We start from the raw sequence: 57,671 nt of genomic DNA, 5'->3' as shown, positions 1-57,671 counted from the left end.
CCAGCGGCAAGATGGGCGGTAAGGGCCGTCAGATCTTAGGCCGTGGACTCAACTACGATATCGTAGGCAATGTTGATGCTATTGCAGCAAACGTAAAGAAGCTTGTCCAGGTTGACGAAGGCGACGACACAAATGTCAGGGTCCTTAAAGGCGGAAAGAGCCTGCTCATTCAGGCCCCCTCATCCAGAATGGCCGCTGGTGCTGACTTCATGGCTGCAACAACAGTCGGTGCAGCAGCAGTTACCCAGACCCTCATTGACATGTTTAAAACAGACTTATACGATGCACCTATCGTAAAATCTGCAGTCTGGGGAAGCTACCCGCAGACAATGGACCTCATGGGCGGACAGGTTCAGGGTATTCTGAGCATCCCCCAGAACAACGAAGGTCTTGGCTACTCCCTCAGGAACATCATGGCCAACCACGTTGCAGCAATCACCAACCGTGGCGCAATGAACGCAGCAGCTCTCTCCTCAATCTACGAACAGTCCGGTATCTTCGAGATGGGTGGAGCAGTTGGTATGTTCGAGAGACACCAGCTCCTTGGTCTCGCTTACCAGGGTCTCAACGCCAATAACATGGTATATGACATCGTGAAGGAGAACGGTAAGGACGGAACCATTGGAACCGTTATCGAATCAATTGTCGGCAGGGCAATTGAAAACAATGTGATCTCCGTTGACAAGACCGCACCTTCCGGATATAAGTTCTACAAGGCAAACGACGTCCCAATGTGGAACGCCTATGCCGCAGCCGGTACACTTGCATCCACTCTCGTAAACTGTGGTGCAGGCCGTGCAGCCCAGAACGTCTCCTCAACACTTCTGTACTTCAACGACATCCTTGAGAAGGAAACCGGTCTCCCAGGATGCGACTATGGTAAAGTACAGGGTACTGCAGTAGGATTCTCATTCTTCAGCCACTCAATCTATGGTGGCGGTGGACCCGGTGTATTCAACGGTAACCACGTCGTTACCAGGCACTCCAGAGGTTTCGCAATTCCCTGCGTATGCGCAGCAGTAGCTCTGGATGCAGGTACTCAGATGTTCACAATCGAATCAACATCTGGCCTCATCGGCGACGTGTTCGGATCGATCGAGGAATTCCGCCAGCCAATTAAGGCAGTTGCAGGAGCGCTCTAAACAAATTAATTAAAAGGTCTAAAGATGTCAGACTCTGCTTCAAACACAGAAAATTCCATTCAAATTGAAATCTTTCCCAGTAGAATTCTGTCCCCTGAGACTGCTCAGAAATTACTCCTTGAGCTTTCTCAGGTTGATGGGATACTCCGTGTTATGATCCAGGGCAATAGACTTCCTGAAAAGGTAGGTTATGGTCCTGGCACCGGGGAAAAGGTTGAACATCCTCTGAGAAAGCCTATTCAGATCGGAGGTCAGGTTATTGAGCTCAGGGTTAGTGTAGGCAGGATCAGGCTTGAGGTCTTAAATGCCGAAGTCAAGGAAAATGTCAGGGCAGTATGCGAAAAAATGCTCCCGTTCTCTTTTGAATTCAGGGAAGGGCATTTCCTCAGGAGAAAGCCTACAGTAACTGACTACGCTAAACTTGGTCCTGAAGCTGATCCACGCTTGCTTGGTATGGTAGATCCCAAAGCCAAAATAAACCAGCTTGTCTTCATTGAGAAACAAGAGAAAGAAGACGATGAAGATAAAGATGAGTGAAAAGATATGATGTTTGACCGGGAAACACAGGTGGTTGATTGCCGATGCGGTGGAGGACTTGGCAAAGGAGGAGGACTTGCTCAAAGAGGCACTCTTTCGGAAGCCGGTCGTGCCGACGTTGTAGCTGTTGCCATGAGTCCCGGACAAAGGCATATCACAAAACCGGTATGTGAGATTACATACGGCATGAGGAAAGAAAACATTCAGGTGAGTGTGCTTGTACTTTACTCAGGTTCAGGTATCCCGGAATCAGGCATGAGGACAGGATCATTTGTATTGAGTCCGGTAGAAGTCGCACAGATCGAAATGCACAAGCTGGCTGTTATTCACCTCGGGAATATCAAAGACCATGTAATCAGAAAAACCAGAGAAATTTTGAGCCAGGTAGACATACCGGCAATCATAGTCAGCCAGATTCCGGTGGATTTTGAGGATTTTGCAGAAGCAGGGATAAAGACGAGATTAGTGATGCCAAGGGATGAAAACATCCGTACCAAAGGAATTGTGATGGATATGGTAAGTGGGGTTACACGCGGTGACTCCTGTCCCAGGGATAAACTAAGTTTAATAGTAAAATACGTCAAGACGACATTAGACCAGTTAAAAGATCATAAAGGAGTTGCATGAGATGGCATACGAATCACAGTATTATCCAGGCGCTACATCTGTCGGCGCTAACAGAAGAAAGCACATGTCCGGAAAACTTGAGAAACTCAGGGAAATTTCCGATGAAGACTTAACTGCAGTCCTCGGACACCGTGCCCCAGGGAGCGACTACCCGAGCACCCACCCACCACTCGCAGAAATGGGAGAGCCTGCATGCTCTGTCCGCGAAGCAGTGGCACCAACACCCGGTGCAGCAGCAGGAGACAGGGTCAGGTACGTCCAGTTCGCTGACTCAATGTACAACGCTCCGGCTACCCCGTACTTCAGATCATACTTCGCAGCAATCAACTTCAGAGGTGTAGACCCAGGTACCCTTTCCGGTCGTCAGATTGTTGAAGCCCGTGAAAGAGACATGGAACAGTGCGCAAAGGTCCAGATGGAAACTGAAATGACTGACCACGCCCTCGCAGGTATGCGTGGTGCAACTGTGCACGGTCACTCTGTCCGTCTCCAGGAAGACGGTGTAATGTTCGACATGCTTGACAGGAGAAGACTCGAAGGCAGCACTATCATAATGGACAAGGACCAGGTCGCAATTCCACTCGACAGGAAAGTAGACCTCGGCAAGCCAATGTCCAGTGAAGAAGCTGCAAAGAGAACCACCATCTACCGTGTGGACAATGTAGCCTTCAGGGACGATGCAGAAGTCGTTGAATGGGTACAGAAGATCTTCGATCTGAGAACTAAGTACGGATTCCAGCCTAAATGAGGTGATCATAATGGCAGCAGATATTTTCTCTAAATTCAAGAAATCAATGGAAGTCAAGTTCACACAGGAATATGGTTCAAACCAGCAGACTGGTGGAGACATTACCGCCAAGACTGAAAAGTTCCTGAGACTCGGTCCTGAGCAGGACGCAAGAAAAGCCGAAATGATCAAAGCCGGAAAGGAAATCGCAGAAAAGAGAGGCATTGCATTCTACAACCCAATGATGCACTCAGGTGCACCCCTCGGTCAGCGTGCAATCACTCCTTACACCATTTCCGGAACTGACATTGTTGCAGAACCCGATGACCTCCACTATGTCAACAACGCTGCAATGCAGCAGATGTGGGACGACATCAGGAGAACCTGTATCGTCGGTCTTGACATGGCTCACGAGACTCTCGAGAAGAGGCTGGGTAAGGAAGTTACCCCTGAAACCATCAACCACTACCTTGAAGTCCTTAACCACGCCATGCCCGGTGCAGCAGTGGTTCAGGAAATGATGGTCGAAACCCACCCCGCTCTCGTTGACGACTGTTACGTCAAGGTCTTTACCGGTGACGACGAACTCGCAGACGAAATCGACAAGCAGTACGTCATCAACATCAACAAGATGTTCTCCGAAGAGCAGGCAGCCCAGATTAAGGCCTCCATCGGCAAGACATCCTGGCAGGCAATCCACATCCCAACAATTGTCTCCAGAACAACTGACGGTGCTCAGACCTCCAGGTGGGCAGCCATGCAGATCGGTATGTCCTTCATCTCCGCATACGCAATGTGCGCCGGTGAAGCAGCAGTCGCTGACCTGTCCTTCGCTGCAAAGCACGCAGCTCTTGTCTCCATGGGTGAAATGCTCCCGGCAAGGCGTGCACGTGGACCAAACGAGCCCGGTGGACTTTCCTTCGGTCACCTCTCAGACATCATCCAGACAAGCCGCACATCCCAGGACCCAGCAAAGATTGCCCTTGAAGTCGTCGGTGCAGGATGCATGCTCTACGACCAGATCTGGCTCGGATCCTACATGTCCGGTGGTGTCGGATTCACACAGTATGCAACCGCTGCATACACTGATGATATCCTCGACAACAACGTGTACTACGACGTTGACTACATCAACGACAAGTACAACGGTGCTGCAAACCTCGGAACTGACAACAAGGTAAAGGCAACCCTCGATGTAGTAAAGGACATCGCAACCGAGTCCACACTCTACGGTATCGAGACCTACGAGAAATTCCCAACAGCCCTTGAAGACCACTTCGGTGGATCCCAGAGAGCAACCGTGCTCGCAGCTGCAGCCGGTGTCGCATGTGCACTCGGAACTGCAAACGCAAACGCCGGTCTCTCAGGCTGGTACCTCTCCATGTACCTGCACAAGGAAGCATGGGGCAGACTCGGATTCTTCGGTTTCGACCTGCAGGATCAGTGTGGTGCCACAAACGTTCTGTCCTACCAGGGCGACGAAGGTCTCCCAGACGAACTCCGTGGTCCAAACTACCCCAACTACGCAATGAACGTCGGTCACCAGGGTGGATACGCAGGTATCGCTCAGGCAGCCCACGCAGGCCGCGGCGACGCATTCACCGTCAACCCACTCATTAAGGTCTGCTTCGCTGACGATCTCATGCCCTTCAACTTTGCAGAGCCCAGGAGAGAGTTCGGCCGCGGTGCCATCAGAGAGTTCGTGCCTGCTGGTGAGAGATCCCTCATCATCCCGGCAAAATAAACTCAATAAATTAAACGACTTAAAACAGAGTAGGCCTTCGGGCCTGCTTTTTCTTTCTTTCCCGAGTCCCGCCTCGGGAGGGCGGTGTCCTTTCCGCCCCGAATTACGCATCGGGAGCACGCGGTCCTTTTCGCTCGCTTTGCTCGCTCAAGAGGACTAATTTACAAAATTACATATTGAGAGCCAGTATTGAGAACTGGGCTCAAGAGGACTAATTTTACGGGAAGTTGCTTCTTTTTGCTCATTCAAAAAAAGTAGAAGTGTGTCTATTTTCCTTTACACTTGATATCGTGATCCACGATTTCCTACCATCAGCTTTCCATTCCAGGCTCATATATTTCTATTTCAAATTACAATAACATTTTTGCCCAATTTGCCTGCGGCTTCGATAAATTCTGCTGTATCCACACCGGGAAACGTGTCTACGATACAAATATCATATTTTTCATCCAGGTAATTTACTAATTCTCTTATATCCGTACTGTAAACTTCAAAGTTGTTTCCGGATGCTATTAATTCTTCTTCGCTGCCTGAGAATTTTACCGGGAACCCGTTAGCTTCCAGATTAATCAAAGTAGTTTCTATTGCAGGGTGCCATATATCATTAAAAACAACTTTTCGCGCGCCGGCTTTAAGGCATGTGATTCCTAAACTTCCGGGGCCGCATGTGCAATCAAGAACAGAAGGATTATTATAATCTTTCAAAGCTTTTTCAAGTATTTCTATTTTCGGAGAGTGTACCTGCGGAAACTCTATGTGGATTTCATGCTGATATTTGTAAATCCCTAAAGCACCGTAAGGAGTCTGTATAATATCACATCTTAAATCGCATCCGGCAAGAAGTTCATATATATGGGGGCTGGAATCGGAGTCTTTTATGCCCACAGTTTTTCTTGCATCTCCCTTTAAAACTCCTTTAACTTCCGGAACTTCCTTTATAACTCTCTCAGCACATTCTTTATTCATTTCACTGGATAATATTACTAAAGAATTCTCAGGCAAAAAGGGTACATAATCAGTTAGATAGCCAGGAGTTATAAGAGGAACACATGCATTCCTTAAATTAGCTTTTTTATCTTTTATTCCTTCATCTATCATTACTTTTAGCACGTGAGCCATTACAATATCAAGCTGCCTTTTGCCGCATTTACAATTTCCAAAACGGTTATCTATTTCGTCCAGGTTAATCTGTTCTGCCAGAGGAGAGAATTTTCTTATTTTTTCTGTTTTGCAATCCCTGCATGGTTTGTAGAATAACTCAATGTCTTTCAGTACTTCCGAAACAGGTTTTATACATTTATCTCCGCACCTGCACTTTATTTCCATATATTTAATTGTGGATATTTTGTATAAGTACTATGTCATTTCTTATTATTCCTTATTATTCCTGAACTGGTTCAGATTCATTTAGAAGGCTAATGATTTCTTTGGCAGAGCGGAGAGTAATTTTTATCTCACTTATTCTTCAGGAATCTCTTCGATTTTTGCCCCAAGGTTTCGCATATCTTTAAAGAAATCAGGATAGGATATCGATACAGACTCAGTGGTGTCAACTATCGTGTTTCCTGCAACCATGCCTGCTATAGCTAGAGACATCACAATCCTGTGGTCGTCCCAGCCGTGGACTTCGGCTCCCTCAAGAGTCCCTCCGGTGATTGTCAGGCTGTCCATTTCTTCTTTGAGGGAGACTCCCATTTTCGGAAGCTCGGTCGCAAGGGCGTGAAGCCGGTCTGTTTCTTTATAGCGGACATGCTCGGCGTTTTCTATTCTGCTGGTCCCTTCGGCAACTGAAGCAAGGATGGCGACAGTCGGTACAAGGTCAGGGGTTGATCCGGCATCAAAGGTAATGGCTTTTAATTTCCTTCCTCCTCTTACGGTCACAATGCCAGCTTCCATGTCCCATGTTATGTCTGCTCCCATCTGTTTGAGAGTATCAATAATCACTTTATCTCCCTGTTTTGAAGGGAATAGATTTTTGACTGTGATTTCGGAGCCTTCAAGCATGGCTACAGCTGCTAGCAGGTAGGAAGCAGAAGAAAAGTCTCCGGGAACCGTGTATTCTTTCAGGTCGTATTTCTGTTTTCCGGGGATGATAAATTTCGTGCCGTTATTATCATCTGTATGGATTTTGACTCCTGCCAGCCCGAGCATTTCTATGGTCACGTCAACATAAGGTCTTGACTTCAGTTTTCCTATAATGGAAAGAGTGGTGCTGTTTTCAGCAAGCGGGCAGGCTATAAGAAGAGCAGAGATAAACTGGGAGCTGATCGAGCCGCTTATTTCCACTTCAGATCCCTTAATTCCTCCTTTGACCACAATAGGCGCTCTTTCGTTTCCTCGCGTAGAACAGGCTTTTGCTCCCAGCCTGTTGAGAACTTCAAGAAGAGGTCCGTTTGGACGCGTGCGAAGAGATGAGTCTCCTGTAAGTACAGTGATTCCGTCAGTTAAGCCTGCTATTGCTGTCATAAAGCGGAGGGTTGTCCCTGAATTTGCGGCATCAATTACATCATCAGGAATACCGGGCTTTCCATTAGATCCCTGGATGATGAGATTTTCTTTCTCCCGTCTAACCGCGGCTCCGAACATCTCAGAAGCTCTGATTGTAGCAAGAGTATCAGCGGAAAGGAGGGGACGGTGAATGATCGATTCTTTTGAAAGGGCTGCGAGAGTTATAGCCCTGTGGGTGTAACTCTTTGAAGGAGGGGCAAAGACCTCCCCTTTGATTGAGGATTTGCTAATTGAGGCGCGCATGTATAATCAGAGCTCTTCTATTTTTTTAATCCGGGTGTTGTTGAGTTTGACTGCTTTCTTTTTACCTTTTGAAACAGTTGACTGCTGAGTTTGAGCGAAACTTTCAGTTTATACCTTTCACAATGTTTTCTACCATGTCCCAGTCGTGGTCATAGACATGGGCTGAAATGCTTACAGTGGTGATTACTCCTGGCTCCACTCCTACTTTTTCGGCAACGTATTCAAGAAGTTTGGAGAGTCCGTAAAGGTTTGCAGGGTAAGCTCCCCCAAAGTCGTGGCTCCTGAAAAGTGTAGTAAGGTGGACTTTCTCATCCCGGATCTTGAAGTCGTCCAGGATCATGCAGGGGACTTCATTGACCTTTGTATCCACAGGCGGAATCCAGGTTACAGCTGTAGCACGTCTGGAGGTAGGACTCTCCTTCAGCTTTTCGATTACATACTCTATCTGGTCCACCTCCCCATTCCAGTTCCTCAGGCGTTGCCCGTAGGTGTACTCAAAGTCCTGTATGTTTTCGCCTGAGATCAGCTGTTTCGCATATTCTTCAAGCCTTTCCTCATTCCAGGCAGTATCTGCGGGAATTCTGTCTGTATAGGGATTTTCAATTACCACCATCAGATCCATGAATTCCTTTATCTGGCTTCCCCTTTCGTCAGTAATTACTCTCCCGTGGTTCCAGATAATATTAAGTCCGCGGTACCATGCATCAGAAATGTTCTTTGCCCTGATGATCCTGCCAATCTCAAACTTGTTTTCCATAAAAAGCTCCCCAATCAGATAGGAATAGGGTGTGAATAACCGTGCAATAATTTGTTATACCAGAAGTGTTCTTCACCCGAGTTATCTGTCTGCTTTATCAAGCATTCTACAAACATCAGATATGGACTGATATAATTTAATTTGTTGGATCTTGTCTTTACCTTTTATCGGTAATCTTACCATGAACAGATATCTTTTCTTCTATCTTTTGCAGGCTATCAGTCTATTTATTTCATCTATCACTATCTTTTATAAGTTTCTTTTATAAGTTTCTTTTATAAGTTTCTTTTATAAGTTTCTTTTATAAGTTTCTTTTATAAGTTTCTTTTATAAGTGTCTTTTCTCTGTGAGTCTGATAATTCCTGTGTAGTCTGATACCATATAGCACGCTATGTTTAAAAAAATACCGGGAAGGCTTTCAAAGAGAAAACGGACCTGAAATTTACGATTAAAGAATTTAAAGAAACTATACATGAAAATGAAAATTAGAAAGATGAATACTGAAAACAAATTAAAAATGAATCGAAGAACAAAATCGAAGATAGGTCAAAAGGTAGAAATAAAAATGAAACTTAAAAAGTTAGAGGGTTTTAGAACTTCATTGCCCTCAGGCGCCTTACACGTTCATCGGTCACGGGGTGAGTCCTGAAGAGGGACTGAACAGCTCCTCCTTTCAGAGGGTTGACAATAAACATGTGGGCACTGCTTTCCTTTGCCTGTACATCTGAGACTCTCGCTCTGTAATGAGAGTTCCCATATTCGAGCTTTTCAAGAGCATCAGCAAGAGCCCATGGTTTTCTGGAAATCCTGGCTCCTTCTTCATCGGCTGCAAATTCTCTTGACCTTGAGATTGCAAGCTGGATGAGGGTTGCAGCAATCGGCGCCACAATGGCCATTGCGATAAGGCCAACGATTCCGCCGTTGCCGTCATCGTCCCTGCCTCCGAAACCGCCGAATATTGCAGCCCACTGCGCCCAGTGAGCAAGCATTGTGACAACACCTGCAAGGGTTGCAGCTATAGCACTTATCAGGGTATCCCTGTTCTTTACGTGTGCCAGCTCATGTGCCAGTACACCTTCCATCTCTTCATAAGAGAGGAGCTCAAGAATTCCGGTAGTTGCAGCCACAGCCGCATGCTTTGGATCTCTGCCGGTTGCAAAGGCATTGGGCATTCCGGACTGTACAATATACACTTTAGGTTTTGGTATTCCTGCTTTCATCACGAGCCCATCGACAATCCTGTGCAGGTTTGGAGCTTCCGCAGGGGAAACTTCTTTTGCCCTGTACATCTTAAGGACTATCTTGTCACTGTACCAGTAGCTCCCAAAGTTGAGAACTACTGCAAACAGGAATGCGATGATCATTCCGCCTGTTCCGCCAAAGTAGTCACCTATGATAACAAGGAGACCTGTAAGGGCGGCAAGCAAAACTGTAGTTTTAAGCATGTTCTTCATGACTTCTCACACGACGTCCTCCCAGGCTAACGTCTGGGTTTTCGGTCTTTGATTTCTATGTTCTGGACTTATTTTAATAAGTTCGATTAAATAGAATCAATAATAAGTATTCTGTTTACAGATATATATTTTTTATCTCGCATCAGGCAGGTTTCTACAATGGTGCCACATGGTTTTCCTTTTTATCCATAAAACCATTTATGGCTGTCTCAAAAAGGAAAAATTAAACATCAAGCTGGAAGTTTTTTCCTCTTTGCGATCGTATTTTCTCTGCCTTCTGCTACAATCCCCAAACTTTAAACTTAAAGCACAACTAAAATATCGGTTTGGATATATTTATATTTTGTATGCTTTTGTATGCAATATTGGTTTGATTTCAAACCATTATATGGGGACTTCAGGTATATATTATTTGTTGAAAGAAATTTTTTAGATTACTCCATCTTCAAAATAATCTGTATCCATCTTTTTGACTTCATATTATTTTACCCTCGAAACCCCAACGTTATACTCAATCATTAGCCGTGCAAGCATTTCCCCGTCAACCAGGACAATATTTCCTGTAAAGTCGGCATATTCAATAGCCTCTTTTGAAAAGCTTGAGGTCGTTATGAAAACTCCTTTCTTAGCCTTCTTACCTATAAGAGCTCCGGCAAACTTCTGGATTTCAGGTTTTGATACCGTACCTTCCCAGCGCTTCGCCTGTATATAAATTACATCGAGCCCTAGCCTGTCTTCTTTTATGATGCCATCAATGCCGCCGTCATGGCTTTTGCCAATCGCTTTTCCGGCATCGACTCTTGAACCCCCATATCCCATTTTTGTCAGAACGTCAACAACCAGTGATTCAAAGAAAGCAGGAGAGCATTTTTTAGTAGTAGAAATTATTTCGGAAACAAGTTCGTTGTGAAGTTTCTGATATGCGATTTCGAGAGATTCTTCGGGGTCGAGAGCTCTTTTTCCTTCCGCTTCGGGAACATCTGGCTTGTCAATTAAAACCTGTTTGTCCTTATTGTAAAATTCATTAAATTCCTTGTATCTCTTCAGAAAACTGACATCAATGGAAGGAGGTTTTTCTCTGAGAACATCCAGTCCTCTCCGGGTAATGGAAAAATATCCTTTTTTTCTGGAACCCAGTAGTCCAGCCTTTTTCAGATAAGTATTAGCCCATCCTATTCTGTTCTTAAAAATAGCCTGTTGACCACTCGGTAGAAGTTCTTTTCTTTCCTCTTCACTCAGCTCGAATTCTTCGGCCAGTTTTTCTATTGCATCGCGAATGTGGTGCTCTTTACCGTCTCCTGCATATTTCAATAAAGGGAGCATTACAGCCTGATAATCTGGAATTGCCATTAAATCACTCGAAAGCCTGATTAATTCTACTAAGAACTTTGAGTGACCTTCTTTTTATGATTTGCTATTTTTTCTTTATGTCGGCTTCAGGTTATATTCCGTTCTCAAAAGCCCGCTTTCATATCTCTCCGTATTGTTCATCTTGAGTTTAATCTCTTTTCCAATCCGATCAAAAAGCGGAATTCCTCCTCCAAGAATGATCGGAACAATAAAAACGATCATATCATCCACCAGGTCTTCTTCGAGAAACGCCTTAATAAGCTGTGAGCCACCCACAAGCCAGATATCCTTGTCAGTATTCTCTTTCAGCTGGCGCGTGAACTCCCTGACATTCCCGGAAACAAATTCTACGTTTTTCTCCCGGAGCAGAGGCTCTTTTTGCCCTGTAAAAACATAAGTTTTCTTCTCCCTATAAGACCAGTCTCCAAAACCCAGGACCTGTTCATAGGTTTTTCTGCCCATAAGAACTGTACCGATTGATGCGTAAAATTCGGAGTAGCCGTAATCGGTTTCGGAATTGTTGTCGTATTCTGTTAACCAGTATATGCTGCCGTCTTCTCTGGCTATGTAACCGTCGAGGCTGCAGGCGATGTAAAGTTTTATTTTTGGTATATTTATTTCCCCTGAAACGAATTAATGGTTCAACAAATTAGTATTGAACCTCTCAACATAAGCGTTAAACTCTTACTCCTAAAATTTAAATAGTTGTAAATGTTGTATCATTTGAAAACATGTATTCTTTTTTATCTGTTTTTAGTAAGCTGGGTTGGGTAAGATGAATACAGCCAAAGAATCTAAAAAACTTATAAAATATAAACCAGGTAAAGAATATATAGCGACTATTCAGTGTACACTCTCTTCAACCACCCACACAATTACCTATAAAGGCGATCTTAAAGAAGGCTTCTTCCTTAAAGACTTAGCTCCTGGTTTAATCAAAATTTTTGGTAAATCTTTTACTTCTGCTGTCGGAGAAATTCCCAATTCCTTATTTGCCATAATATTCTTTATAGTGTCTTTTTTTTTCTCGGCATTCTTTCTCTCGGTAGCAAATTATTATACTTCTGAAAGGGGCATTTTATTAGCTATTCTTCTTAGCGGTTTTGTAATTACCACTGCAGTGCCTTTAAAACTTCAGTACTATTATATTGCAGAATATTACAGAAATACTGTATGTAATAACTGCGGAAAAGAGTTTATCTGCCGTGAAACAGAAAAACCGGATATTAAGGAAATAAGCACTCCAGAAACTTACAGAATACAGATTACCCGCTATTGGAGTTGCAGATCCTGCGGATATATGAATGTTCGAGAGAGTTCTGAAGGTTTCGTTACAAAAAAAGGAAAAACAATGAAAGTCTCTGACCTGGCAAAGGTTCAATGTAAAAGATGCGGCAAAACCGGTACATATATTGAATATAAAAAACCGGACATACGGGTGTCTAAAGAGCAAGAAACCATGGAAAGACGATATTACAGATGTAAGCTCTGCAACTACGAAGATATTGCAGCAACCGAGTTTTTTATGGTTCCAGATAGTGGTGGCGTTTCTGCAATAGAATGGAATATCGATTATGAGGATTACTTTGGTTAAATATCTTATTTGTTAAATTATTGATGAGCCTCTCTGAAATTTTAATTTTTGATTAGTATCCAATACAAGACTGCCCTCCAGCAAAATTCCTTAAGATCCAAAACTTTATACCTTTTACTTTCCCAAAAACTCCTCATGTCTTCAGGCATTTCGCTTCCCTTAAAAACAGAACATTCTGCCAGAGATCGTCTATACTGGAATTTTTTAAATGCGATCCCTTTCCTTATTGGTTCGATAGCCGTCGCAAGGGACTCTCTCAAATTGGTAGCGGTTTACATAGGGATAGCCCTCATTTTCTTCCTGATTATCGAATTACGGTTCGCATGTACTCACTGCTCCTATTACGCTCGGAGCAAAGGATGCGTAAAATGCATGATGCTTCCGGGAGTTCCAAAAATCTTTAAGGCCCGGCCCGGGTCTCACAGTCCTTTTGAAAAAGCAATGACCGTTCTTGGTACTCTTCCCATGTTCCTTTTTCCGGTTTACTGGCTTATCAGAGACCTTTTGCTGCTTGGAGCTTATATCGTAGCCTGTGCACTCTTCTTTCTGACGGCTCGGCGATATGCGTGTGTTCGTTGTATTAACTTTGAATGCCCCGTGAACCGTGTGTCTGTGGGCGTGAAAGAAGAATTTAAGAAAAGGGACGGCTTTCCCGGGAATATTGAGGTTTCAAAAGAGGAATTTTGGGCAGCAGGTTCAGGCAGATGTACTTCTCTTAGAGTAAAACATGAGTTTAAAGATTTTCTCTACTGGAATTTTGTAACTCTTACCATTTTATTTTCAGCTGGACTTGCTATCGGCATCAGTTCAACAGGATGGCTTCTTGCCTACATTTTCATAGCTTTTTTCCATTTTGGAATTCTGGAACAGCGTTTTTTCTGCACTCACTGCCCTTATTTTGTCAGGGGAGAAAAGTGTTTGAGGTGTATGATGAACTGGGGCTGGCCAAGGCATTTTAAGCCCAGACCGCACCCGCCGGGCAAATTCGATATTGCCATTACATCTCTAGGGTTCATGATCTTGATTTTCTTCCCTCTGCCGTTTCTGCTGGAAATTCCGTTTCTGCTGGGGACCTATCTTGTTTCCATATCGGTTTTTCTACTGACAATATGGCGGTATGAATGTGGTCGCTGTATCTATTTCGAGTGCCCTTTTAACAGGGTGCCGGCTGAAGTAAGGAAAGAGTTTGAAAAGAAAGATTTTGAAAGGATGATCTTGAAATAAAAATTTGAAAAAAATGAACTTGAAAAGAATGGAACTTGACCTGGAGCTTTGACCCGGAAGTTATCCGAAGTTCAGGTTTTTATCTTCAGATCTGTTTTGCCTTAATTTTTCTGTACTTTTTCTTTCATTTTCTCTAATTTAGCAAAATTTATTTATATTTGAATAAGGTAATAGGATTCCGTACTTCCTGTGAAGTACAAGGAATTGCAAAACCAGAAAAGGAGAATCCAGAATATGAACGAAAAAATACAGAGAAAGACTCCGGAACCCGTTTTGCATGGGTTTTTGTTTGGTAACGGAACTTTTATTACTCCCGTGGAAATGAGAATCATGCAAAGCCTAGGGATCATTCCGGCAACAAAAGCATAAACTCAAAAATTGGACTGCGAAAGAGCACATTGTAAAAAGGTCAAATAACTCATCATGAATAACCTGTGACTAAACCTCCAGAATACCTAACTGCCAGTAATTAGCCTCTAATAAACTCAAATCCAACAAAACAACCTCCTGTAACGCTAAATCGGTCTTACAACAAACAATAATTCACTCCTGACCTGACTTCAGCTCAAAAGATAGAAGCTTAAAAGACAGCGATGGAAATGAACAGGTAAAGAAAAAACAGGTAAGAAAAAAGCAGATAGAAATTTATCAGGAGTTATTCTATTGACCAATCAGGCTTTGTGTTTCTACTGAGTTCGAATTCCTTTATTTTTTCATTTTTTTATTTCTTTTAACAGTAGCAGGCAAAATGTTATACAATAAATATGTTATATAATACATCTCTAAAGACCGGATATTTTCTGAAGATAAGGATTTGAGCCCGAATTAACTTTCATCTTTTTTGAAAGAATATGTCTTTTTACCTTTCTTTTTCAGCTTGAATAATCTTTTTCGAGTAGCCCCTTCCATTATTTCTGATTCATTCATGTAATGGTCCCTGAAGGAAAGAATGCCTTCGGGTTTAAGAATTCTGTGAAGCTCCTTCATAACCAGTTCCGGTTTTTTCAGGGTATGATAGGTATCATAAAAGAGAACCACGTCCATACTGGATGCTGGAAGGCCTGAATTATAGTCTGAAAGGATAGTTTCTACGTTTTTCAGTTGTTTTATAAAAGCGAGTTGATTGACCATCTCAATAGCAACAGGGTTTATATCCAGGGCGTAGACCTTTCCTGAAGGGCCTGCCATCTCGGAAGCATCACGAATATAGGACCCTGACCCGCAGCCGTAATCCAGAACTTTAAAACCGGGCTTTATACCGGCTTCTTCGAGGATCTTTCTGCGGGGAAAAAAGAAGTCGCGCAACTTAAATACGAGGGTATTTGCATGGAACTTGAAATCAGAATCTGGCTCTTCCATGATATTTTCCTTCTGTATGGTCATTTTCAGATCAGTAAAAATTCAGGGCTTTTTGCTGCAAGAGATTTCTTTTTCAGGCTATTTTGGCATTCACATGTTTTATATTTTATCTCGGAAAATTTTCACGATTTTTTTGCTGTTATATACAAATTTTTTGACATCTATTATATAGTATTGTCTGCAATAGCTATGAAACTTTCTATAAATTTTACCTCAATGGTGTTTTGTCCTACCGCCCTGCTCCACTGTCTCATTCTACTGTCATCTCAAATCGTAGTCTTAAACAGGAAAATTGAATATTACTGCAGAATAGAATTACCTCATGAGGTACTTAAACAAATTACTTAAACAAAGTACTCAAACACAGTACTTAAACAAAGTACTGAAGTATCTGGTAGATCTGCATTTACAATTAAAAGGAAGGGAAGTGACCTCTATTATAACCGCCTGTATCCAGATGAATATTTCACCCTGCTCGAAGCATGAAAATCTTGATCACGCCCTTTCCCTGGCAGAAGAAGCAGTTTCAAAAGAAGCAGAGTTGCTTGTCTTTCCGGAAGTTTTCTCAACCGGTTTTTGTTATGAGCGCATAGAAGAAGTGGCTGAAACCGTTTCAGGTCCCACTATTGAGGCTCTCAGTGACTTTTCCAGAGAATATGGCTGTATCCTTGCGGGCTCAATGATAGAAAAGAGAGAAATAAAGGATAAGGGGGCAATAAGTCCGGAAAAAAGAGCTCCTTATCAATATAACCTCGGTTTCTGTATCGAATCCGGAAAACTTGCAGGCATCCGCAGAAAAGTCCAGCTTTACGGTCCCGAAAAAAAATATTTTGCGTCCGGAGACAGTATAGCCCCTATCAGGCTGCAAAAATACAGCCTCTCACTGGGACTTATAGTCTGCAATGAACTCAGGTATCCTGAAGTTGCCCGAAAAATGACTCTTGATGGAGCAGACCTTCTGGTCTCAGCTGCCGAAATTCCGGATTTTTACATATATCCCTGGCGTATCATGTCAATCTCCAGGGCAATAGAAAATCAACTGCCGCATATTGCATGTAACAGGGTTGGAAAAGACAGGTATTCTACTTATCCGGGGAGCTCCTTTATTACTGATGGCTGGGGCCGCATTCTGGCAAAGGCTGGAAAAGAAGAGTGTGTTATTCTGGGGGAAATTGACCTTGACGAGGCAAGAAAAATCAGACAAACCGGCTCTATTCTCGAAGACCGCAGGCCTGACCTTTATTAACCGTTAAAAAAGTAGTTAAAAAGGTGAACCCTGCCGGGTTACCCTTTAAGTTCCTTTACAATCAGTTCACGGGCTGTCTTTGCGTCCGCCGTGCCTTTTGTCTTTTTCATGACCTGTCCTACAAGGAAGTTCAGGGACTTTTCCGTTCCTCCAAGATAGTCCTGCACGGCAGCTTCGTTTTCGGCAATTGTTTCTGCAACAGCTCTGGTTACCAGATCGTCTTCGGCTTTGAAAAGGCCTTTTTCTTCTATGATCTGCGATGGGCTCTTTTCCTCATTTCCGTCCAGAATGGTACGGATGACTTCAACCGCAGCCCTGTCGCTGACCTTGCCTTCGGCAAAAAGTGTGACCAGTTCAACCATATCCGAGACCTTGAAGGAATTCTCCACTTCAGGGTCTTTTGCATGGATAAAGCCAATTGTCCTGCCGTCGTAAGAAGAGATTGCAAGGTCTCTATAGTTTAACTCTCCGAGGAGGACGTCAGCAGTCCAGGTAGCTGCAACCTTCGGGTCTACCCCTTTTGCGCAAACGCCTTCGTAGAAGTCGGCGAGCATAATCTTTGAGGTCAGGGCTCTTGCATGCATATCTGTGATACCGTACTGCTCCATGAAGCGTGCACGTTTGGCATCCGGAAGCTCGGGAAGGGTCTCTTTAATTGCGGGTATCCAGCCTGTAACGCGCATTGGCATGAGGTCAGGTTCACGGAAGTAGCGGTAGTCTTCTGCCTCTTCTTTTGTCCTCATGGAAATGGTTACTCCCCTTCCTTCATCGAAGTGACGCGTTTCCTGCGTAATTTTTCCTCCGCGGCGGATCACGTTTTTCTGGCGCATGATCTCGTAGAGAAGTGCTCTTTCCACTCCTTTATGGGAAGAGATGTTTTTGACCTCAACCCTGGTCCCCCAGTGGACAGAAACGTTCGCGTCGACACGCATAGCTCCTTCAAGGTTTCCGTCAAAGACATCCAGGTATTCGAGGATGTTTCTGAACTTATCAAGGAATCTCCTTGCTTCTTTGGGACTCCTCATATCCGGCTCGGTAACGGTCTCGATCAGGGGCATGCCTGACCTGTTGTAGTCTATAAGGACACCTTTGGACTTTTCAATGCTCCCTATGTGTACAAGCTTTCCAGGGTCTTCTTCCATGTGAGCCCTTGTAATTCCTACCACATGCTCCCCGTCTTCTCCTTCGATCACGACTTTTCCTTTGCTAACAATCGGATAGTCGTACTGGGTGACCTGGAAACCTTTGGGGAGGTCAGGATAGAAGTAATTCTTCCTGTGGAACTGGGTTTCTTCTGCAATCTCACCTTCAAGGGCAAGCCCCACTTTAATTGCTGCTTCCACGGCTTTTTTATTAAGGACCGGAAGTGCACCCGGCAGGCCGAGGCAGACCGGACAGGTGTGGGTATTGGGGGCCGCATTGTGATAATCTGTAGAGCAGCCGCAGAACATTTTGGTCTTGAGTTTGTTAAGCTGGACGTGGATTTCAAGCCCTATCCTTATACCGTCAGGGTTTTCATAGACCATTCATGCCACCTCCGGAGGTCTCTTGGTATGGTAATCGGTATTCTTCTCAAAAGTGTAAGCTGCACGCAGGACAGTTTCTTCGTCAAAGGGCTTGCCCATTATCTGAAGTCCTATCGGCAGCCCGTCCGTAAATCCGCAGGGCACGGAGATCGAAGGCACGCCTGCCAAGTTAATCGGGCAGGTGTTTATGTCTGAAAGGTAGAGGGTAAGCGGGTCTTCAATCTTTTCTCCGATCTTAAAAGCAGGGTTCGGCATGGTCGGAGCCATGAGAAGGTCAACTTTTGAAAGGGCTTTATCAAAGTCCTGCTTCACAAGAGTCCTGACCTTCAGGGCTTTGAGATAGTATTTATCATGATAACCTGCAGAAAGGGCATAGGTTCCGAGGAGAATTCTCCTCTTGACTTCTGTGCCGAAACCTTCAGCTCTGGTCTTTGAAACCATAGCATGCCAGTTTTCTCCGCCTGCTCTGAATCCGTAACGTGTTCCATCGAAGCGGGCAAGGTTTGAGGACGCTTCACTCATTGCAATTATATAATATGAGGCAAGGGCATACTTTATATGGGGCATTGAGACTTCTTCCCACGTCGCTTCAAGGCTCTCACATTTGTGTATTGCATCCCATACTGCTTTTTCTACGTCAGGATGGATACCTTCTCCGAAGAATTCCTTCGGAACCCCTATTTTCAGGCCTTTCACGTCGTCAACAAGAGCTTTCAGGTACTCGGTTTTGCTGTCAATTGAAGTGGAATCTCTCCTATCATATCCGGCTATAACATCCATCAGGACTGCTATGTCTTCCACGTTGTTTGCGAGAGGTCCAACCTGTTCAAGGGAATTTGCATAAGCCACAACCCCGTACCTTGAAACTGCTCCATAGGTCGGTTTAAGCCCCACAACCCCACAGAAAGATGCAGGACAGCGTACAGATCCGCCTGTATCGGAACCAAGAGCAAAAGGAGCTTCGCCGGCTGCTACAACTGCTGCACTTCCACCGGAAGACCCGCCTGGCACTCTTTCAAGGTCCCAGGGGTTTGCAGTCGGTCCGAAATGGCTGGTCTCAGTAGAAGATCCCATGGCAAATTCGTCCATATTGGTTTTTCCAAGGATCACTGCTCCGGCAGAAAGAAGTTTCTCTATGATGTGGGCATTGAAAGGAGGGACATAGCCTTCAAGGATCTTCGAGCCACAGCTGTTTGGCAGCCCGACAACAGAAATGTTATCCTTAATAGCAATCGGTACGCCTGCAAGAGGGCCTTCATGCCCTTCTTTATCGATCTTTTTTGCCTGCTCAAAAGCCTTATCGGAAATCGTTAGATATCCGTTGATTTTGCTTTTTTCGATAACTTCAAGGTATCTGGATGTCACTTCTTCGGCTGAGCTTTCTTTAATCTTTTCTTTAATCTGTGCAACACTCATCCATTTTGCCATCAAAACATCTCCTCAGCCGATTTTCGGGACCCTGAAAGTCCCGTCCTGTTTGTGTTCGGTATTTGCAAGAACAGTTTCCTGCGGGAGGCATTCTTCCGCCACATCCTCCCTGAATACATTATAGACCTCAGCAACGTGGTATGTAGGAGCAACATCCTCGGTTTGCACCTCATCAAGCTGCCCGAAGTACTCCAAAACTGAGTTAAGTTTTTCCATGTATTCGACTGTTTCCTGCTCATTGATCTCAATACGGGCAAGCCAGCCGATATGTTCTACATCTTCTTTTGTAATCATGAAAATTCCTCAAAAATAGAATGATCCGAATAGAATGCCGTTGGTAATGCATAATAGAAACAGTTTATGAAATAAATATATATTCATCTCGCCCGAATTGCGCCTCGGGAGTACGCGGTCCTTTTCACCCCGAATTGCGCCTCGGGAGTACGCGGTCCTTTTCACCCCTAATTGCGCCTCGGGAGTACGCGGTCCTTTTCACCCCTAATTGCGCCTCGGGAGTACGCGGTCCTTTTCACCCCTAATTGCGCCTCGGGAGTACGCGGTCCTTTTCACTCGCTTCGCTCGCTCAAGAGGACTTATTTATGCTTATTATGTTTTCTGCCTTCTGTGCAAGTCGTACATCTGTACCTTTTTCATCTTTGCCAGGTTGAGGACTTTTTCGAGTTCGTCATCCGTAAGCTGGCGGGCTTCGATGTAGCCGTTGTCTATGGCTTCGTTGAAGATTTCATAGCCTATGGCTGAACGGGCAAGGACTGTAGTGTAGCCTCTGGGGCTGCCTACTCCTCCGAAGGAAATGTCTGAGTTTTCGGCGGTCAGGTCTGTACAGAAACGGCAGGAGGAGCTTCTGTATTCGTCAAATTCGCTGAGTTCGAAGATGTGTTCTTTTCCATCTTTCAGGGCGACCTCGAATTTCCCTTTTCGGATTTTCATGGCATCGACGTTGTCAAGAGTGATCCCATAGCTTTCCAGTACTGCTTTGATCCCTTCGTAGGCGAAAGTGTCCATGCAGAAAAGTCCCAGTTTGAGGACCTTCGCCCTCATAAAAAGGTGCAGAAAACCGTAAGAGCTTTTTTGCATTTTTGTGACTGCATCGATATTGCAACTCGTACCTACGAAGGCAACGCTATTCATTCCCTGTTTGACTGCGCTCATAAGGGCTTCCAGTGTCATCGAATGGGAGTAAATGCTGCCGCTACTCTTCAGGATCTCTTCCCTGGTTTTTGCAACTATGGGTACGGGTTTCCAGGGTTCTTCTTCTGAATGGACCGTGACCACGGCGCAGTCGATAAGCCCCTCGTCCAGAGCATACAGAAGAAGAGAAGTCACAACCCCTCCGTCCTGACCTTTTATTTCCGGTATGGCAGACTGTGCAGCATAAGCATACCTGAAGCTGCCTATCAGCCCTTCTTCCGTAGTGATAGTTCTGGGGCACTGGTAGTAGCAGACCCCACAGGCTTTGCAGGGACCGATCAGTTCAGGCTTTTCATCTTTGATGGTTATATACTCACAGCTTGCTGCACAGGCTCCGCAAAGAGTGCAGATTCCCGGTTTTATGATATCTCTCTTTAGTTTTCCAAATGAAATTTTTTCTTTTTCGCTCAGGTTTCTTTTGAGCCTGATGACGCTTTTTTCAAGTGCATCAAATTTATGCTTGCATTCGGAACTGCAGAAATAGTAATTTTTTCCCCCGTAATCCGAAAAGTATTCAGTATCCCTGGATATTATTTTTTTGCAAATAGGATCTAACGGCATTAAAGACCTCCTGTGATTATTGCCCCATATTTAAGGATAACTAGTGCCTGATTCACTAGTTCCCGATTCTTGAAAAAATCTAAAATTGCTCTTCAATCTGTAATTATTATATTTTATGTGTCTATAATAATTCCTATGTGTTATTATATTTGTACTTTTTATAATTTATGCTATTTATTAGTACGTGTCTTAATTTATTCTTCCCAAAATATAATTTCTGTCTCGATAGAAAATATAAATCAGGGTTAAAATCTTCTTTATAAAAACATATTTGAGGGTGAATAAAATAATGCTACAATATGTATCTAAATAAGACCTTATAATCACAGATTAAATAAGACCTTATAACCACAGATTAAATAAGACCTTATAACCACAGATTAAATAAGACCTTATAACCACAGATTAAATAAGACCTTATAACCACAGATAGTTCAAATTCAAGTCTTTTTTAAATAAAGAAAAAAATAGGATAACAAATAGTCCCGCTGGATAAAAATTTAACATAAAAAATTATATTATTTATGTCTTGCAAACAGAAAAATAACAAATAATAACTAATTGGAATAAACTGTCAATTTGAAGTGTTTTAGAAAAGGTTATTACAGGCTTTGTTTATACCTTCTTTAAACTTCAGATAAATTGTATTCTTGTCTCACTTGTTTATTGAATCAGGATTGTTTATTGAATCAGGAGGCAGGTCTTCATACTAGTTCGACATCCATAATTCGGTTTTTAACTGTTATTATTTCTAAATATGTTATTATTTCTAAATAAATTTCATGGTGTGTTCCAATACAAATACATTAATTTTCAGTTGCAGGTTCAATAGTATAAGATGCGGATCCAATTCAGTCTATAATAGATCCTCAGGAAGGGAAAAAAATGGCTATGAAACCCAGAATTGCAGAATCTCCTCAGGTTCGTTTGATTGACCTCAAGTCAAAACCATTCTTTATAGTAGCTTCGGTAGAAGTAGGAAATACCACAACCAAATGTATCCTTACAGCCACCAATCTGGATACTGGCAGGACGCACATAATAAATAAAGTCGTGCGTATGACCAGAGATGTCCGTCCTCCAAAACCCGGAGAAGCTGTATTTGGAAAAACACTTACTGGTGTAGAACTTACACGCGAGGCTGTTGCAGAACTTGTTAAGAATACACTTACAGAATCCGTTGAAAAAGCCAGTCTGGACATAAAGACTGACCTTAATTTTGTTGTTCGCTCTACAGGTGTCGTTGCAGGCTTTGATTCTCCTGAAGAAGTCGGCGAATTTATTAAAGCACTGGCAGATGGGTGTCTTATGGCTGGTGTTCCTCCAAGAAATATGACTGCTCCAATGTCCATTTCAAATATCCCTAAAAAATTCCAGAAATATAGTAAACTGGAGAAAGTTATTTTTGATGGGGCAGTTGCCGGTGTTGTACCTCCAATCGGCTCTACGGGCGTTGAAATTGTCGCAAACGAGATGGAAGGTGAACTTGCAACTGCAGGAATAAAGGAAGCGGCTAAATTGACAGATGTGGATTTCAGGAACCCCTGCATCTCAATTGACTTCGGGACCACCCTTGACGGCAGGATAACAAGCTCTGACCAGCCTTATGCAAAAACAATTGGTAATTTCTGCGGATATGCAGGCGCAATTCCGGACGCCATAATTCGGGGCTCAAAGGTCGTTGATTCGAAAGTAGGAACTGCTCTGGAAGTTTTTGAAAAACAGAAACCGCCTTCTTTCATTACTTTGAAAATGAAAGCTAAATCCATAGAAGAGTATTCAAGGCGTATTCATGAGCTGATAACTATTGAAAAAGTTCCCAGGGATAGGAAGAGATACGGCAGTGTTCCTGTCAGACCCGACGCGGCTGAAGAAATAGGCGTAACACTCATAGGCTGTGATGTGGGTGAGAATGGCTCAAATATGGGAAAACTGAGTGCAATAGGCATGGAAGTCTGTAAAAGCCATGGATTATCGATTGTTTATGCAGTCATTGATGAGGTGATGGCAGGAGTGGTGTGCAGGCTCATAGAGGTTGCAAAGAAAGAAGGCCTTATTTTTGAAGACAGCACTTTCGGAATTACAGGCAGGGCAGGAATTACCGGGAACAAACCTAAACTGATTTTGAACTGCCTGGAGAAAATGAATCTCGCCCCCAAGATTGATGAGAGAGTGGTCTTTGTCGACGATGGGCTTGCCAGAGGCGCGGCTGTTATGGCACGCTGCATGAACTCTCTGGGAACCCCACAAAATCCGCTTGGTGGCAGGCACGGTGGGAAATGTATCCTTGCCCAGCGGATCAAAATGCAGGAAAAATGAAAGGATAGCCCAGGCGAAATGGTAGTGTCTACAGCAAACTGCCTTTTCTCTTAATATAGCTCACATAAACAAAAGAAATAGCTGTTTAAAGGCAGGCATTGAATTCCTGAATAAAAAAACAGGGTAAAGTAAAGGCAGGATAAGTTAGCCTCCTGCCCCTCCTCCTCCGGCTTTTCCGAGATCGAAGGCCTGAATAGTTTCCCTTTCTTTCCTGAACCTCTCTTCCAGCTCTTCGGCAGTAAATTCTCTTTGTTCTTTCTTTTCCGGGGGCTTGATATCAGTATATTCCAGAGTCTCTTCTTTATACCATAGATCGGTTGTTTCGAGCAGGACCCAGACTTTCCCCTGGTCGTCCTTTTTGATCTCGGCAATACGACTTACAGTATCGCTATTTACGTACTTGACAGCATCTCCCACTTTGATAGTTTTCTTGTTCCGCCCTACCGCTGTGATTTCCTTAGCATCGTCCATGCTTTCACCTCGAGGGCTTCCAGGACGCGGTACTTCAGGCCCTGCAAGTCCACTCCTTTTTCAATATATGCTTATAGGTTATTCAGGCCCTTTAATAAAGTTTGTGTGGTTTACCTGAAAATGTCTGTACAATCTTAAAAGCCTGATAGAGATTATTAAGTTTAAAAAAACAAAAAAAGGATTTAGTGTTTACTGATTTCTCAGTAAACAGACGTTTCTTTCAGTAAGGGTTGCTTTCTCCACCGGTTACAACCTTTTTACTGACTGATTTCTTTCCTGAGTTCTCCCATGAGAGCTACCCTTTCGGCAAATGCATTGTGCCTGTGTATGCTTTCCTCATTGGTCTGTTTGATGGTGATCACTGCATTGTCAGGAAGGTTCGGGAATTCTTTTACCACGTTGTCTGCCATTGCTCTTACGCAGTCTTCCACAAATTTCGGGTTCATGTGTGCAGTTTCTACAACGACCTTTTCGTCCGAACGTTTCAGAACCTCATAAACGCTTGAACTCATGGAGCGCTCAATTATTTTTATTATGCTTTCCAGGGAAACGTCAAAATCATGAGCTACTTTAATTGAAATTATGCCTCTGCCACGCTGGTTATGGGTAGCCATGGGGACTTTTTCCAGGAACTTTATAATCTTGTCCCTTTCAACCCCTAGATTGGCGAGTTCGGTTGCAGCTTTATCTCTCATGATCTCCTGGGCGCAGGGGCATGCAGTCATTCCCACAACTTCAGCGCCTATGAGTTTTTTCACATCAAAGTAATCTCTATCGCCGTTGCCCCTGACAGCCGAAGCCTCGGCAAAGATATTAACTACTTCCTGGCACTTGATTCCGGTTGAGGGAGAGGCGCGCCTGATCATGTATTCGCTTTTCATCCTGACTTCAGCCTGATTTGCATATTCATGGCGGCCAAGCAGGTTATGTGCAATGTCGCTGCATAACTGTTCTATTTCATATACCGGTGTGCTGAGAACCTTCTCCAGAACCTCGTCTACAGCTTCAAAGTTCCTTGAAAGGTTTGCTCCTTTACGGTCCGAGGGCAGGTCAACAAATACATCAAAAGTTGAAATCAATACTATTGGGCGTTTGTCCTTTCTTTTGATTTCAACCAGCTTTTTCATGTTTGTTACCCCAACACGGGTGAGATTGATAGCTATGCTTGGTTTGCTGGCCTGGACATCCGGGAGGTTGAAAGTACACTTTTCCATATTTAACCAGATCCGTGAAAAGATAAGTATGTTTTATAGGGTAAATCCTTAATAAACACATAATTTTATTTTATGCATTTGGAAAAATATAGTGACCATAAGAAGTAATAGCATGTAAAGTTTGTGCTTTCCAGGTTCTTTTCCAAAAGTACAATAAAATATATTTTAATAGAGTATCTAAAAACCCTTTCCTGAATACTTTTTTGAGTTGTATTTTTAATAAGGGAGAAATATTTAAATATTTCTTATTCTGGGGACAATTTAGAAAAATTTAGTTTATATACCCTTTACAGATTAAGAGTAGTTTTGTATAAATCACTAACTACAGCCAACATCCGAAGAAAGATTTTATATACTTTAAAAATTAATCAGTGTCTAGCAATACAATTTGCGAGGTGACCTTTATGTCCAACACAAGAAATTTTGTTTTACGAGACGAAGAAGGCAATGAACATGGAGTTTTCACTGGAAAACAGCCTCGGCAGGCTGCTCTGAAAGCTGCAAACCGGGGCTCTGGGACCAAATCCAAACCTGATATCATCCGCCTCAGGGAACGCGGGACAAAGAAGGTGCACGTTTTCAAGGCATGGAAGGAACTTGTCGCAGCTCCGAAAAACAGGCCGGACTGGATGCCTGAGAAAATCAGCAAACCCTTCGTTAAGAAAGAAAAGATCGAAAAACTCGAGTAAACTTTATTCTCATATCCCCTGGAAATTGGGGTCCTTTCTTTTTATTTTTGAAATACCGATGTGAATTAGCCTGGAAAGGTCTTTTATTTAACACTATCCGGGCTGGCTTATTTCCAGTATTAACAATTTATTTGAGTTTTTTATATTGACCTTTTTAGGGAATTTTTCTAATTTTACCGTATACTCAACGATAAGTTTAAAAAGAGATTTTCTGATTCCTAAATCATGGAGCTCAAAAGAGAGAATGTGCTTATTGAAGCCCTGCCCTATATGCAGGAGTTTTACGATTCAATCATGGTTATCAAAGTGGGTGGAAACGCAATGGTCAGCGCCCAGATCATGGAAGATATCATAAAAGATATCGTCCTTCTGCGTTATGTGGGGATCAAGCCGGTTATTGTACACGGCGGTGGGCCTGAAATCACGGAAAAAATGGAGCGCATGGGCAAAAAAGCTGAGTTCTTCCAGGGACTTCGCATTACGGATGATGAAACCATGGAAATTGCCAGAATGGTTCTGGTAGGAAACATAAATACGAAAATCGTGTCTCTTATTGGCTTATTCGGCGGCAAAGGCGTTGGGTTTACGGGCTATGACGGAAGAATGATCCTTGGCCATAAACAGGCTGCAAAACATGTGCTCATCGACGGTGTGGAGACTGAAGTGGATATCGGCTGGGTTGGAGAAAGTGAGGTCATAAATCCCGAGATCCTCCATATTATGCTTGAAAAAGGGTATATCCCTGTTATTTCCCCTATTGCTGTTGATGCAAAAGGAAATGCCCTTAACATAAATGCGGATACTGTCGCAGGAGATATTGCAGCAGCCCTCCACGCTAAAAAACTTATCCTTATGACCGACGTCTCCGGTCTTCTCAGAGACATAAAAAATCCTGGTAGCCGCATATCACGTGTAAAACTCGACGATATTGACCTCCTTATTGAGGAAGGAGTCATCAGCGGCGGAATGATCCCGAAAATCAAAGGTGCGGCTGTTGCAGTTAAAAGCGGAGTAGAAAGAGCACATATCATAAATGGAAGCGTTTCCCACTCCATGCTTCTTGAACTCTTTACTGACGGCGGAGTCGGGACCATGATTTACTGAACCCTTCTTCAGTAATTCGCAGCAATATTCAACGTTTCCTGAAAAGAAACCCGTATTCCAGAAGTGAAGTCGGTAAGTTTACTTATCAGGCCTGTCAGACCAGGTGATGCTGAGGCTATCACTAAAGTGAGAAGACAGGAAGATATCAGGGGGAAATACTTGCTCCGGCGCCCGATTTCCTTCTCGCCCGAGTCCCGTCTCGGGAGGACGGGGTCCTTTTCGCTCGCTTTGCTCGCTCAAGAGGACTAAATTAAAAATTATAGAGTAATCTGAGATCATAAGGATCAAATTGCGGGCATTGATCTCAGATTTTACAAGAGACCAGACTATAATTTTTGGAACTCGCTTTTTTCAGGTGAGCGGTTTTTTCAGCAGTTCAGTTTAAAATGGGCGTGCCATAGGTGAAGTCTTCTATTTCCAGAGCTTTTTTCCACAGTTCTTTACAGCCACAGTCTCTGCTGCTCAGGTCTGCAGGGTTCTGGGTAAGTGAAAATGTTCGCAGAGAGTCGGCAACATCCGAACTGCATTCTTTACAGTTATGGGGGCCACGTTTCGAACCTGCACCGACAGGGTCGGACATCATGGGGAGGTCAGGATGGGCGGCTTTTGCTTTCCGCAGAATTTCAATTATGCTCCACAGCCAGGGAGGGCGGTACTGTCCTTTTTCCCAGAGAGCTTCGACAAGTGTGCCTTTCTGTACATTGCAGAGGTTGATTGATATGGTGTCCGAATATGGGGCAGCATCGTTTATGGAGCGGAGGATATCTTCCATTGCCTGTTTTTCCGAGAGGAAGAGAGGCTTGAGCATAAGGTAGGATTTTACGGTTACGCCATATTTTTTTGCGGTTTGTGCTGCGCGGACAAAGTCCTGGAATGTGAAGCCCTTGTTGATTGAGTCCTTTCGGATTTTGTCCGAACTTGTCTCAAGCCCGAATGCTAATTCGAAGGGTTTGTTTTTCAGGATGCTCAGGCAGGCCTGTATGTTCTCTTCGGTTACAAAGTTAGGGCGCGTTTCCACGAGTACTTTGATAACTCTGGGGTCTTCTTGAAGGGTTTTAAGGATCGCATCTCTGGCTTCAGGCGGGACTTCCTGTTCGTCCAGAAAACTGCCTGAGGTGAAGATCTTGACCATGAATTCAGAAAACTTTTCAGCTTTCCTCAATGCTTTTGCAAGCTGTGACTTATAGTCTTCAAGGGTTGGAGGCTCGCTTGCACAGTCATAGACATAGCCGCACATTGTGCAGCCTCCGGCTTTTCCCCAGCGACAGCCTGCGCTCTTGAAGATCACGGTGATGGTTTTTGTTTGAACGCCGTCTACAAGGTCTGTTCCGGTCCAGCTTGCCGCAGGTTCGTCTATAGGTGAAGGTCTTACTTTGATCCGCTGCCGGATATCCAGCACTGCTTTATTGAGAGACATGGGTTTAAAACTCGCTTTATGAATTTTTGTTTGTGAATTAATGCTAGTGAATTTCGTAAATTAATACTTCACTTTATTGTTTACTATCCAGTTTGCAAAAAAAGCCGATGAAGCCAATTGAGGCTTCACTTTACTTTACACTTCTGTTATCTTATATTCTCTCTTATCCTGCATTTCAGGTTTTATTCAAACTCAATTGTTGCAGGCGGCTTGGGAGTAATATCATAAACTACCCTGGCAACTTTCGGGATCTCTGAAGTGATCCTTGATTCAAGGTGTTTAAGCACTTCCCAGGGGAGTTCGAGAGCTTCCGCAGTCATTCCGTCTCTTGACCCTACAGCCCTTATAGCCACGATCCAGCCGTAAGCCCTGACGTCTCCTTTCACTCCAGTGCCTTTGCCGAGTACGGCAGCAAAAGTCTGCCAGGGGCAGAACCTTTCAAGAAGCTCCTCTTCTACTATGAAATTAGCTTCTCTTGCTACCTCAAGCTTTTCTTCCGTGACATCACCGAGAACTCTTACAGCAAGCCCCGGACCCGGGAAAGGCATCCTTTCGCAGATCTCGTCAGGCAGCTGGAGAGCCCAGGCAACTTCTCTTACCTCATCTTTGTAGAGGTCTTCAATAGGCTCAACGATTTTCTTAAAGTCCATTACGCTTGGGAGCCCTCCCACGTTGTGGTGAGACTTGATGCCGCCTTCGGACTCTATCCTGTCAGGGTAAATTGTGCCCTGGATCAGGTAGTCAGCTGCCAGTTTCCTTGCCTCTTCCTCAAACACCCGGATAAAAGTCTCACCTATTGCCTTTCTTTTTTCTTCCGGATCAGTAACTCCAGCCAGGGCTGCAAGGAACCTGTCCTTTGCATAAACAATATCCAGATTCATGTGAGAGAAGATGTGCCTTATTCTTTCAGTCTCCCCTTTTCTCATGAGCCCCGTGTCGATATAGATCGGCTGCAGCCGGTCCCCAATTGCTCTGTAAGCCAGCTCAGCACAGACAGAGCTGTCCACGCCGCCGGAGAGTGCAATAATTGCCTTACCGTCCTTTATTTCCTTGCTTATTTTCTCAATTGCTTTCGGAATGAATTTTTCGGGTTTTACCATTGAAGTGCTCCTTCGAGTGAATCTTTCCTTTGGAGAAATGATAGTGATCTATAACTGTATGAGAATTATGAAAATTTGGTTATATTTTTATGTGATATATGAGTCTGTGCATGGGGTTTTTGATATTTAAAGGTATAGTTAGGGAATTATGTAATTGCTTTAATAAAGTACAGGAGCTTCAATCCTTGATAGTCTGTATAAATCGGAAAAGCTTTTTCTCCGGGACTTTGAGGATTCGATGGAGGAAGTTCTGGGAGTCATGCCAAGATTGGATTTATGCCAAGATTGGATTTATGCCAAGATTGGATTTCAGGGATGACTTTTTTCGCTAATTATTAATATTCAGGAAAAACATATTCAAGAAAAACATATTCAGGAAAAACTGGTATTTGACTTTGATGAGTTCCAGAACTTTTCCAGGGTAAACCCTGAGCTTTTTGCGGTCTGTTTGATGTATTCTCAGATTCATCTGAGTATCAGAAAAAGTTGCAGTATAATATAAAATTTAAACTATAGTTTTCCATGTCATGCAAAATATCCATGTTTCTGAGTATTTATTCTTGTATTTATATATGAGTACATTTCGAATTAAGAACAGAGGGTCTGGAAACCTGGATAAAGAAATTATATTGAATATTGATTGTAAAAAAATGTTATTGAATATTGATTTTTCTGATATTTTTGATAAATACTTAAATTAAATGCACGATTAAAATAAGATTGTTGCAAACGGTGGAAGTAAAGATTGACATGTGCGGCCATATTTCTTCCCCCTCCTCTAGCCTCCTGCCAGGCACTACTTCCCAGGCGCTTAGGATGCCTTTTCAGAGGCTATATAGCCGGTTCATTCCCCCCATTCTTCACTTCCACATTTGCTTTTCCGCGTTAGCGGCCTCACCTTTTCTTCCGAGTCCTATCAGCTCATGAAGAACAGGCACCATCATCGTTACTTGGTTTTACTTTCCAGTGGACTTTAAATTTCAAGGTACTGGAACGGGAGCTATGTGTTCAGGGAATTTTTTAATATATCTACAGTATTGTATTCACAGTGACGAATTTTCTAATTTGAAGCTATTCTCCGCACATAATTTATTTATTAATGAAGTTAAACGTCATCATTGTTTAAATTTCTTTCTAATGTACTGCTTTCAATCACTTCATTAAAATAACTCGGGGTTCTAACCTCAGTAATCTCACCAGTTTTTAAAAGAGGTTCATTTTTAACTCTTTGAGAACAGCTGGAATATACTGGACGCTGAATACATGACACTGAATACATAATACTTTCACCCCGCATACCTGCAAGTTAAATAAGATGAATCCGAAACATCACAGCATTATGGATCCACAAATAATTATATTACTGGGAAAGTGATGTAAATCGATTTTGTGGAATCCTTTTTAGAGGTAACGGTCCTTTTTAGAGGCAAAGCGGCTGCGGAAACTATTTCGGAGTCTTTTCTACTAGTACAAATTCTGAAGGTTAAGGAATAAAATATGGGTGCTGATCAAGGAGTATTGGAGGACAGTAAAAATGAACTCGAGGCCAGAGTGTTAATGTCTTCTAGAATGCATTCTGTTCTCCGCCAGTACTTCGGATATACTGCTTTCAGACCCCTGCAGGAAGAAATTATCAGAGATGTTCTGGACCGGAAAGACGTGTTTGTGCTGATGCCCACAGGAGGGGGTAAATCCATATGCTACCAGTTGCCTTCCCTGCTTCTGGACGGAGTTACTGTTGTAGTTTCTCCCCTGATTTCCCTTATGAAAGACCAGGTGGACGGGCTTGAAGCAAACGGGATTGCTGCGGCCTGCATGAACAGCACCCAGAGCGCCAGAGAGAACCGGGATGTTAAAACCGCTTTTCTGGAAAATAGATTAAAGGTGCTGTATATTGCTCCAGAGAGGCTTATGATGCCCGGGACTTTCGCTTTTCTGAAGAAAGGAAAGGTAAGTCTTTTTGCAATTGATGAGGCGCACTGTATTTCGGAATGGGGACATGACTTCCGTCCCGAGTACAGAAAATTGAAGCTACTTAGGGACCCAAAGAACGGTTTTCCTGATGTGCCTGTTATTGCACTTACGGCTACAGCTACCGAGAGGGTCAAAAAAGATATAGTGTCCCAGCTAGGGCTTAATATCGATCCGGAAAAAGGTCCTTACGTTGCCAGCTTTAACCGGAGCAACCTTTACTACGAGGTCAGGCCAAAGAAAGACACCTTTTCAGAGATAACCGACTATCTACTCAGGCACAGGGGAGAAGCCGGAATTATTTACTGCCAGAGCCGGAACAATGTAGAAACCCTTACAAGAAAACTGAACCTTGCCGGGTTCAGGGCTCTCCCCTATCATGCCGGGCTTTCGGATTCTGAGCGTTCCCGGAACCAGGAAATGTTCATAAGAGACGATGTGGACATAATAGTGGCTACTATTGCCTTCGGGATGGGCATCAATAAGTCCAATGTCAGGTTTGTAATTCATTACGATCTTCCGAGGAACCTTGAAAGTTATTACCAGGAAACGGGGCGCGGGGGCAGGGACGGCAGCCCATGCGAATGTATCCTTTTCTTCAGCAGAGGAGATCGCTTTAAAATAGAATACTTCATAGCTCAGAAAACAAACGAGAAAGAAAAGGATATTTCCCTTGTACAGTTAAGGCAGATGGTAGCTTATTGTGAAGGTAATAAATGCAGGCGACAGACTCTAATGGAATATTTCGGTGAAGAACTTTCAACACCATGCGGCAATTGCGATACCTGCCTCAGGCCTAAAAATACTTTTGATGGAACTGAAGCTGCCAGAAAACTGATTTCCTGTATCCAGGACTTGAACCAGCGTTTCGGTACAAATTACGTTATTGATGTTCTCACGGGCTCAAAGAATAAAAAGATCAGGCAGAACCGCCATGAAAAACTGAAATCCCACGGCAGCGGCAGGGAATTTACAAAGGAGCAATGGAGGTCGCTTGCTTCCGAAATTCTGAATACCGGGCTTCTGGAAGTCCACGGAGCTCAATACCCTGTCCTGAAACTTAACGCCATGAGCAGGAAAATTTTGAACGGTTTAGAAAAAGTTGAACTTGTCTGTCCTGACGGTTTTATACCCGGAGCTGAAGAGAGTTTCACGCTTCCAGCACCTGCAGGCAAAATTCAGGAAAAAAGTGAGAACGATAAACAAATTCCTGCCCGGGAAGATTCAGTTGCTCCTCCTCTTAAAATACCAAAGTCCGGAACATTTCCAAAATCTGGAACAGAGCATGACCCTATTCTTTTTGAGAGATTAAAAGCCCTCAGAAAGAAGATCGCTTTAAACAAAAACCTCCCTCCTTATATCATATTTTCTGACACAAGCCTCAAAGAGATGGCTGCAAAGTTCCCTCTTACTTCTGATGAGTTTCATTCAATTACAGGAGTAGGAGACCATAAGCTCCGGAAATATGGGGATGAATTTCTTAAAGAGATCGGTGATTACTGCAGAGACTATGGCCTGACACCTTCAGGGAAAGTTAACCTTTCCGGAGACTGCTTTACTGATCTCGAAAAAGAAAAGGAAGATTTAAAGAGCCCATTATATGAAACATCAGTTTCAGGTCTCGAAATTGAAGCCCAGGGAAATGATATTTCCTCTTCTGAAGCCGGTAAAGAGAAAAGTTTAGAAACTCCATTCTCCTATGCCCCTCCCAAAAAATCTTCCGAAATACGCAGATCACCAGTAAAAAGAGTAAAGTATCTGGATATGAGCATTCAGGACTGGTCTGAAACAGACTCTTCTAAACCTGATTCTCCTGATTCAAGTTTTCTTGAAATAGATTCTTTTGAAAAGGATACTTTCGAGATTGAGAACTCTGAAATCAATTCTACTGACATGGATATTTTTGAAAATTCGTCTCTTGAAAAGACTTATGCTCTTTATGAAAAAGGTCTTGATATCGGAGAAATTGCAGAAATTGAAGGGTTAAGTATAAAAAACGTTTACAGGCAATTTGAAAAATTGGTGCTTTCCGGTAAGGTCAGAAAAATTGAAAGGCTTGTGCCTTCTGAAAGGCAGGAGCAGGTCAAGTCATTAATGGAAGAGCTGGAAATTGAAATCGATGCCCTGATAAGGGCGAAAACGGGTGAAGGCTGCCAGGAAGAGGAACTGAATCTCATAAGAGCTCTTCTTATGTCAAAAATTCTTTATCCAATCTGAATTCTTTCTTCGGTTTTAAGAGTCCTCAAGAAGCTCTTTTCTGTAAATAATTTTGTTTCTCCTATCGTTTTTTATTGTAATTATAGCCGAATCTCCGTCTTTCAGTTCTACTCCTTCCGGCAGGGACAGTTTCATATTATTTGCAACTTCAAGAGTGACAGGGGGTTCAGGGGTAATTTCATACTCAATACCATCATGCTGGAGATATACGTTTGCGTTTTCTCCAAGCTTGATAGGGTCTCCTCCCATATGTTCTATTTTGAGGCTCTTTGAATCAAGTATTTCAACATCGAGCTGTGTGAAAGTTCCTGATTTCAGGGCTCTTTCAGTACTTCCTCCGAGGAGTACACCTCCTCCCATAAGGGCAAGAAGTCCTATGCACATCATCGTGAGGGCAATGACCACAACACGGTCTACGGCTTTCTCGTCATATATAAATTTATTTAAAGATTTGTTTATAAACTCTTTTAAAGGTCCTGACCCCAAAGTAGATTCATCCCCTGAAAATTATTTGAAATCTTTATTAATTTATTAACATTGTTATGTCATTTCCTGTATAAAAAAGTTTTATATGTCTCGGGAATTTTAATCTATATTTATGCAAAAAACGAATAAAATAATTTTTTGAAAGTCTTATGAGTAAATTGTAGAATGGGTAAATTGTAGAATATTTTAGCAGCAACTCTTAAAAACAACAGCAAAAGAAAAGTTTTCTCCAAAAAATGTATATGTTATTCTTTGAATAGGAGGCACAAAAATTGAAGTTATTTGGAAGTATTTTCATGCCAAAATGATTGTAATGAATCCTGTAGATTGCATTTCCGCTGGAAATGAATCATAACCGTGAAACTCCAGAGCAGGGTTAACCGGGAAAAGAATCTCTACTATAAAGGCTTTTGCATCAGAGCCTTTAAAAACCCTGTTCCAGAAAAGCAGGTTTAAATAAATTTTTTGTTTTTTATTTCTGTTTTTACTCCCGGTTTTTATTTCTGCTTCTATTTCTGTTTCTATTTCTGTTTCTATTTCTACTTCTACTTCTATTTGTATTTGTATTTGTATTTGTATTTGTATTTGTATTTGTATTTGTATTTGTATTTGTATTTGTATTTGTATTTGTATTTGTATTTGTTTTTACAATTTCAAAAATTCTTCAGAGAATTTTGCTTTTCTCAAATTTTTTCCCACTTTTTGAGTTTCAGAATCTCTGAAAGGGTTCCACCTCTCCGAATTTCATCGAAAAGCCTCTTTTCTTCTTTGTTGACTTCTTTTGCTCTTCTTGCCAGTTCGTAGGCGCGTTCCTTAGGGACGACTACAACCCCACTTTCGTCACCGATTATATAATCTCCTGGCTTTACAGCCTGGCTTCCACAGGTGATTTCAGCGTTGATTTCTCCAAATCCTTTTGGGTCTCCGGCATTTGGCACGGTATTGCTCGTATAAATCGGAAGCCCAAGGTTCTCCACTTCATCAATATCTCTTACAGCCCCTTCAATTACCACGCCTGCAATTCCTTTGTTCAGGCTGCTCAGGGTTGCAAGCCCTCCCCAGCATGCAATATCCTTGCTTTCATTATAGATTACTATTACATCTCCAGGTTTTGCGAGATCGATGGCTTCTACTGTCTTTGCCCAGTCCCCCGGGAAACACTGAACTGTAACCGCAGGTCCTACCATTTTCCCTCTTACCAGGGGATGGATACCTTTCATCGCTCCTTTTCTGTGCATTGCGTCCGATATATTCGAGGTAGAGACTTCCTTAAAGATCTCCCTTATCTCCTGGTCTACGGTTCCCCTGCCCCTGATATCTACAGACTCAGGAGAGTCAACACTCTTTCTTATTTTTTTTGCGGCTTCGGTTACATTGTCAGAACGGGTTATATTTCCTCCCACTATTACAATCCTGGCTCCTGCCCTGACCGCCTGAGCTGCACTTTCGGAATCAAGACCTCCGGCTACTGCAAGCTGCACACCCACTTTCTCTGAAATTTCCATTAAAATGGATACCGGGTCCTTTCCAATCATTTGCTGGTCTATGCCTACGTGAACGTTAATATAGTCCACCCCAAGAGCTTCGAGTTCAACTGCTCTTTTTACAGGATCAGGAGCCGAGATCAGGTCTGCCATCAGCCTGACTCCATATTTGTGGGCTGATCGGAGTGCATCAAGGATTGTGGAATCATCAGCACTACCGAGAACAATAGCCACATCTGCACCGGCTTTTGCCGCCATCTCTACCTCCATGGCTCCTGTGTCCACAGTCTTCATGTCAGCTAGAATTGTCCTGTCCGGAAAAGCTTTTCTCATGGTGCGGATTGCATTCATGCCCTCGCTCTTGATCAGGGGGGTTCCTATTTCTATCCAGTCCGCTCCTCCTGCGACTGCTTCCTTTGCAATCTCCACTGAGCGGTCAAGTTCCAGAAGATCAAGTGCAACCTGAATTATGGGAACGATAGTATCACCTCTATCGGGAAACTGAAAAAAATGTGAAAAATTAATTTTTATATCGGTTTCCCTTCTATTTTTTAATTGAATTTATACACAAATATGCTTAAATATGCTTTACTCTTAATTTTTACTCGATCAAATCTACTTTACTCTTAATTTTTACTCGATCAAATCTACTTTACTCTTAATTTCTACTTTATTCTTAATTTTTACTCGACATTTATTATTCTTTTTGATTCTTTTTATTCTATTCATTTGCTGATGCAGATTTTTCAGTATATGAGTTCTTCATTATGTTACTTTTCATTCTGAGTTTCATTTTTCGAAATCTTTTGTTTTCGAAGTTTCATCTTTGAAATCGAAAGTCTGAAGTTAAAAGGTTGACACAAAAATTTTTGATTTGGAAGAACCATTAGTTCTGAGGATAGGTTATGGAAAAAAGCCTCAAACCGAAAAAGAATGAAAACTTGTCTCAAAAATATATCACGGACGCGGAACGTAAACAGTTTCTGTCTGCTCTACACTGCCGCCTCTTCTGGGTAGGACAATATATCCCGGATTATGTGGAGTTCAGGGGAAAGAGGCACCCGCTCCATAACTATGTGTGGGAACTGATTCAGAAAGAGAAGCTTACTGAAGGCGAAAAGTCCCGGATAAACAAATGCATCGATATTATTTCAGTGAAAGAGAAAGAGAATGAAAAGAAACTGGAAGAGAAACCTCTCACAGAGGAAGAGGCAAAATCCCTGTATCATGAGACTGCAGGTTTGTTGCGCGCAATAACAGACCTTAAAGAAATTGAAAGTGGTGAACTTAAAGAAAGCACAAGACGTTTTCAGGAAAAGTTTAATGAACAGAGAGTTAAGGATGCCAAGCTCTGGCTTGAATTCCTAAGGAATGTATCAAAGTAAAACCGCGCAGCACCGAGTCTGATCAGGGACTAATTGCTGCAGTATTCCATGGGAAATTTTCAGAGCAAAGATTATATCCCTGTGCACCATTTATGAAAAATTGATGTTATTCAAGAACCGGCACGTCATCTCCATGAAAGATTTTTCACGGGAAGAAATCGATTATATTCTGGACATTGCAGAAAAACTCGAACCTGTAGCCAGGGGGGAAGAAAGGTCCAGGCTCCTTGACGGAAAAATCATTTCTCTTCTTTTTTTTGAACCAAGTACAAGAACACGACTCTCTTTTGAGGTTGCCACCCGGAGGCTGGGGGGGCAGGTCCTGAGTCTGGGTTCGGTTGAGGCAAGTTCTGTTATGAAGGGGGAAAATCTTGCTGATACTATCCGCGTGATCAGCAAATATGCAGACCTGATTGTGCTGCGTCACCCTCTTGACGGGTCAGCAAGAATGGCTACGGAATTTGCAGCTGTCCCTGTGATCAATGGGGGAGACGGTTCTGTCCATCACCCTACCCAGACTTTTCTTGACCTCTATACCATCCGCCGGGAAAGCCATCTTGAAGGCTTGAAAATTGCCATGGCAGGAGACCTGAAATATGGGAGAACAGTACATTCCCTCTGCTATGCCCTTTCCCTGTATGGGGCAGAAATGACTTTTGTTTCACCTCCGGAACTCAGGATGCCCCGGGAAATTGTTCGAGAACTTCGGAAGAAAAATATCCGCGTAAAGGAAACCGAGTGCCTTGAGGAAATAATAGGAGATATTGAAGTCCTTTATATGACAAGAGTTCAAAGGGAGCGTTTTCCTGACCCTCAAGAATACGAAAAGGTTAAGAATAAGTTAAAAATTACGGGAGATCTCTTAAAATCCGCAGATCCTGAACTTAAAATCCTTCACCCTCTCCCAAGGGTAAATGAAATATCTCCTGATGTTGATGATACTCCCCATGCCCGTTATTTTGAGCAGGCTTTTTATGGAGTTCCTATCAGGATGGCTTTACTTGCTCTGACAATAGGGGTGATTGAATGAAGGAAAAAAGAGATTTAAAAGTCCAGGCAATCGAGAGTGGAACTGTGATCGATCACATAAAGTCTGGACAAGCTTTGAACGTCCTGCGCATTCTGGGAATCTCAAGTGCTTTTCGGGCGACTATCAGTTTTGTGATGAACGCTCCCGGAGCAGGAGGAAAAAAAGACGTTGTCAAGATTGAGGGCAAAGAACTCAGTGTTGAGGAACTTAACAGGATAGCCCTTATCTCTCCTAAAGCTACAATCAATATTATAAGAGATTTCGTGGTGGTTCAGAAAAATAACGTCGTGCTTCCGTCTTACGTGGAAGGCGTGGTCCGCTGTACGAATTCAAGCTGTATATCAAACAGCAGCGAACCTATAAAATCTAAATTTTCGGTAATACAGTCTGAAGAAGAAGGAGTTTCTCTTCACTGCCTCTACTGCGAGCACGTAATTTCCGAGGATATTGCAGAAAATTTACTCTAATTTTTTATCAGCTAAAAGAAAAAAGAGTGCTGAATTTCAAAAAAGCAAATATTCTCAGCACTTTTCTGTATCTAATTTGCAAGCATCTAATTTGCAGATAAGTAGCGTTTTCGTCTCAACTTTTTATTGTCTCAACTCTTTATTGTCTCAACTCTTTATTGTCTCAACTCTTTATTGTCTCAACTCTTTATTTTTACTTATTTATAATATCTATCCATTCTCAAAATCCAGACTGAGGCTTTTTTCGGGATAGAATCGAAAAGAATATGAGATCGGGGTAATAAACCATAACTAAGTCTTGATTTGAGGGAAAGAGATCATGAAAGACGGGAATAACACAAACGAAAAAGAAACAGAATATCTAAGTTCTCAGGAACGCAATAAACTCCTCTGGAGACTCAGGAGTGACTTTGCCTGGGCAGGAACTAAAATTCCTGAAAGTGTAGAGATAGATAATGAAGAGTACATGCTGCGCGATATGATTGAGGAACTTGGAGAAATAGATCTGCTCAGTCTGGATGAAATTGCCGAAATCAGGGCTCTTATTCCTAAACTTCAAGAAAAGGCAAAAGTCAATGAAGAACTGCTCGAAACAGAAGAACTCACAGTGTCAGAAGCAGAAGCTATTTATGAAGAAGCAGGTGGGATTTTGCGGGCAGCAATGGACCTTAAGGACAGGCTTGAAGGGAAAATCGGAGAAAAGGGAGCCTCCGAATTCAAGCGTATGCTCAACACCCAGAAGCTTGTTGATGAAAAGCGCTGGCAGGAACTTATTAAAAGCTTGAAATGATTAGGTTTTTTTGTTTTCGTTATGCTTTTCGACTTATGGAAATCACAATTTCAGGAGACCTTCTTTTTCTTCTTCTTTTTATTTCGCCTCATTTTTGAGAATAGCGACAAGTTCTTTCGGCTTTTCGGTATAAAATTGAAGATTCAGGTTTGAATTTGTAGTAACTTTAAGTGTCTGTTGATAAGGTGCCAGGAGCTCAAAATTATAAAACAGGGCAAGGAAAATTGCTACTCCTGCAAGACGCACCAGAAATAGACTGAATACAATATAGTCTGGAAATGACCTTTCTAAGTTCCTTAAAGCTTTAATTATCCCCTCTCCAAGGTATAATGGTAAAAAGATAACATAAAATGATCGGATCAACCATCGAAGGGAATGATCTCTGTTCTTTGTTACCGATATTTGCCTGATGTCCTCTTTTTCAACAACAATTGGCTTACGTAGAGGTTTCTTGATAATGATTTTTCCAGACGTTACTACGGCAGTATTGGGGCGGTTAAGAAAGAATATGAGAGGCATAAGGAACATGACAAGGCCTGAAAATATAATCAAAAAAGAGTCTTCAGGAATATAGGCCCATACAAGCAAAGAGGTTGTAAAAGATATTATTGATACAAAAATAGTAGTTATTAGAGCCTCGAAGTCAAAAAGGCTAACCTGCACCTTAGGAATTCTATTTTCGTGAGGATTCACCAGAGAGGAGTCTAATTGAATACTTCTATTTTCCGATTTAAACCCAGAGGAGCAGTCTATCTGTGCTCTTTTCCCCAGGGAACTTTTCATCGGACACCATCCCATCAATTTTCGGAGAGATTCGATAAAAGCCATTTTAACAGCCTTCACAAATGCCTTTCAATAAATGACTTAAGCTCCGCAGCTGAAGCTTCATCCGTGATCAAAGAATAGTAAGGAGTCCATTCATACAATTTTTTGTGTCTGGTTTTAATATATAGCTGCGTATTCAGATCCCAGAACCGCATTTTTTGTTTCCTTCCCATAAACAACAGGAGGGGAATTATTGAGACCAGTAGAAGAAGTGGCTTCCATTCTCCCTCTGCAACAGCGATGTAAACAAAGAATCCACAGAGGGCAATTCCTCCAATTACCAGGAACAGGGACATTTTCTTCGAACGCTTTTCAAGCCTGTACGAAGTTACGCTTTCAATCTCTTCATAAGGGATTTCAAATTTCTTCAATCTGAAGGCGTGCAGGTGTACCCCGAATCTGTCTACCAGGACTGCTGCCTCGAGAGTTTTGAGATATAGTAAGTAATAACAGATGTAAAGCAGAAAGAGACCTGCCAGGAAAAGTGAAATGTCTTCAGGATATCTCAGAAGCAGGCTGATACATATATAAAAAAGTACAAAAACCAGAGTTGTATTTGCAGGAAAAATCACATTTGAAGTTCGAAATTCCGGGATATTTCCTGTTTTTCCGGAGATCTGGGCTGTATTTACAAAGTTACAGGGCTGTTCCGTTTGCAATGTCATTTTCCTGCAAGCCGGGCACCAGCCCATCAGTTTTTGGATCTGATCAAAAACAAAAGTTTTAACGGGCATTTATTTTCTCTCCCGAATGATATACGAATTTTTCCACTTTCCATACTTTTTATCAAAATAGATCGTTTTGTGATTCTTCCTTTCCCAGTATAGTATCTGAAGATAGCCAAGCCACATGAAGGCGAGTCCGCCTGCAAAGAAAGAAAGGGTTCCTTTCATGAGAAAATTTCTTTCCAAATCTCCTGCAAAAATCCAGTAAAAAAGTGTGGCATAGAAGATCAGAGTTATTATTCGAAAAAGTTTTTTATACAGGTTTTTCTTGTTGGAATCATCAAGAACGAGTTTTTGTGCGAGAGTATCGTACCTTTGCATCTGCTTCTTCCAGCCAAAAATGAAAAAAGTTAAGGAAATGAAAAATCCAGCGAGTAAAGTCACTACATTTACGCCCAATTGGATCATTACCAGGAGATATGTAAGTGTAAGAAAAGAATCAACTAAGAGAATTCTGCTACTCGACTTCCGGAACCATCCTGTATTTTTCAGACCTCCGTTTTCTCCCCCTGCTCTTTCCGGAACATCAGAATCAAAATTCTCACAGCTAACATTTCGTCTGGCTTCAGATGCTCTGGCATTCGGGCACCAGCCCATAAGTTTTTTAATGTATTCAATATTCAGGTTCACAGTTCCCTCTCCTTTTCTCCAAGTGCATACATCTTCTGGAACCCCTTCTCACTTTTTATATAAATTTTCATATGGTTTTCCTTCTCCCAGTAAATTAGCTGAAGATAACTTCCCCACATCAGTATCCAAGCTCCCGCAATAAAAGAATACATTGACTGAGCGTTAAGAAAATAGAGTATATGAGATAGATGAGACAGTAAAACCATAAACAAAATTAAGCCCAGAATTATGACTGAGATAACCCAGATGAATGTTTTTTTAAAGGAAGAGACAACAGCAGGTTTTTTTGCCAGGGTATTGTACTTATTCATCTGTTTTTTCCAGCCGAGCAAATAGGTAAGTAAAGAAAGTGAAAGGCCCAGAAGGAAAGCCTCTGAGTTTATACCCTTTTGAGATAACAAAATTATGAGATAAAAAGTAAAGAATAGTGTTGGTAGAAGAATTCTGACATCATACCTGGAAAAGAGCCTGGAGAATCGGCTGAGAACTTCAGGCCCACCGGCTTTTTCTCCTCCAGACTGATCATATGCTTCAAAATTAGCGGGACCATTCCGGGAGTCCAATCCGGTGGTTTTTGCATAGGGACACCAGCCCACCAATTTTTTTATGTATCTGGCTTCCCGGATCATAGTTCTCCCCCCTTTTCCTCAAGGACATACAGCTTTTGCTGTGCATTTTCTCTTTTTATATATATTTTCATATGGTTCTTCCTCTCCCAGTAAATTAGCTGGAAATAGAAACCCCATATTAAAATCAGAGTTCCCAAAACAAAAGAGTTCAGTGTCTGATCGTTAAGAAGATAAAAATAAGGTGAGATATAAGGCAAGAAAACCAGAAGCAAAGTAATACCCAAGAATAGAAATAAGACGATACAAGCTAATGTCTTTCTAAAGGAAGGAGAAATAACAGGTTTTTCTTTCACGGCATTGTATTGATGCATCTGCTTTTTCCAGCCAAGCAAGTAGATCGGTAAAGAAAGTGAAAGGCCAAGAAGGAAAGCTTCCGTATTTATATCTTTTTGGAATAGGTTTATATAAATAGGAGTAAAGAAAAATGGAAACAGGAAGAGCTGGATATCAAGTCTGGAATGCTTGTCTGAAGCCTTCGAAACGTTTGATTTTTCTTTTCCCGATTGGTCATATGCTTCAAAATTAGAAAAGCTATTTTGATTTACGGCTTCAAGTTTTTTTGCGTTCGGGCACCATCCCATCAGTTTTTTGATCTGATCAAAAACAAAAATTTTAACGGGCATTTATTTTTTCCCCTGAATAATGTATGATTTCTTCCATGTCCCGTAACTTTTGTTGAAATAGATTGTTTTATGGTTCTTTTTTTCCCAGTATATTAGCTGTAAATAGCTAAGCCACATTCCTACAATTAAACCACCCGCAAATGAAAATATTGCCTGTAGTGAAGGTTCATATCCTTTAATATAAAGAAGATATATCAAAATCAAAAATAAGTATCCAAGTATGTAATACATTATTTTCTTATCTGAATAGTCAACTACCGGACATTTCACCAGAGCATCATATCTTCGCATTTGTTTTTTCCAGTCAAATATAACTATAAACAGGACAATGAAAAGTCCGACAAGTAAATGGATGAAATTTACACCCAGAGTTAGATTTATTCCCAGTTGATTGATTACAAGAAAATAAGCAAATGTGAAGAATGTGTTAATTAAAAGGGTTTGGATACGCGTTTTTCGGAACCATTCGGGGGTTTTCAGATCTTCGCTTTCTCCCTTTTCTCTGTCAGGAACATTAGAATCAAAGCTCTCAATGTTAAAATGCCGTCTTGCTTCATTTGCTTTTGCGTTAGGGCACCATCCCATCAGCTTTTTAATGTATTCAGTATTCAGGTTCACAGTTCTCTCCCCTTTTCTCCAAGTACATACATTTTCTGGAACCCCTTCTCACTTTTTATATGAATTTTTATATGGTTTTTCCGTTCCCAATAAATTAGCTGAAAATAACTTCCCCACATCAGGATCCAAGCCCCTGCAATGAAAGAATACATTGACTGAGCGTTAAGAAAATGGAGCATATGAGATATATGAGACAGTAAAACCATAAACAAAATCAAGCTTAGAATTATGACTGAGATAACCCAGATGAATATTTTTTTTAAGGAAGAAACAACAGCAGGTTTTTTTGTCAGGGCATCGTACTTATTCATCTGCTTTTTCCAGGTAAGCGAGTAGGTAAGTAAAGAAAGTGAAAAGCCCAGAAGGAAAGCCTCTGAGTTTATACCTTTTTGAGATAACAAAATTATGAGATAAAAAGTAAAGAATAGTGTTGGTAGAAGAATTCTGACATCATACCTGGAATAGAGTCTGGATAATTGGCTCAGAGCCTCAGGCCCACCGGCTTTTTCTCCTCCAGACTGACCATATGCTTCAAAATTAGCGGGACTAATCCGAGATTCGGTTTCGAATGGTTTTGCATCCGGGCACCATCCCATCAGTTTTTTAATGTATTCAGTATTAAGGTTCACAGTTTCCCCTCCTTTTCCCCAATAGCATATGTCTTTTCGAGGCTATTTTCAAATATTATATAAATTTTCATATGATTTTTCTTCTCCCAGTATACATCCGTAAGATAATACAGAAAAGCTGTTACACAAATGCCAGATATGATATATGAAAATACCGTGTTGAGTGAACCTAAGTAAAAAAGCAATACCAGTGGAGATAAATCTAACTTAAAGTAGTATAATAAAGCTATCAAACAAAAGGCAGAAATTAAAAATAAAACGAATCCCCAGTTAAATTGTGAAAATAAGAGAAATAGTAATACCAATGCTATTATTACATTTATTAAATTTATTATTCTCTCTTTTGACGATACAGTTATAATTTTTCTTTGTCTGCTTGAGTTCTTTATGTCATCCAGATAATTCCAGGTCCAGATACAGAGGCTCAGGTTAAAAATAATTCCTAAAATTAGCCCGGACATGAAACCTTCATCCATGGGACTAACTCCCTGGAATCCGATCCAATATATGGAAAAGAAGGTAATCACGGAGGAAGCTATTAATGACCTGTTATGACGTTTGTTCCACCAGCCTGGAGGTGGAACCGGAGAATTTCCTGCATCTTTTCCCCTGGATTGGTTATCCGCTTCCGGATATTCAGGGCAGATGGAATGCCTGGTTTCAAGTGTTTTTGTATTCGGACACCATCCCATCAGTTTCCTTATACTCTTTGTGAATACATCCATCTTTTACCCTTCCTTTGGTTTCACCTGCCTTAAGTCAGGCCTGTTCCACCATTTCTTTCAATTTTCCAAATAATTCATCAGCTAGTTTTGTGGGGTCTTCTGCACTCTGTAGTTTAACCTGCATTTCTTCTGCAAAGTCCCAGATGAGTTCGATACATTCTCTATACCGGTCGCAGGACCCACATTCTCCTTCGTGCTCATACCAGACCTGCATCCCATGTTTTGCCGAGACGAAAATTATTACGCTGGTCTTGAAAGGAATGGATCTCCCGAAGAGAATTCCTTTCTTTGGGTCCAGCTTTTCTACTTCTATCCTGTTTGCCCTGGCCATCTCAAGTAGAGTTTCTTCAATGCGCTTATCCATACTGAGGAGTGCTCTTGAGATTGCCTGCCTTGAGATCCCGAACTGCTTTGCAATATTGATGTTCGGGAGCCCGTTTCGGCGCAGGACCCAGAATTCAAACTGTTTTTCACCTTCCGGAAGGAACATAAGTAAACATCTCTATGTTGACTATTTATAGCTTTCTACCTCCTTGACTTTTTGAGCTTTTTCTTTGAAGATTTTTTTCTCTCTGGTAGAAAATTTGTAGTATTTTACATGATTGTTTGATGATCTGGCCATAAAATATATATTGGAAAAGACTATACTTGATTTTAAAGTAAGATTATTAATCGGATAATATATAAATATATGATATATTTAGGTGCAAAATATACAATCTTGAAATTAAATGAGGCATACTATATGGAAAGAAGACAATTCTGAATGGAAATTTAGAAATTATGTTTCTTTCTGAAGACTTCAGAAAACTGGTGCAGGCTCTCTCCAGTGCGACTTCAATACAAATCCTCCAGCTTCTGAAAACCGAACATGTCAACAGGTGAAATTGCAGAAAAGCTCAGTCTGGGCTTGAATACTTTTGAATATAATCTGAATCCCCTCTTAAGTTGACTTGATAAGGGTTTCAGAGACAAATGGGGTCAGAGACCGGAAAAAAAGACCTGCGAGGCAGTTGAAATATAATAGTCCCTGTCCCTGTTTACAGAGATGTCCTCAGGGTATCAGTTATTGATAAGTTTCTTTGAATGGAGGAAGAAGATTTCTATATAAATAACATTTATGATTTTTCTTTTGATTCAAATTTGATATGAGACTGAACAATAAGGCTGAATTTTATGAGAAGCTTTCGAAGAAGTCTAATGCTCTGGATTTCCCTTCTGGTACTGATACTTGTATCGCTGTTTGTAGTTGTTCCCTATATCCTGGTCGGGCCTCCTACTCCTCTTTTCTACGTCCGAAACCACGATGTCGGAGTTCACGAGCTCAGAGTAGAAGTCTGCGACTCAAAAAATAATTCCATACTCGATAAAACATACGAACTTTCAGCAGGAGAGGAAATCTATTATGCCAAACCTTTCAGGTTCCTTGTTCCAGAGTTTGAAGGTGAGGGTTATACATTCGAATTTACACTTGATAACAGTTTTAAGGAAACACATAGTACGAACATTCAGCCCTGGAACACAGTTCACGTAGAACTATACTCTGATTATGAGGAAGGTCAACCTCTTCTAGTAGGAGAAATGACCGTCTAAGGTCCATTTCAGGTTTGTTTCAGCAAATATAAGCATGTTTTTAAGGACTCTCCAACGCCCGAAAAAATTCAGATGAATAAAGGAATAAAACTTTGATAGAAAAAATACGGATAGAATAACAGTGAAAAAATGTGCAAAAAAACATTGATAATATTGTGTAAAAAATAGTGATAAAGTTAAGAAAAATGCTGACCTGAATAATTTCAGAGGTCAGCCTGCTTACAATTAATTATTTTTAAATCCGGCCCTTACAGCCCGAGCACATCATCCATGGAATAAATTCCCGGTTCCTGTCCGCAGATCCATTCGGCTGCACGGACTGCGCCTTTGGCAAAGATCTGGCGGGAGTGAGCCATGTGCCGGACCTCGACCCTTTCGGAATTTCCTACAAAGAGGACGGTGTGGTCTCCGGTGATATCTCCGCCGCGCACTGCATGGATGCCTATTTCTTTTCCGCGGGGAGCGATTCCTTCTCTTCCGTATACGTACTCTTTGCCGCCCAGAGCCTCGCTAATTACATCAGCTGCGCGAAGAGCGGTCCCGCTCGGGGCATCTTTCTTCTGGTTGTGGTGAGCTTCGATGATTTCAATATCGTAATCTGCAAGATACTTTGCAGCTTCCCTGACTATCTTGAAAAAGACGTTAACGCCTACGGAATAGTTTGGGGATATGACTGCACGTACCTGGTTTTTCCGGATAGCTTCCTCAATTACTGTCCGCTGTTCCGAAGTAATGCCGGTTGTCCCTATTATGAGGTTTACACCGCATCTGGCTGCAATCGGAGCGTTTACAATAGTTGCGCCTGCTGCAGTAAAATCAATAAGTACATCAGCCTGGGTCTTTTTCAGGACTGTCTCCAGGTCTTTGACATCTGAAATCTGGATTCCCAGGTTGCCCACATGAGCAAATTCCCCTGCATCCTTTCCTATATTCCCTATGTCAAATGCGGCTACAAGCTGCATATCCGTAGAACAGGTGATGTTTTCTATAATTAAGGAGCCCATCCTGCCACAGGCTCCGAGTACTGCTGCATTGATCATTCCATTACCCCCAGTTTTCTGAGTTCGTTTACAAGCTTTGCCTGGTTGGCATCGCTGATAGGAGCCAGTGGAAGCCTCAGGTGTCCGCTTGCAAGCCCGACAAGTTCTGCAGCTTTCTTCACAGGAATCGGGTTTGTCTCAAGGAAAAGGGCACGGATCAGCGGGGCTATCTCGAAATGCAGCTTTCTTGCAGTTTCGTAATCTCCTTTGAGGGCTGCATTTACCATTCCTGACATTTTATCAGGCACAATGTTTGCAGCGACCGAAATAACTCCTCTGCCTCCCATTGAAATGATGGGGAGAGTTAGCCCGTCCTCGCCTGAGAGAACTACAAAGTCGTCATCCATAGTGTTCTCAAGGATCTGAGAAACTTTTGCTGCGTTCCCGCTGGCCTCCTTGATACCCACGATGTTTTCTACCTTTGCAAGCTCGACAATCACGTCTACAGGCATATCCTGCCCTGTCCTGGAAGGGACATTGTAGAGGATCATGGGGATATCTACTGCCTCTGCAATCTTCTTAAAATGGGCAAGAAGACCTGCAGGATTTGGCTTATTATAATAAGGAGAAATAAGAAGTACACCGTCAACACCCGCATCTGCGGCGTGTTTTGTGAACTGGAGTGCTTCACCCGTATTGTTTGAACCTGTTCCTGCAATTACAGGAACTTTTGAGCACTCAACTGCAATGTCTATTACTTCTTCATGCTCTGCTGCAGAAAGGGTTGCCGATTCTCCGGTTGTGCCACAGGGCACTATTCCTGAAACCCCTCCCTCTTCAACAAACGCTATGTTCCTCTGTAAGCCTTCCCTGTCAATCCTGTCATCTTTCGTAAAAGGAGTGATCAGGGCAGGCATTGCTCCTTCAAACATATAGATATCCCTGCCTGTTTCCCGGAAATTAGTTCTTTATCTATCCAGTACGATCAGTAGACTTTCATACGTGCAACTTTTCTTGTGACGTAGCCTGCAACCCTGTTTCTTATTATTTTGCTCTCAATGGTTGTATACTTTGTCACAAGAGCTTTGTTGGTCTCAAAGTCCTTTGTAAAAACTTCTCCGTAATTTTCAATCAGGCTGAATGCAGTTCTTTTGATGTTTGTCTCTCTTATATTTCCCATCGTATCTCCTCTTGGATTTTTGTTTTTTATTCCAGTTATTCAAGTTTTTGTGGTTTTTCCAACCATTTTCCATATGATTCTGATTAATGTGAAGCCGGAAAAAGAAGCAGTTCCATAATATGGGTTTCTTCTATCTCCTATTAATGGTTTAGCGGAAACTGAATACAAAAATTTGACTATACTGATTTTGTCGACTAATAGGTAACTTGAGATTTATAAGTTTTGGGGTGAAAAAAATATTTTTGGGAAGGCTCCTGCCTTTTCTCCAGATATTTTTTCTCTTTTTATCCATCTTAACCTTTCTTTCTTCGGCACTGGCTGCTTCATTTTATCTTTATTTTATCTTCATTTTATCTTTATTTTCTATCAGGAGCTGCCTTCTGACCATTTTTCCTTAACCTGTTAGCCCTCCTGTAATCAGTTTTCCCAAGAAAACGGTCAAGAGTTCCGGCATTTGTAAAAACAGGCTCTCTTACTCCTTTACGGTTGATATAAAGTCCTAATAATACAATAAGCAGACCAATTTCCGGTTTTGCTTCAATGCTAATCGCCCCTATAAGAATCAGGGAAGAAGCTGCAAGCCCTTTCAGGGCACCTTTCCTGTAAGAAATATAGCCTGTCCTTTTAAAAATCCGGATATCCCGGATTGTCAGGAATAAGACTACAAAATAGGCAAGCATTGCAATTTCCAGGTACATTCTTTTCTCCAATTTTTGGTTTTGCATTTCCTGCTACTTTAAATGCCTTTTCTCCAGAATATTTCTCTATAATTGGATAAATCAGGATAACAGGTTTAAAGAGCAGGTGCAGGGTTGGGATTATTATATGATTTTTGATATGCAATATAGCTGTGATATTGCATGTGAATAATTGTGATACTGGCGAATATATTGTCGAATATTGCCAGCGGATATTATTCTCAGCGTATGAATTAATAGTGAACAGGAATGCATATATATAATATTTAATTTTCGGATAATATTTTCAAAATCAGGTATCCCAGATAATATATAAAACCAGCAGGTCTGGTTTTTCTATTACTCCTCTTTTCATCAAAAAGACGATAAACTGTGTTTTTTAACCCCGAGAAAAGTTCTAAAATCTTTTATTACCGGTTCTAAAAGATCTGGTTTTATCTGGAAAATTTCACAGCATTCCAGGATCAAGAATCCCGCTGAGGAGCAGAATCCCGAGGAAAACCGGCTGGTGAATAAAGTATATTGATAGGGAATGTTTTCCGATCCAGGAAAAGGGCTTCTGAAGCAGGAACTTGTCGGCGTCAGGCACTTTAAACTGCCTGCTCCCGTTTTTATACAGGGAGTTCCCAAGGAAAATCCCTGTGAGGAGTACTCCAAACCAGGGAAATACAGGGAAATAATCCAGGGTTACAAAACCTTCGGGCCTTAAGCCCAGCCAGAGAAGAGCGGAAAAACCGAAAGTCCTGTCTTTGAGATAGAACCCTGCAAGAACAAAAAGCAGACCGAAGAACAGGTTTTCTTTTCCGTACTTCAAAAAAGGGTAGGCAAGCACCGCCGATACCCCGAAAAAATGCAGGATCCCAAACAGAATATACTGCCCTGGGAAAAAAATCCAGGTAATTACTGTGATTACAAGTCCCATCGAAAATAGCCTTAACCCTCTTTCAAGGTATCTGGTAAAATTCTCAGCAGGCTTTCCTGAAGACATGCTCTGGAGAGTTCTTGACCGGCTTATGGAAAGGGCAGTTCCCGATATCAGGATGAAAAGAAAAGCTGCACCTCTTCCTGTATAATAAAAAGTACCGGCCCTTAATTCTATATCTGCAAGCCCAAAAAAATCCAGGTCATAAAGAAAGTGATATGCGAGCATCAATATTACGGCTAAGCCCCGCAGACAATCAATTTCCCAGAAGCGGCCTGAGCGCGTTTCCATAGATCTTTCTCCAAACTGCCTGAATCCTGTTAATAAAACATTTTGCTTTCCTTTAAAGAAAGCAGTGTTTTATATAATCTGCGGGGCAGAGGGACAGCAGGGGAGAAAGTGCTTTTACTTTTTTCTTCTAAATGCTTTTACTTTTTTCTTCTAATTACCTTTAAGCATCCAAATCCTGCCAGGGCTCCGGCAAGCAGATAAAAGAAATTGGAGGCCTGATTATAATGTCCCTCTTTTTTTTGCTCTTTTTCAAGCCCTTTTGAAGGGACTTCTCCTGCAATTGCAGCCTCAGAATTATCTTCATCCCATGAACTTTCAGCCAGGTAAATGCTGCGTTTTTCCTCATTTTCCGTGTTCACAGGTTCAGGAGTTTTTCCTTTTGCATCAAGTATGATTTCCCTTTCCGAATTTCCCACTCTGACCTCAAGCTTGCCTGAAGGAACCGACTCAGTTCTGTATATATAATTGAATTTTCCGTCTTTTCCAGCTCTCAATTTCTGGACTGATGTAACCTTCAGGTTAACACCCGAGGCTCCGTCTTCTGCCGCGCCTTCTACCCTTATCTTATACTTTCCAGGAGATACCCCGGAAAAGGACACGGTAGCGGTCCCATCTTCCGCCCGGGCAGCTTCTGTTTTTGAGAGAACCATTTTCATTTTTACTTTAAGGCTCTCTACCCCTTCTGTCCTTATAGTTAAGAGATTATTAAAATTGAGAACCTCGATGTTTTCTAATTCGTAAGTGTACTCTCCAAGGTAAACAGGAACTGTCTTTTCAAAAGAAATTGAAACTTCCACCTCTTCTTCAGGTGAGGCAAGTCCGCTGATTATTATTGTCTCTCCTTTCCCCGGGTCTTCAGGGGTTGCTTCCCAGCCTACTACCTCAGCATTTGCAGAAGGAGCCAGACACCCTAAAAAGAGAAAAAGTGTGATGAATAAGCAGAAAAGGAGTTTTAATCCAGTCCTGTTCAATTTGAGCAGCTCGGATCCCATAAATTCCCTCCCCGGTTTAACCTTCGCCAGTTTGCTTAATTTGTGTAATCTGCTCAGCACGGCTTTTTTTATTTTCTCAACCGGCTTCTATTTTTATACCAGACCCAGTCCCGGACCCAGGTGGGGAATTATCCCGAATAAGAATATATTTATGAAACCGTGAATCATTACAACGAGAGGAAGGCTTTTCGTTCTGTAAAAGAAATACCCGAGAATACCTCCTGCAAGAAAAGTATATACTATTTCGTAAAAAGTACCATAACTCGAGTGCATTACCCCAAACAGAAGACTTGCAAGCAGGACTCCTCCTGCAGGTCCTAAAAACTCTTCCAGCCTTGTCTGGATAATTCCCCTGAAAATGAGTTCTTCAATCAGGCCTACTATAAAAATCATTATAATTGTAAGTTGAAGAAGGTTAAAAAATGAAAGGTCCGGGATAAGCGGTCTTGTCTGTACGATCAAATACTCCGCCTCTGCAAAAATCAAACCTGCGAGCAGAGAAAAAGGCAGATAAAGCCCCATTTTCCTGAGCAAATCCATTTTTCCTTCTTTTGGAATTTCCTGATACACAGATACAATTGTTATAGGGATTGTCATGGGCAAATACATGAATACGAATGAGTAAATATTGGCTTCAAAGAATATAGGCATTGAAAGGTTTACCAGCCGAAGAACTGGCAGGAGTATTAATGCCTGGTAAACCTTGCGTGTCTCCAGTTTTTTTGAGGCTATTATTGAAAGTGAAAGGATGATAAGAAGCAGTGTATAGGTGGCAGCGGCTTCTTTTATTCTTCCGGTAAATATCAGCAACTCGGCAAAGGCGATAGCAATAACAGGAGCTCCTGCAGAAAATATCTTTTGTAAATATCCGGTTTTTTCACTGGTCTGTATTTTGAACATTTTCCCAAACTCCGGCAAAGAGATCTGCCCTGCCTCACGTTCAGAAGAAGGATAGTCTGAAGACGCCATCTTCAGGTCTCCTTTGTGACATTTATCCAGAGGTGCGTATTCCTGTAAGGTATACTCTTTTCGGTTTCGTTAAAAAGCAGAAACTCCAGTTTCATGTTATTCCCCTCAACAGACGGGGTAAAAGTGACTGGCTCTTCCAATGATTCGTTGTGTCCAAGGCTGATGTATTTCTGGTCTTCTGGAAGGGGCAGGGAGTGATTTTCGAGCCTGACTTCCATTGTATAATCCACGTTTCTGTGCTCATGGTTCTTTACCCCTACAATAACCGTTCCGCTGTTTCCCTGTGTGTATTCTGTCGGGTAGTTCTCAGCCACCCTATCAGGACCCAGGATGTAAAATTCAGTGAATGGCTCTTCTCCTCTGGGATTTCCTATGACATACGCAAGGCTGCCAAGGGAAGCCAGTATGGAAATTATCAGCAAGGCTGCAAAGGCTTTGCTGGTCCCGTATCCGATCTCTTCAAGGATTTCTGTTTTCAGTGTGGAGGTAAAAGTTTCACCTGTAATATTGAAAGCTTCAGTTTCAGGTAACCTGGATCTTCTGTAGTATGCTGCCCCACAGCTGAGAAGAGTAAAAGCTGAAAGTCCTGCGAGTACAGGAATTTCCCTGATCCCCCAGGAAGTATAGTTCATTCCAAATCCCATAAGCGGGGTTATTGCGATACTTAACCCTAAAGAGAGAAGTGCTCTTTCAATTCCTTCCAGATCCTTTTTTGCAGGCAAAAGAGCTGCGGTCAGTGCATATCCCGGCAGGAATAGAACCAGAAGGAGTCCGAGGACTGTGCGCAGAAAGCTTCCGCTGAGTGGGGGCACAAGTACAAAGATATCAGTAAGGACCACAAGAGCTGCTACAATCAGCAGATCAAGAGAAAATTGTCTGTTCCCGGTCATTTTTATCACTGTGGAAATATTTAGTAATCTCTCTTCCTACAATTTATACTTATGTAAGCTTTCTGGCGACATCCTCTTTTTCAAAATCTTTTTGTATTTATTTATACACTCCTCTTCTACTTATTATATCTTTTCTGAATTTTTTACCTTACCAACAAAGTCCAGATTCAGATATTGCTGCAGAAGATTGGAGAATTTAAAAAGGAAATTTCAAGGTGCGGTTACACGCAATTCTTTACTTAAAATTCTAACTAAGTTTCAACTCGAAATTGTAGTTTAGAAAGTTATCCCGCCCCGATAGCTATACAGCAAAAACCTTAATAAACTTATGAGGTCCTAAAAGCTTTTATAGTTCTGGAACCCTGATTCCCAATTTTTTAATTCCCCTGTACCCATAAGGCTTCTTTCTATGAAAAATTTTCCCCTCTGAAGGAACTTCCTTCTGATTACTATCCGTTTTTTCTATTTCTATTAATATTTTTTAATTCTATTTTTCAGGCCTGCATAGAAAATTTTATTTTATACTTTTCCCTTTTCTCGAAGCATGAAAGTGCTGATTACAGGAGGAGCAGGTTTCATAGGCTCCCATATAGCTGAGTATTTTGCAGAAGCAGGCCATAGTGTAAGAATTCTTGACAATTTCGCTACCGGTTTTTCTAAAAATATCCCTCAGCACAAAAATGTCGAATTTATTCAGGGGGATATATGTGATCCTTCTTCGGTCGAAAAGGCTATCTCAGGTATGGACTGCGTTTTTAATGAAGCTGCCCTTGTATCAGTGCCGCTTAGCTGTGAAAAACCAGTCGAGGCTTTTCGGATAAATACTTTGGGAACGCTTAATGTATTGCAGGCATGCGTGAGGGAAGGAGTCGAAAAGTTTGTAACAGCATCTTCAGCTGCAGTTTACGGGAACAATCCTGTCCTCCCTAAAAGTGAAGGCATGTATCCGGAGCCAGCTTCACCTTACGCGATCTCCAAACTTGACGGGGAATTCCTGGCAAAGATGTTTTACGAAGAACATGGGCTCAGGACTACCTGTTTACGTTACTTTAATGTCTATGGGCCTCGCCAGGACCCAAAGTCTCCATATGCAGCTGTAATCCCCATTTTCCTTGAAAAGGCAAAAGCAGGAAAAGACCTTGTTATTCATGGCGACGGACTTCAGAGCAGGGATTTTGTACATGTCAGGGATGTTGTCAGGGCAAATGTAGCAGCTCTTGAAAATGGAGACGGCCAGGTATTCAATGTGGCTATGGGGAAAAGTGTAACAGTCCTGGAGCTGGCCGAGAAGATTGTTGAACTTACCGGCTCCTCAAGCAGGATCGTACATGTCGGGTCAAGGGCAGGAGATGTTCGGGACTCAAGGGCAGATGTCTCAAAAATTTCAGGCTGGTGGAAAGGCGAGATCGAACTGGAAGAAGGATTAAAAAGCCTTATTTAAATGTAAAAGGCAGGTTTTTAATAGAAATGCTGTTAGCTGGCTAATTTAAAAAATAGAATTAAACAGGAGATATTATCTCCTGCTCACGTTTTCTTTTCAGAATTTTCGTCTTCACTCTTCTCAGCTGTTCTTTTCTTTATAATTGCTCCTATTGCAATAATCACAAGGGCCCCCAACAAGAAGCTGGCAATTTTCAATCCTGAATTCCCGTCTTCCACAGGAGACGTATCAGATCCCATGGCTATTTCTGAATTGCCCTGCTGTTTTTCGTCAGAAATTGAATGGTCTTCATCTCCTCCTGTTTTTTCTTCAATCAGGAGGATGTTCTTGCTCGCTACAATTGCAAAGGGAGAGAAACTCGTTGTTTCGGCTTCGAAATAAATATATTCGTCATCTTCGCCTGTTTTTTCCGTTTTAAGAGGGTTCCACTGGTCTTCGGTGTAATGCTGAAGGACTATTGTATCCGTATCAATGTGGTTTTCATCTATCCATTCTTTGCTCACCTTGAAACCCACTATAGCATCCTTTATATTTTTCGAGCTCGATAACTTCCCGTCTCCTACCTGGATATTGATATATTTGTAAACTTCCCCTTCAGGTTCCTCAGTAACTTTTGAGGACTTTCCTTTCAATTCCTCAACAAAAGCCGTTATTCTGCCTGCTGTCTTCCGGGAGTAAAACTCAATATAACCTACAGGAGTGGCTGCATTTTTGAAATAAAACTTTACCTTTTTGCCATTTGACACAAACTGCTGGCAGGAATCTTTCTTTTTGATATTTTTCTCAGGCTCGGTAAAGTCTTCTTTATCTTTCTTATCATCACTCTTTGAGCTTCCTTTTGGTTTAATTTCTACTTCCGTTTGATTAAGGCCTACAAGTCCTTTTTCAGGGCTGTATGCGCCCACAAGGAGGTAATAACATCCTACAGGCAGATCAAATGCGGTAAGCGACAGTTTATCCTGGCCGACTTCTCCTATTGCTATCGCACCTTTTCCTTCTCCTATAAGGGTCTGAATTTCTGTCTGGAGCTCATTCTTTGTCAGTTTTGACCTGTAATTTGAGGATTTGATATCAAATTCTTCAATAAGGTCCACTTCATTAACTATAACTGAAGTTCCGGCTTTCGTGCCATTGGAGTTTATTTCTATGTTTGCTTTATATGCCTGCTCTTTTATGAGTACAGCCGCGTATATGCAATCATTCCCGGCAGCTCCTTCCAGTGACATGCTTATGTCAAGGTCTTTTCCTTTTACTATACTGGAAGGGGACGAAATACACAGTTTATGTTCTGTAACTACAAAGGCTGTTGAAGAAAGGACTGTCAGACTTCTATCCTGATTCTGCTGGACCATAACTATGCAGTACTGTCCTGCATCAAGAAGTCCCAGGTTATAGTCTGATGTATCCCCGCATTCGTCAAGTTTAACAGAGTATTTTTTGTATTCTTCACCCGCGCTTTCTTCGAAAAGAGTATTTAAGTTCCTGATATCTCCTGCCAGGAAAGAATCAAGAAGCTCGTGTGCACAACCTGAAGTTAATTTGATCAGGTAAATATCCACTGTTTCGTTTTCAAGAGCTGGCTCTCCGTAGAAAGACATCTCCACTTTTTCAGTCGGGAGAAAAATCGGATGAGTGGTATAGGACCTGGTTGAAGGGTATGTTATGGTATAACTTTCTTCTTCACATTTGTTCAGAGCCCCTTTTGCTCCTCCATATTCCATGTGTTTAGGACCGTTATATGTGAGTTTAATTGGCGTGGGAAGTTGAATCCTTGTGCCTTCATTCGGGCACCCCATTACAATCCAGTTACCCTCTGCCGGGTCACTGGTGTGGTCCAGAAAATAGACCACTTTATCAGTAAAATTCAAATTAGCAATTGTCTCTGTCTCTTCACAGCATGCCACTGTCGGCGCTGAGGATGCCATTACCGGCGCTGAGGTTAAGACGAGTATTGCCAGTATAAGTATTAATTGACTTTTTCTCAATTACATGCCTCCATTTTCCCCATTGAATTTCTGGTTAATCAGCTCAGGATAGCAAATCTTTTCATTCAATCCGGCTGAAATAATTCATCTTGTTTTATTTTCTCTTTGAATACAAAATAAGAATTAATAATGCTGCTACCATACCTCCCAGCATGTAAACCGTATCTACGGGAAGCCCTGATTTTTCAACAGGCTGAGGTTTCACAGGTTGAGACTTATGAACTTCTTCATGTTCTACGTTTTCACTGTCCTGATCCGAGTTCAAGACTGCTTCAGTATTATTTTCCATTTTTTCCCGGATTTCCGATGAATTCTTTTCCGTGACAGTTTCTATTTCTTCTAATGGATGGGCAGGTGTTATAGCTAAGGTTTTTCCCTTGAGGGTTACTTTTCGAGTAGTGCCTCCCACACTTACCTTAAAGTCTCCCGGGGGGACTGCTTTTGTATTATATGAATAACTGAAGTCCCCTCCTGAATCTGCTTTTATCCTCTGAACAGCAGTAATTTTCAGGTTCACCGTTGAATCTCCATTTTTAGCGTCTCCATCCATTTTTATCTGATAGGTTCCTGGAGGGACACTTGACTGCGTTACAGTTGCGATGTTACCGGAAGCTTCTGAACTCTTGGTTATCCAGATTAGCATTTTTACTCTGACATTGAGGTTTCTGGCATCACTTGCCTGTACTGTAAAGCGGTTATTGAACCCGTCCGGAATTTTGACGTCTTCGAGTATGTACTCATACTCCCCTCCGGATGCCTGAACATCCTTTTCAAAGCTTACCTGTATTTCAACCTCCTCTTCCGGAGAAGCGCTTCCCTTGATTCTAAGGGTGTCTCCAAGAGTGGGGTTCTCAGGGGATATTTCCCAGCTGTCAACCGCGGCAGCTGCAGGTAAAATTGTCAGTAGAGCCAGAATCAAAACTGAAAAAGAGACAGTTATAAAGAG

55 protein-coding genes (2 of these 55 only partly in view) are annotated in these 57,671 nt (G+C 42.1%); 18 read left to right on the top strand and 37 right to left on the bottom strand.

Features of this window, described 5'->3' with window-relative positions:
• The 5 genes in view from mcrB to mcrA are tightly spaced (at most 24 nt apart) and all read left to right on the top strand, a layout consistent with a single transcriptional unit that may run on beyond the window.
• Positions 1-1,142, top strand: the 3' portion of a protein-coding gene (mcrB, locus tag M886_RS03575; protein WP_048050670.1) for a coenzyme-B sulfoethylthiotransferase subunit beta. The gene continues 163 nt to the left of window position 1, outside the view; only the last 1,142 of its 1,305 coding nucleotides appear in the window; its start codon lies beyond the left edge, outside the window; the stop codon is at positions 1,140-1,142.
• A gap of 24 nt (positions 1,143-1,166) precedes the next feature.
• Positions 1,167-1,679 (top strand): methyl-coenzyme M reductase operon protein D, encoded by a 513-nt coding sequence (gene mcrD, locus M886_RS03570; protein WP_048042495.1) that lies wholly within the window; start codon positions 1,167-1,169, stop codon positions 1,677-1,679.
• A gap of 6 nt (positions 1,680-1,685) precedes the next feature.
• Positions 1,686-2,306 carry a methyl-coenzyme M reductase I operon protein C gene (gene mcrC, locus M886_RS03565; RefSeq protein WP_048050669.1) on the top strand — a complete coding sequence of 207 codons (621 nt, stop codon included), beginning with the start codon at positions 1,686-1,688 and terminating at the stop codon, positions 2,304-2,306.
• A 1-nt stretch (position 2,307) separates the two neighbouring features.
• On the top strand, positions 2,308-3,054 hold the full coding sequence (mcrG, locus tag M886_RS03560) for a coenzyme-B sulfoethylthiotransferase subunit gamma (RefSeq protein WP_048050668.1): 747 nt from the start codon (positions 2,308-2,310) through the stop codon (positions 3,052-3,054).
• 10 nt (positions 3,055-3,064) lie between these two features.
• Positions 3,065-4,777, top strand: coding sequence for a coenzyme-B sulfoethylthiotransferase subunit alpha (mcrA, locus tag M886_RS03555; protein WP_048050667.1), 1,713 nt, complete (start codon positions 3,065-3,067; stop codon positions 4,775-4,777).
• A 345-nt stretch (positions 4,778-5,122) separates the two neighbouring features.
• On the opposite strand, the gene M886_RS03550 is transcribed toward mcrA, so the two are convergent.
• From M886_RS03550 to M886_RS03525, 6 genes are all read right to left on the bottom strand, one after another.
• Positions 5,123-6,103, bottom strand: coding sequence for a 50S ribosomal protein L11 methyltransferase (locus tag M886_RS03550; protein ID WP_015411681.1), 981 nt, complete (start codon positions 6,101-6,103; stop codon positions 5,123-5,125).
• Positions 6,104-6,235: 132 nt separating this feature from the next.
• A complete protein-coding gene (gene aroA / locus M886_RS03545) occupies positions 6,236-7,528 on the bottom strand; it encodes a 3-phosphoshikimate 1-carboxyvinyltransferase (protein WP_015411680.1) in 1,293 nt (430 codons plus the stop codon).
• A 103-nt stretch (positions 7,529-7,631) separates the two neighbouring features.
• Entirely contained in the window at positions 7,632-8,285 is a 654-nt protein-coding gene (locus M886_RS03540; RefSeq protein ID WP_011033186.1) for a thymidylate synthase, read from the bottom strand.
• Between the two features lie 590 nt (positions 8,286-8,875).
• On the bottom strand, positions 8,876-9,739 hold the full coding sequence (gene htpX, locus M886_RS03535) for a zinc metalloprotease HtpX (RefSeq protein ID WP_011033185.1): 864 nt from the start codon (positions 9,737-9,739) through the stop codon (positions 8,876-8,878).
• 480 nt (positions 9,740-10,219) lie between these two features.
• The gene (locus tag M886_RS03530; RefSeq protein ID WP_048050666.1) at positions 10,220-11,089 is read right to left on the bottom strand and encodes a restriction endonuclease; all 870 of its coding nucleotides are present in this window, start codon (positions 11,087-11,089) and stop codon (positions 10,220-10,222) included.
• 75 nt (positions 11,090-11,164) lie between these two features.
• Positions 11,165-11,551 (bottom strand): dihydrofolate reductase family protein, encoded by a 387-nt coding sequence (locus M886_RS03525; RefSeq protein ID WP_235203863.1) that lies wholly within the window; start codon positions 11,549-11,551, stop codon positions 11,165-11,167.
• A gap of 313 nt (positions 11,552-11,864) precedes the next feature.
• Between M886_RS03525 and M886_RS03520 the strand changes: the two genes are divergently transcribed.
• Both M886_RS03520 and M886_RS03515 read left to right on the top strand, forming a co-directional pair.
• Complete coding sequence (locus M886_RS03520) at positions 11,865-12,683, top strand: hypothetical protein (protein ID WP_011033182.1); 819 nt, start codon at positions 11,865-11,867, stop codon at positions 12,681-12,683.
• A 135-nt stretch (positions 12,684-12,818) separates the two neighbouring features.
• Entirely contained in the window at positions 12,819-13,907 is a 1,089-nt protein-coding gene (locus M886_RS03515) for a hypothetical protein (protein WP_048050664.1), read from the top strand.
• A gap of 825 nt (positions 13,908-14,732) precedes the next feature.
• On the opposite strand, the gene M886_RS03510 is transcribed toward M886_RS03515, so the two are convergent.
• Positions 14,733-15,290 carry a class I SAM-dependent methyltransferase gene (locus M886_RS03510; RefSeq protein WP_230670621.1) on the bottom strand — a complete coding sequence of 186 codons (558 nt, stop codon included), beginning with the start codon at positions 15,288-15,290 and terminating at the stop codon, positions 14,733-14,735.
• A 403-nt stretch (positions 15,291-15,693) separates the two neighbouring features.
• Between M886_RS03510 and M886_RS03505 the strand changes: the two genes are divergently transcribed.
• Positions 15,694-16,512 (top strand): nitrilase-related carbon-nitrogen hydrolase, encoded by an 819-nt coding sequence (locus tag M886_RS03505; protein ID WP_226987704.1) that lies wholly within the window; start codon positions 15,694-15,696, stop codon positions 16,510-16,512.
• 38 nt (positions 16,513-16,550) lie between these two features.
• Here M886_RS03505 and gatB read toward each other — a convergent pair whose 3' ends face one another.
• The 4 genes from gatB to M886_RS03485 form a co-directional block, all read right to left on the bottom strand.
• Entirely contained in the window at positions 16,551-18,038 is a 1,488-nt protein-coding gene (gene gatB, locus M886_RS03500) for an Asp-tRNA(Asn)/Glu-tRNA(Gln) amidotransferase subunit GatB (RefSeq protein ID WP_011033177.1), read from the bottom strand.
• A complete protein-coding gene (gene gatA, locus M886_RS03495; protein WP_048050663.1) occupies positions 18,039-19,466 on the bottom strand; it encodes an Asp-tRNA(Asn)/Glu-tRNA(Gln) amidotransferase subunit GatA in 1,428 nt (475 codons plus the stop codon).
• 12 nt (positions 19,467-19,478) lie between these two features.
• Complete coding sequence (gatC, locus tag M886_RS03490; RefSeq protein WP_048037148.1) at positions 19,479-19,760, bottom strand: Asp-tRNA(Asn)/Glu-tRNA(Gln) amidotransferase subunit GatC; 282 nt, start codon at positions 19,758-19,760, stop codon at positions 19,479-19,481.
• A gap of 312 nt (positions 19,761-20,072) precedes the next feature.
• Positions 20,073-21,236: a Coenzyme F420 hydrogenase/dehydrogenase, beta subunit C-terminal domain gene (locus M886_RS03485; RefSeq protein WP_011033174.1), complete on the bottom strand. Its 1,164-nt coding sequence runs from the start codon at positions 21,234-21,236 to the stop codon at positions 20,073-20,075.
• Positions 21,237-22,121: 885 nt separating this feature from the next.
• On the opposite strand from M886_RS03485, the gene M886_RS03480 reads away from it, so the two are divergent.
• Positions 22,122-23,555, top strand: a complete 1,434-nt coding sequence (locus M886_RS03480; RefSeq protein ID WP_048037319.1) for a methanogenesis marker 14 protein — start codon at positions 22,122-22,124, stop codon at positions 23,553-23,555.
• Positions 23,556-23,699: 144 nt separating this feature from the next.
• On the opposite strand, the gene M886_RS03475 is transcribed toward M886_RS03480, so the two are convergent.
• Positions 23,700-24,026: a DUF2098 domain-containing protein gene (locus M886_RS03475; RefSeq protein ID WP_011033172.1), complete on the bottom strand. Its 327-nt coding sequence runs from the start codon at positions 24,024-24,026 to the stop codon at positions 23,700-23,702.
• Between the two features lie 257 nt (positions 24,027-24,283).
• Positions 24,284-25,240: a GTP cyclohydrolase MptA gene (gene mptA, locus M886_RS03470; protein WP_011033171.1), complete on the bottom strand. Its 957-nt coding sequence runs from the start codon at positions 25,238-25,240 to the stop codon at positions 24,284-24,286.
• 404 nt (positions 25,241-25,644) lie between these two features.
• On the opposite strand from mptA, the gene M886_RS03465 reads away from it, so the two are divergent.
• Together M886_RS03465 and argB are read left to right on the top strand one after the other, a co-directional pair.
• Positions 25,645-25,929: a non-histone chromosomal MC1 family protein gene (locus M886_RS03465; RefSeq protein WP_011033170.1), complete on the top strand. Its 285-nt coding sequence runs from the start codon at positions 25,645-25,647 to the stop codon at positions 25,927-25,929.
• A 225-nt stretch (positions 25,930-26,154) separates the two neighbouring features.
• On the top strand, positions 26,155-27,033 hold the full coding sequence (gene argB / locus M886_RS03460) for an acetylglutamate kinase (RefSeq protein WP_015411669.1): 879 nt from the start codon (positions 26,155-26,157) through the stop codon (positions 27,031-27,033).
• Positions 27,034-27,409: 376 nt separating this feature from the next.
• Here the strand turns inward: argB and M886_RS03455 are convergent, their stop codons facing one another.
• From M886_RS03455 to M886_RS18555, 3 genes are all read right to left on the bottom strand, one after another.
• Positions 27,410-28,450, bottom strand: coding sequence for an archaeosine biosynthesis radical SAM protein RaSEA (locus M886_RS03455; protein WP_048050662.1), 1,041 nt, complete (start codon positions 28,448-28,450; stop codon positions 27,410-27,412).
• 182 nt (positions 28,451-28,632) lie between these two features.
• On the bottom strand, positions 28,633-29,550 hold the full coding sequence (guaA, locus tag M886_RS03450; protein ID WP_048039581.1) for a glutamine-hydrolyzing GMP synthase: 918 nt from the start codon (positions 29,548-29,550) through the stop codon (positions 28,633-28,635).
• 1,105 nt (positions 29,551-30,655) lie between these two features.
• Positions 30,656-30,829, bottom strand: coding sequence for a hypothetical protein (locus tag M886_RS18555; RefSeq protein ID WP_160173154.1), 174 nt, complete (start codon positions 30,827-30,829; stop codon positions 30,656-30,658).
• A 218-nt stretch (positions 30,830-31,047) separates the two neighbouring features.
• Here M886_RS18555 and recQ point away from each other — a divergent pair, with 218 nt between their 5' ends.
• Complete coding sequence (gene recQ, locus M886_RS03445) at positions 31,048-33,738, top strand: DNA helicase RecQ (RefSeq protein WP_084685041.1); 2,691 nt, start codon at positions 31,048-31,050, stop codon at positions 33,736-33,738.
• Between the two features lie 15 nt (positions 33,739-33,753).
• Here recQ and M886_RS03440 read toward each other — a convergent pair whose 3' ends face one another.
• Together M886_RS03440 and hxlA are read right to left on the bottom strand one after the other, a co-directional pair.
• Positions 33,754-34,224 carry a hypothetical protein gene (locus M886_RS03440; RefSeq protein WP_048036810.1) on the bottom strand — a complete coding sequence of 157 codons (471 nt, stop codon included), beginning with the start codon at positions 34,222-34,224 and terminating at the stop codon, positions 33,754-33,756.
• A gap of 683 nt (positions 34,225-34,907) precedes the next feature.
• The gene (gene hxlA / locus M886_RS03435) at positions 34,908-36,179 is read right to left on the bottom strand and encodes a 3-hexulose-6-phosphate synthase (RefSeq protein WP_080929519.1); all 1,272 of its coding nucleotides are present in this window, start codon (positions 36,177-36,179) and stop codon (positions 34,908-34,910) included.
• Positions 36,180-36,613: 434 nt separating this feature from the next.
• On the opposite strand from hxlA, the gene M886_RS03430 reads away from it, so the two are divergent.
• The 4 genes from M886_RS03430 (at position 36,614) to M886_RS03415 (ending at position 39,380) form a co-directional block, all read left to right on the top strand.
• Positions 36,614-37,093 (top strand): DUF5788 family protein, encoded by a 480-nt coding sequence (locus M886_RS03430; protein ID WP_048050661.1) that lies wholly within the window; start codon positions 36,614-36,616, stop codon positions 37,091-37,093.
• Between the two features lie 103 nt (positions 37,094-37,196).
• Positions 37,197-38,123 (top strand): aspartate carbamoyltransferase, encoded by a 927-nt coding sequence (gene pyrB, locus M886_RS03425; RefSeq protein ID WP_048039584.1) that lies wholly within the window; start codon positions 37,197-37,199, stop codon positions 38,121-38,123.
• Positions 38,120-38,590 (top strand): aspartate carbamoyltransferase regulatory subunit, encoded by a 471-nt coding sequence (gene pyrI / locus M886_RS03420; RefSeq protein WP_048050660.1) that lies wholly within the window; start codon positions 38,120-38,122, stop codon positions 38,588-38,590. The genes pyrB and pyrI overlap by 4 nt, the downstream gene beginning before the upstream one ends.
• A 319-nt stretch (positions 38,591-38,909) precedes the next feature.
• A complete protein-coding gene (locus M886_RS03415; protein ID WP_048036736.1) occupies positions 38,910-39,380 on the top strand; it encodes a DUF5788 family protein in 471 nt (156 codons plus the stop codon).
• A 78-nt stretch (positions 39,381-39,458) separates the two neighbouring features.
• Here the strand turns inward: M886_RS03415 and M886_RS03410 are convergent, their stop codons facing one another.
• From M886_RS03410 to M886_RS03370, 9 genes are read right to left on the bottom strand one after another with little or no spacing between them, the layout of a single operon-like run.
• Positions 39,459-40,208 carry a DUF1673 family protein gene (locus tag M886_RS03410; protein ID WP_080925805.1) on the bottom strand — a complete coding sequence of 250 codons (750 nt, stop codon included), beginning with the start codon at positions 40,206-40,208 and terminating at the stop codon, positions 39,459-39,461.
• An 11-nt stretch (positions 40,209-40,219) separates the two neighbouring features.
• The gene (locus tag M886_RS03405) at positions 40,220-40,939 is read right to left on the bottom strand and encodes a DUF1673 family protein (RefSeq protein ID WP_048036740.1); all 720 of its coding nucleotides are present in this window, start codon (positions 40,937-40,939) and stop codon (positions 40,220-40,222) included.
• Positions 40,940-41,560 carry a DUF1673 domain-containing protein gene (locus tag M886_RS03400; RefSeq protein ID WP_011033158.1) on the bottom strand — a complete coding sequence of 207 codons (621 nt, stop codon included), beginning with the start codon at positions 41,558-41,560 and terminating at the stop codon, positions 40,940-40,942.
• Positions 41,557-42,189: a DUF1673 family protein gene (locus tag M886_RS03395; protein WP_048036742.1), complete on the bottom strand. Its 633-nt coding sequence runs from the start codon at positions 42,187-42,189 to the stop codon at positions 41,557-41,559. The genes M886_RS03400 and M886_RS03395 overlap by 4 nt, the downstream gene beginning before the upstream one ends.
• Positions 42,186-42,812, bottom strand: coding sequence for a DUF1673 domain-containing protein (locus tag M886_RS03390; protein ID WP_048036744.1), 627 nt, complete (start codon positions 42,810-42,812; stop codon positions 42,186-42,188). Before M886_RS03390 ends, M886_RS03395 begins: the two co-directional genes overlap by 4 nt.
• Positions 42,813-43,430: a DUF1673 domain-containing protein gene (locus M886_RS03385; RefSeq protein WP_048039845.1), complete on the bottom strand. Its 618-nt coding sequence runs from the start codon at positions 43,428-43,430 to the stop codon at positions 42,813-42,815.
• Positions 43,427-44,059 carry a DUF1673 domain-containing protein gene (locus M886_RS03380; RefSeq protein ID WP_080932892.1) on the bottom strand — a complete coding sequence of 211 codons (633 nt, stop codon included), beginning with the start codon at positions 44,057-44,059 and terminating at the stop codon, positions 43,427-43,429. Before M886_RS03380 ends, M886_RS03385 begins: the two co-directional genes overlap by 4 nt.
• Entirely contained in the window at positions 44,056-44,784 is a 729-nt protein-coding gene (locus M886_RS03375) for a DUF1673 domain-containing protein (RefSeq protein ID WP_048039846.1), read from the bottom strand. The genes M886_RS03380 and M886_RS03375 overlap by 4 nt, the downstream gene beginning before the upstream one ends.
• 34 nt (positions 44,785-44,818) lie before the next feature.
• Positions 44,819-45,274: a hypothetical protein gene (locus M886_RS03370; protein ID WP_048039847.1), complete on the bottom strand. Its 456-nt coding sequence runs from the start codon at positions 45,272-45,274 to the stop codon at positions 44,819-44,821.
• A gap of 710 nt (positions 45,275-45,984) precedes the next feature.
• On the opposite strand from M886_RS03370, the gene M886_RS03365 reads away from it, so the two are divergent.
• Entirely contained in the window at positions 45,985-46,377 is a 393-nt protein-coding gene (locus M886_RS03365; RefSeq protein ID WP_230670630.1) for a hypothetical protein, read from the top strand.
• 248 nt (positions 46,378-46,625) lie between these two features.
• Here M886_RS03365 and dapB read toward each other — a convergent pair whose 3' ends face one another.
• The 8 genes from dapB to M886_RS03325 form a co-directional block, all read right to left on the bottom strand.
• The gene (gene dapB / locus M886_RS03360) at positions 46,626-47,417 is read right to left on the bottom strand and encodes a 4-hydroxy-tetrahydrodipicolinate reductase (protein ID WP_048050659.1); all 792 of its coding nucleotides are present in this window, start codon (positions 47,415-47,417) and stop codon (positions 46,626-46,628) included.
• Positions 47,414-48,289, bottom strand: a complete 876-nt coding sequence (gene dapA / locus M886_RS03355) for a 4-hydroxy-tetrahydrodipicolinate synthase (RefSeq protein WP_048050658.1) — start codon at positions 48,287-48,289, stop codon at positions 47,414-47,416. The genes dapB and dapA overlap by 4 nt, the downstream gene beginning before the upstream one ends.
• Before the next feature lie 53 nt (positions 48,290-48,342).
• The gene (locus M886_RS03350) at positions 48,343-48,537 is read right to left on the bottom strand and encodes a 30S ribosomal protein S17e (protein ID WP_011033149.1); all 195 of its coding nucleotides are present in this window, start codon (positions 48,535-48,537) and stop codon (positions 48,343-48,345) included.
• 356 nt (positions 48,538-48,893) lie between these two features.
• Complete coding sequence (locus M886_RS03345) at positions 48,894-49,247, bottom strand: hypothetical protein (protein WP_306413840.1); 354 nt, start codon at positions 49,245-49,247, stop codon at positions 48,894-48,896.
• Between the two features lie 436 nt (positions 49,248-49,683).
• On the bottom strand, positions 49,684-50,448 hold the full coding sequence (locus M886_RS03340; RefSeq protein ID WP_048050657.1) for a heparan-alpha-glucosaminide N-acetyltransferase: 765 nt from the start codon (positions 50,446-50,448) through the stop codon (positions 49,684-49,686).
• A gap of 137 nt (positions 50,449-50,585) precedes the next feature.
• Entirely contained in the window at positions 50,586-51,440 is an 855-nt protein-coding gene (locus M886_RS03335; RefSeq protein WP_048050656.1) for a hypothetical protein, read from the bottom strand.
• Positions 51,441-51,533: 93 nt separating this feature from the next.
• Entirely contained in the window at positions 51,534-52,409 is an 876-nt protein-coding gene (locus M886_RS03330; RefSeq protein WP_011033144.1) for a CPBP family intramembrane glutamic endopeptidase, read from the bottom strand.
• Positions 52,410-52,411: 2 nt separating this feature from the next.
• Positions 52,412-53,299, bottom strand: coding sequence for a DUF1616 domain-containing protein (locus M886_RS03325; protein ID WP_048039593.1), 888 nt, complete (start codon positions 53,297-53,299; stop codon positions 52,412-52,414).
• Between the two features lie 544 nt (positions 53,300-53,843).
• Between M886_RS03325 and M886_RS03320 the strand changes: the two genes are divergently transcribed.
• Complete coding sequence (locus M886_RS03320) at positions 53,844-54,740, top strand: SDR family NAD(P)-dependent oxidoreductase (protein WP_048039594.1); 897 nt, start codon at positions 53,844-53,846, stop codon at positions 54,738-54,740.
• Between the two features lie 83 nt (positions 54,741-54,823).
• Here M886_RS03320 and M886_RS03315 read toward each other — a convergent pair whose 3' ends face one another.
• Together M886_RS03315 and M886_RS03310 are read right to left on the bottom strand one after the other, a co-directional pair.
• Positions 54,824-56,725 carry a TIGR04279 domain-containing protein gene (locus M886_RS03315; protein ID WP_053228864.1) on the bottom strand — a complete coding sequence of 634 codons (1,902 nt, stop codon included), beginning with the start codon at positions 56,723-56,725 and terminating at the stop codon, positions 54,824-54,826.
• 94 nt (positions 56,726-56,819) lie between these two features.
• Positions 56,820-57,671 carry the 3' portion of a hypothetical protein gene (locus M886_RS03310; RefSeq protein ID WP_193334227.1) on the bottom strand. The gene runs 42 nt beyond the window's last position, so the window shows 852 of its 894 coding nt (coding positions 43-894); the start codon falls outside the window, past its right edge; it ends in the stop codon at positions 56,820-56,822.

It is taken from the genome of Methanosarcina soligelidi, assembly GCF_000744315.1.
Taxonomy (GTDB): Archaea; Halobacteriota; Methanosarcinia; order Methanosarcinales; family Methanosarcinaceae; genus Methanosarcina; species Methanosarcina mazei.
The sequence above is the reverse complement of the archived record's forward strand: the minus strand, read 5'-3'. Positions and strand labels throughout refer to the sequence as shown.

Excerpts from the sequence above, each read along its gene's own strand:
- M886_RS03390 (WP_048036744.1), bottom strand. The coding sequence starts at position 42,812 with ATGCCCGTTAAAATTTTTGTTTTTGATCAGATCAAAAAACTGATGGGA.
- M886_RS03430 (WP_048050661.1), top strand. The coding sequence starts at position 36,614 with ATGGAAAAAAGCCTCAAACCGAAAAAGAATGAAAACTTGTCTCAAAAA.
- M886_RS03550 (WP_015411681.1), bottom strand. The coding sequence starts at position 6,103 with ATGGAAATAAAGTGCAGGTGCGGAGATAAATGTATAAAACCTGTTTCG.
- pyrB (WP_048039584.1), top strand. The coding sequence starts at position 37,197 with ATGTTATTCAAGAACCGGCACGTCATCTCCATGAAAGATTTTTCACGG.
- M886_RS03330 (WP_011033144.1), bottom strand. The coding sequence starts at position 52,409 with ATGGCGTCTTCAGACTATCCTTCTTCTGAACGTGAGGCAGGGCAGATC.
- M886_RS03510 (WP_230670621.1), bottom strand. The coding sequence starts at position 15,290 with ATGACCATACAGAAGGAAAATATCATGGAAGAGCCAGATTCTGATTTC.
- M886_RS03325 (WP_048039593.1), bottom strand. The coding sequence starts at position 53,299 with ATGACCGGGAACAGACAATTTTCTCTTGATCTGCTGATTGTAGCAGCT.
- M886_RS03415 (WP_048036736.1), top strand. The coding sequence starts at position 38,910 with ATGAAAGACGGGAATAACACAAACGAAAAAGAAACAGAATATCTAAGT.
- M886_RS03410 (WP_080925805.1), bottom strand. The coding sequence starts at position 40,208 with ATGGCTTTTATCGAATCTCTCCGAAAATTGATGGGATGGTGTCCGATG.
- M886_RS03515 (WP_048050664.1), top strand. The coding sequence starts at position 12,819 with ATGTCTTCAGGCATTTCGCTTCCCTTAAAAACAGAACATTCTGCCAGA.
- htpX (WP_011033185.1), bottom strand. The coding sequence starts at position 9,739 with ATGAAGAACATGCTTAAAACTACAGTTTTGCTTGCCGCCCTTACAGGT.
- M886_RS03405 (WP_048036740.1), bottom strand. The coding sequence starts at position 40,939 with ATGCCCGTTAAAACTTTTGTTTTTGATCAGATCCAAAAACTGATGGGC.
- mptA (WP_011033171.1), bottom strand. The coding sequence starts at position 25,240 with ATGGAAAAGTGTACTTTCAACCTCCCGGATGTCCAGGCCAGCAAACCA.
- recQ (WP_084685041.1), top strand. The coding sequence starts at position 31,048 with ATGGGTGCTGATCAAGGAGTATTGGAGGACAGTAAAAATGAACTCGAG.
- M886_RS03375 (WP_048039846.1), bottom strand. The coding sequence starts at position 44,784 with ATGGATGTATTCACAAAGAGTATAAGGAAACTGATGGGATGGTGTCCG.
- gatC (WP_048037148.1), bottom strand. The coding sequence starts at position 19,760 with ATGATTACAAAAGAAGATGTAGAACATATCGGCTGGCTTGCCCGTATT.
- M886_RS03370 (WP_048039847.1), bottom strand. The coding sequence starts at position 45,274 with ATGTTCCTTCCGGAAGGTGAAAAACAGTTTGAATTCTGGGTCCTGCGC.
- M886_RS18555 (WP_160173154.1), bottom strand. The coding sequence starts at position 30,829 with ATGTATTCAGTGTCATGTATTCAGCGTCCAGTATATTCCAGCTGTTCT.
- mcrD (WP_048042495.1), top strand. The coding sequence starts at position 1,167 with ATGTCAGACTCTGCTTCAAACACAGAAAATTCCATTCAAATTGAAATC.
- dapA (WP_048050658.1), bottom strand. The coding sequence starts at position 48,289 with ATGTTTGAAGGAGCAATGCCTGCCCTGATCACTCCTTTTACGAAAGAT.
- M886_RS03320 (WP_048039594.1), top strand. The coding sequence starts at position 53,844 with ATGAAAGTGCTGATTACAGGAGGAGCAGGTTTCATAGGCTCCCATATA.
- guaA (WP_048039581.1), bottom strand. The coding sequence starts at position 29,550 with ATGGTAAAACCCGAAAAATTCATTCCGAAAGCAATTGAGAAAATAAGC.
- M886_RS03475 (WP_011033172.1), bottom strand. The coding sequence starts at position 24,026 with ATGGACGATGCTAAGGAAATCACAGCGGTAGGGCGGAACAAGAAAACT.
- M886_RS03540 (WP_011033186.1), bottom strand. The coding sequence starts at position 8,285 with ATGGAAAACAAGTTTGAGATTGGCAGGATCATCAGGGCAAAGAACATT.
- gatB (WP_011033177.1), bottom strand. The coding sequence starts at position 18,038 with ATGGTCTATGAAAACCCTGACGGTATAAGGATAGGGCTTGAAATCCAC.
- dapB (WP_048050659.1), bottom strand. The coding sequence starts at position 47,417 with ATGATCAATGCAGCAGTACTCGGAGCCTGTGGCAGGATGGGCTCCTTA.
- gatA (WP_048050663.1), bottom strand. The coding sequence starts at position 19,466 with ATGGCAAAATGGATGAGTGTTGCACAGATTAAAGAAAAGATTAAAGAA.
- mcrC (WP_048050669.1), top strand. The coding sequence starts at position 1,686 with ATGATGTTTGACCGGGAAACACAGGTGGTTGATTGCCGATGCGGTGGA.
- M886_RS03465 (WP_011033170.1), top strand. The coding sequence starts at position 25,645 with ATGTCCAACACAAGAAATTTTGTTTTACGAGACGAAGAAGGCAATGAA.
- M886_RS03525 (WP_235203863.1), bottom strand. The coding sequence starts at position 11,551 with ATGGGCAGAAAAACCTATGAACAGGTCCTGGGTTTTGGAGACTGGTCT.
- pyrI (WP_048050660.1), top strand. The coding sequence starts at position 38,120 with ATGAAGGAAAAAAGAGATTTAAAAGTCCAGGCAATCGAGAGTGGAACT.
- aroA (WP_015411680.1), bottom strand. The coding sequence starts at position 7,528 with ATGCGCGCCTCAATTAGCAAATCCTCAATCAAAGGGGAGGTCTTTGCC.
- M886_RS03350 (WP_011033149.1), bottom strand. The coding sequence starts at position 48,537 with ATGGGAAATATAAGAGAGACAAACATCAAAAGAACTGCATTCAGCCTG.
- M886_RS03485 (WP_011033174.1), bottom strand. The coding sequence starts at position 21,236 with ATGCCGTTAGATCCTATTTGCAAAAAAATAATATCCAGGGATACTGAA.
- argB (WP_015411669.1), top strand. The coding sequence starts at position 26,155 with ATGGAGCTCAAAAGAGAGAATGTGCTTATTGAAGCCCTGCCCTATATG.
- M886_RS03340 (WP_048050657.1), bottom strand. The coding sequence starts at position 50,448 with ATGGAAACGCGCTCAGGCCGCTTCTGGGAAATTGATTGTCTGCGGGGC.
- mcrA (WP_048050667.1), top strand. The coding sequence starts at position 3,065 with ATGGCAGCAGATATTTTCTCTAAATTCAAGAAATCAATGGAAGTCAAG.
- M886_RS03530 (WP_048050666.1), bottom strand. The coding sequence starts at position 11,089 with ATGGCAATTCCAGATTATCAGGCTGTAATGCTCCCTTTATTGAAATAT.
- M886_RS03335 (WP_048050656.1), bottom strand. The coding sequence starts at position 51,440 with ATGGGATCCGAGCTGCTCAAATTGAACAGGACTGGATTAAAACTCCTT.
- M886_RS03395 (WP_048036742.1), bottom strand. The coding sequence starts at position 42,189 with ATGATCCGGGAAGCCAGATACATAAAAAAATTGGTGGGCTGGTGTCCC.
- mcrG (WP_048050668.1), top strand. The coding sequence starts at position 2,308 with ATGGCATACGAATCACAGTATTATCCAGGCGCTACATCTGTCGGCGCT.
- M886_RS03480 (WP_048037319.1), top strand. The coding sequence starts at position 22,122 with ATGGCTATGAAACCCAGAATTGCAGAATCTCCTCAGGTTCGTTTGATT.
- M886_RS03520 (WP_011033182.1), top strand. The coding sequence starts at position 11,865 with ATGAATACAGCCAAAGAATCTAAAAAACTTATAAAATATAAACCAGGT.
- M886_RS03455 (WP_048050662.1), bottom strand. The coding sequence starts at position 28,450 with ATGTCTCTCAATAAAGCAGTGCTGGATATCCGGCAGCGGATCAAAGTA.
- M886_RS03365 (WP_230670630.1), top strand. The coding sequence starts at position 45,985 with ATGCTCTGGATTTCCCTTCTGGTACTGATACTTGTATCGCTGTTTGTA.